Origin of the sequence: Pseudomonas sp. RIT778 (assembly GCF_019718735.1) — a bacterium.
Lineage (GTDB): Bacteria > Pseudomonadota > Gammaproteobacteria > Pseudomonadales > Pseudomonadaceae > Aquipseudomonas > Aquipseudomonas aphyarum.
Genome location: NZ_JAIHBA010000043.1, coordinates 1 through 49,202 on the forward strand (window position 1 = coordinate 1; position 49,202 = coordinate 49,202).

General features: G+C 62.4%; 36 protein-coding genes and 3 pseudogenes. 15 read left to right on the forward strand and 24 right to left on the reverse strand.

The features are described from left to right. Positions 1-88 precede the first annotated feature (88 nt). Both K5E37_RS29755 and K5E37_RS29760 read right to left on the reverse strand, forming a co-directional pair. On the reverse strand, positions 89-844 hold the full coding sequence (locus K5E37_RS29755; protein ID WP_371807414.1) for a methyl-accepting chemotaxis protein: 756 nt from the start codon (positions 842-844) through the stop codon (positions 89-91). A gap of 102 nt (positions 845-946) precedes the next feature. Continuing rightward, positions 947-2,335, reverse strand: a pseudogene (locus K5E37_RS29760) (HAMP domain-containing protein); the annotation flags it as partial. Positions 2,336-2,550: 215 nt separating this feature from the next. On the opposite strand from K5E37_RS29760, the gene K5E37_RS25900 reads away from it, so the two are divergent. The 3 genes and pseudogenes from K5E37_RS25900 to K5E37_RS29770 form a co-directional block, all read left to right on the forward strand. Next, on the forward strand, positions 2,551-3,870 hold the full coding sequence (locus K5E37_RS25900) for a Na+/H+ antiporter family protein (RefSeq protein ID WP_007955962.1): 1,320 nt from the start codon (positions 2,551-2,553) through the stop codon (positions 3,868-3,870). Positions 3,871-4,096: 226 nt separating this feature from the next. Beyond that, a pseudogene (locus K5E37_RS29765) lies at positions 4,097-4,873 on the forward strand (cache domain-containing protein); the annotation flags it as partial. A 312-nt stretch (positions 4,874-5,185) separates the two neighbouring features. Continuing rightward, a pseudogene (locus K5E37_RS29770) lies at positions 5,186-5,779 on the forward strand (methyl-accepting chemotaxis protein); the annotation flags it as partial. A gap of 21 nt (positions 5,780-5,800) precedes the next feature. Here the strand turns inward: K5E37_RS29770 and K5E37_RS25910 are convergent. Continuing rightward, positions 5,801-6,736, reverse strand: coding sequence for a LysR family transcriptional regulator (locus tag K5E37_RS25910; RefSeq protein WP_221535510.1), 936 nt, complete (start codon positions 6,734-6,736; stop codon positions 5,801-5,803). 111 nt (positions 6,737-6,847) lie between these two features. Between K5E37_RS25910 and K5E37_RS25915 the strand changes: the two genes are divergently transcribed. The 3 genes from K5E37_RS25915 to K5E37_RS25925 all read left to right on the forward strand — a co-directional run bounded on the left by K5E37_RS25915 (position 6,848) and on the right by K5E37_RS25925 (position 8,445). Beyond that, complete coding sequence (locus K5E37_RS25915) at positions 6,848-7,336, forward strand: DMT family transporter (protein ID WP_221535511.1); 489 nt, start codon at positions 6,848-6,850, stop codon at positions 7,334-7,336. Positions 7,337-7,339: 3 nt separating this feature from the next. Continuing rightward, positions 7,340-7,795 carry a DMT family transporter gene (locus K5E37_RS25920; protein WP_085608279.1) on the forward strand — a complete coding sequence of 152 codons (456 nt, stop codon included), beginning with the start codon at positions 7,340-7,342 and terminating at the stop codon, positions 7,793-7,795. 482 nt (positions 7,796-8,277) lie between these two features. After that, positions 8,278-8,445 carry a metallothionein gene (locus tag K5E37_RS25925; RefSeq protein WP_074689145.1) on the forward strand — a complete coding sequence of 56 codons (168 nt, stop codon included), beginning with the start codon at positions 8,278-8,280 and terminating at the stop codon, positions 8,443-8,445. Positions 8,446-8,469: 24 nt separating this feature from the next. Here K5E37_RS25925 and K5E37_RS25930 read toward each other — a convergent pair whose 3' ends face one another. Both K5E37_RS25930 and K5E37_RS25935 read right to left on the reverse strand, forming a co-directional pair. Then, a complete protein-coding gene (locus tag K5E37_RS25930; RefSeq protein ID WP_085667477.1) occupies positions 8,470-8,742 on the reverse strand; it encodes a hypothetical protein in 273 nt (90 codons plus the stop codon). A 38-nt stretch (positions 8,743-8,780) separates the two neighbouring features. Next, entirely contained in the window at positions 8,781-9,008 is a 228-nt protein-coding gene (locus K5E37_RS25935) for a DUF6555 family protein (RefSeq protein WP_011335095.1), read from the reverse strand. A 137-nt stretch (positions 9,009-9,145) separates the two neighbouring features. Here K5E37_RS25935 and K5E37_RS25940 point away from each other — a divergent pair, with 137 nt between their 5' ends. From K5E37_RS25940 to K5E37_RS25950, 3 genes are all read left to right on the forward strand, one after another. Next, positions 9,146-9,934 carry a helix-turn-helix domain-containing protein gene (locus K5E37_RS25940; protein WP_007958997.1) on the forward strand — a complete coding sequence of 263 codons (789 nt, stop codon included), beginning with the start codon at positions 9,146-9,148 and terminating at the stop codon, positions 9,932-9,934. An 89-nt stretch (positions 9,935-10,023) separates the two neighbouring features. After that, on the forward strand, positions 10,024-10,197 hold the full coding sequence (locus tag K5E37_RS25945; RefSeq protein WP_007958996.1) for a DUF1427 family protein: 174 nt from the start codon (positions 10,024-10,026) through the stop codon (positions 10,195-10,197). Positions 10,198-10,228: 31 nt separating this feature from the next. Then, positions 10,229-11,185 (forward strand): zinc-binding alcohol dehydrogenase family protein, encoded by a 957-nt coding sequence (locus K5E37_RS25950; protein ID WP_085608281.1) that lies wholly within the window; start codon positions 10,229-10,231, stop codon positions 11,183-11,185. Between the two features lie 71 nt (positions 11,186-11,256). Here K5E37_RS25950 and K5E37_RS25955 read toward each other — a convergent pair whose 3' ends face one another. Further along, positions 11,257-12,279: a purine nucleoside permease gene (locus tag K5E37_RS25955; RefSeq protein ID WP_085608282.1), complete on the reverse strand. Its 1,023-nt coding sequence runs from the start codon at positions 12,277-12,279 to the stop codon at positions 11,257-11,259. A 14-nt stretch (positions 12,280-12,293) separates the two neighbouring features. After that, complete coding sequence (locus K5E37_RS25960; protein ID WP_007958992.1) at positions 12,294-13,253, reverse strand: nucleoside-specific channel-forming protein Tsx; 960 nt, start codon at positions 13,251-13,253, stop codon at positions 12,294-12,296. A 410-nt stretch (positions 13,254-13,663) separates the two neighbouring features. Here K5E37_RS25960 and K5E37_RS25965 point away from each other — a divergent pair, with 410 nt between their 5' ends. After that, positions 13,664-24,187 (forward strand): autotransporter-associated beta strand repeat-containing protein, encoded by a 10,524-nt coding sequence (locus tag K5E37_RS25965; RefSeq protein WP_221535512.1) that lies wholly within the window; start codon positions 13,664-13,666, stop codon positions 24,185-24,187. 85 nt (positions 24,188-24,272) lie between these two features. Here the strand turns inward: K5E37_RS25965 and K5E37_RS29610 are convergent, their stop codons facing one another. The 3 genes from K5E37_RS29610 to K5E37_RS25980 all read right to left on the reverse strand — a co-directional run bounded on the left by K5E37_RS29610 (position 24,273) and on the right by K5E37_RS25980 (position 28,286). Beyond that, a complete protein-coding gene (locus K5E37_RS29610) occupies positions 24,273-25,511 on the reverse strand; it encodes an OmpA family protein (RefSeq protein ID WP_221535513.1) in 1,239 nt (412 codons plus the stop codon). A 125-nt stretch (positions 25,512-25,636) separates the two neighbouring features. Beyond that, complete coding sequence (locus K5E37_RS25975; protein WP_221535514.1) at positions 25,637-27,295, reverse strand: hypothetical protein; 1,659 nt, start codon at positions 27,293-27,295, stop codon at positions 25,637-25,639. A 13-nt stretch (positions 27,296-27,308) separates the two neighbouring features. Beyond that, positions 27,309-28,286: a hypothetical protein gene (locus K5E37_RS25980; RefSeq protein WP_221535515.1), complete on the reverse strand. Its 978-nt coding sequence runs from the start codon at positions 28,284-28,286 to the stop codon at positions 27,309-27,311. Between the two features lie 152 nt (positions 28,287-28,438). On the opposite strand from K5E37_RS25980, the gene selD reads away from it, so the two are divergent. Continuing rightward, positions 28,439-29,473: a selenide, water dikinase SelD gene (gene selD / locus K5E37_RS25985; RefSeq protein ID WP_192561722.1), complete on the forward strand. Its 1,035-nt coding sequence runs from the start codon at positions 28,439-28,441 to the stop codon at positions 29,471-29,473. Then, positions 29,473-30,576: a tRNA 2-selenouridine(34) synthase MnmH gene (gene mnmH / locus K5E37_RS25990; protein WP_221535516.1), complete on the forward strand. Its 1,104-nt coding sequence runs from the start codon at positions 29,473-29,475 to the stop codon at positions 30,574-30,576. The genes selD and mnmH overlap by 1 nt, the downstream gene beginning before the upstream one ends. Positions 30,577-30,603: 27 nt before the next feature. Here mnmH and K5E37_RS25995 read toward each other — a convergent pair whose 3' ends face one another. Continuing rightward, positions 30,604-31,278: a histidine phosphatase family protein gene (locus K5E37_RS25995; protein ID WP_221535517.1), complete on the reverse strand. Its 675-nt coding sequence runs from the start codon at positions 31,276-31,278 to the stop codon at positions 30,604-30,606. Positions 31,279-31,573: 295 nt separating this feature from the next. Between K5E37_RS25995 and K5E37_RS26000 the strand changes: the two genes are divergently transcribed. Continuing rightward, positions 31,574-32,272, forward strand: a complete 699-nt coding sequence (locus K5E37_RS26000) for a glutathione S-transferase family protein (protein WP_007958984.1) — start codon at positions 31,574-31,576, stop codon at positions 32,270-32,272. Between the two features lie 258 nt (positions 32,273-32,530). Continuing rightward, the gene (gene hemB, locus K5E37_RS26005) at positions 32,531-33,505 is read left to right on the forward strand and encodes a porphobilinogen synthase (protein WP_007958982.1); all 975 of its coding nucleotides are present in this window, start codon (positions 32,531-32,533) and stop codon (positions 33,503-33,505) included. Between the two features lie 4 nt (positions 33,506-33,509). Here hemB and K5E37_RS26010 read toward each other — a convergent pair whose 3' ends face one another. Beyond that, positions 33,510-35,045, reverse strand: a complete 1,536-nt coding sequence (locus tag K5E37_RS26010; protein ID WP_221535518.1) for an FAD-dependent oxidoreductase — start codon at positions 35,043-35,045, stop codon at positions 33,510-33,512. Between the two features lie 194 nt (positions 35,046-35,239). Between K5E37_RS26010 and K5E37_RS26015 the strand changes: the two genes are divergently transcribed. Continuing rightward, positions 35,240-36,328, forward strand: coding sequence for a DUF1615 domain-containing protein (locus K5E37_RS26015; RefSeq protein ID WP_221535519.1), 1,089 nt, complete (start codon positions 35,240-35,242; stop codon positions 36,326-36,328). A gap of 78 nt (positions 36,329-36,406) precedes the next feature. Here K5E37_RS26015 and K5E37_RS26020 read toward each other — a convergent pair whose 3' ends face one another. The 12 genes from K5E37_RS26020 to K5E37_RS26075 all read right to left on the reverse strand — a co-directional run. Next, positions 36,407-36,808 (reverse strand): phage infection protein, encoded by a 402-nt coding sequence (locus tag K5E37_RS26020; protein ID WP_074689113.1) that lies wholly within the window; start codon positions 36,806-36,808, stop codon positions 36,407-36,409. Between the two features lie 113 nt (positions 36,809-36,921). Then, the gene (locus K5E37_RS26025) at positions 36,922-37,617 is read right to left on the reverse strand and encodes an anti-sigma factor domain-containing protein (protein WP_085608290.1); all 696 of its coding nucleotides are present in this window, start codon (positions 37,615-37,617) and stop codon (positions 36,922-36,924) included. Next, a complete protein-coding gene (locus K5E37_RS26030) occupies positions 37,614-38,147 on the reverse strand; it encodes a sigma-70 family RNA polymerase sigma factor (protein ID WP_221535520.1) in 534 nt (177 codons plus the stop codon). Before K5E37_RS26030 ends, K5E37_RS26025 begins: the two co-directional genes overlap by 4 nt. A 42-nt stretch (positions 38,148-38,189) precedes the next feature. Beyond that, positions 38,190-38,711: a DUF3455 domain-containing protein gene (locus K5E37_RS26035; protein WP_085608292.1), complete on the reverse strand. Its 522-nt coding sequence runs from the start codon at positions 38,709-38,711 to the stop codon at positions 38,190-38,192. 118 nt (positions 38,712-38,829) lie between these two features. Beyond that, entirely contained in the window at positions 38,830-40,530 is a 1,701-nt protein-coding gene (locus tag K5E37_RS26040) for an ABC transporter ATP-binding protein (protein ID WP_260404506.1), read from the reverse strand. Positions 40,531-40,544: 14 nt separating this feature from the next. After that, positions 40,545-41,567, reverse strand: a complete 1,023-nt coding sequence (locus tag K5E37_RS26045; RefSeq protein WP_221535521.1) for an ABC transporter permease — start codon at positions 41,565-41,567, stop codon at positions 40,545-40,547. Further along, on the reverse strand, positions 41,567-42,631 hold the full coding sequence (locus tag K5E37_RS26050; protein WP_221535522.1) for a microcin C ABC transporter permease YejB: 1,065 nt from the start codon (positions 42,629-42,631) through the stop codon (positions 41,567-41,569). The genes K5E37_RS26045 and K5E37_RS26050 overlap by 1 nt, the downstream gene beginning before the upstream one ends. 1 nt (position 42,632) lies before the next feature. After that, on the reverse strand, positions 42,633-44,504 hold the full coding sequence (locus K5E37_RS26055) for an extracellular solute-binding protein (RefSeq protein WP_221535523.1): 1,872 nt from the start codon (positions 44,502-44,504) through the stop codon (positions 42,633-42,635). Positions 44,505-44,614: 110 nt separating this feature from the next. Further along, positions 44,615-47,320: a TonB-dependent receptor gene (locus K5E37_RS26060; RefSeq protein ID WP_221535524.1), complete on the reverse strand. Its 2,706-nt coding sequence runs from the start codon at positions 47,318-47,320 to the stop codon at positions 44,615-44,617. Positions 47,321-47,528: 208 nt separating this feature from the next. Then, a complete protein-coding gene (locus K5E37_RS26065; RefSeq protein WP_007959059.1) occupies positions 47,529-47,930 on the reverse strand; it encodes a biopolymer transporter ExbD in 402 nt (133 codons plus the stop codon). Beyond that, positions 47,930-48,634, reverse strand: a complete 705-nt coding sequence (locus tag K5E37_RS26070; RefSeq protein WP_197870039.1) for a MotA/TolQ/ExbB proton channel family protein — start codon at positions 48,632-48,634, stop codon at positions 47,930-47,932. The genes K5E37_RS26065 and K5E37_RS26070 overlap by 1 nt, the downstream gene beginning before the upstream one ends. 49 nt (positions 48,635-48,683) lie before the next feature. Next, positions 48,684-49,202, reverse strand: a 519-nt coding sequence (locus K5E37_RS26075; RefSeq protein WP_221535525.1) for an energy transducer TonB, incomplete at its 5' end; no start/stop codon positions are given.

Consider the following 49,202-nt stretch of genomic DNA (forward strand, 5'->3'; position numbering starts at 1 on the left):
GAGTGAGTGGGGTGGGTTGAAGGTGGAGATTCAGTTGCCTCGGCGGTGAGCCCGCCCCCACAAGGTTTGTGGTGAGCGGGCTTGAGCGTCAGACGCGAAACTGATCCATCAAACTCTGCTGCTGATTCGCCAGGCTATTAAGCGACTGACTCACCCGCGCCGATTCATTCGCCTGCCCCGACAGCGATTCCGTTACATCACGAATCGTCGCCACGTTGTTGTTGATTTCTTCGGCCACCGCGCTCTGCTCTTCGGCAGCGCTGGCGATCTGCAGGTTCATGTCGCTGATCACCGTCACCGCATCGCCGATCTGACGCAGTGCGGTCACGGCCTGGCCGACCTGTTCGACGCTGCCTTGTGCCTGTCGATGGCTGTTGCCCATCGAACCGACCACGTCCTGGGTGCCGTTCTGCAATTGCTCGATCACCTGGCGGGTTTCTTCCACCGACTCTTGAGTGCGGCGGGCGAGGTTGCGCACTTCGTCGGCGACCACCGCAAAACCGCGACCTGCTTCACCGGCACGGGCGGCTTCGATGGCGGCGTTCAGGGCCAGCAGGTTGGTCTGTTCGGCGATGGCGCGGATGGTTTCCAGCACGGTACCGATCTTCTCGCTGTTGGCAGCCAGGCCTTCGACTTGCACCATCGCTGCGCTCATGTCGGCGGCTAGGGTGTCGATGCTGGCGGTGGTGCGGTCGATCACGGTCAGGCCCTGACGGGTGGCGCGGTCGGCATCCTTGGCCGCTTCGGCAGCCTGCGCGGCGCTGCGGGCCACGTCCTGGGCTGTGGCGCTCATTTCGTGGGATGCGGTGGCCACCTGATCGACCTGACGGTATTGCTGCTCCATACCGGCGCTGGTCTGGGTGGCAATCGCGGAAGACTGGTCGGCGGTGTTGCGCGCGTCCTGCACCGAGCGTTTCACCTCGGCGATGATCGGTTGCAGCTTGTCGAGGAAGCGGTTGAACCAGCCGGCCAACTGACCGAGTTCGTCTTTCTTGTCATAGGCCAGACGACGGGTCAGGTCGCCTTCGCCGCTGGCGATGTCTTCCAGCATGTGGGCCACGCCGAGGATCGGTTTGGTCACGCTGCGCGCCATCAGCCACACCAGCAACAGGCCGATCAGTGCGGCGAGTACGCCCAGGCTCAGCTCGATCAGGGTGCCGGAAGTGTTGCTGGCATCCAGTTGCTGCTTGAGCGCTTCGGCGCGGCTGACCAGCACTTTCTGCGGTACATCAAGCAGCACGCCCCACGACGGGCCGCCGGGAATCGGCTGGAACGGCGACAGCACTTTCAGTTGCGCATTGCTGTGCAGGCTGCTGACGGTGTGGCTCGAAGCGAGCAGGCGCAGCAGTTCGGCGCCGCTGGTGGTGTCCACGGCATCCAGGCGCTGGCTGAGTTTGTTGGCGTCCGGGCTGTAACCGGCAAGCAGGCCGGCGGGGCTGATGATGCTCACGGCGGTCTGGCCGTCATAGAGCTTCTTGCTGGCGCTCTGGCTGATCGCTTGCAGGCTGTTGAGGTTGATGTCCACCGACAGCGAGGCGATGACTTTGCCGTTGACCATCAGCGGGAACACGATGCTGGTCATCAGCACCTTTTGCCCGTCGATCACATAGAAGTAGGGTTCGATCACGCACGGCTTGAGCGTGGTGCGCGGGCAGGTGAACCAGGCGTTGGCGGCCTGGCCGCTGGGGCCGGTGCTGGTGTCGGCCATGTCGCTTTCCGGCAGTGCCATCGAGGTGACTTTGCCCGGCGTCGGTTGCGACCAGTACAGGGCGAAGCGGCCCTTGTCGTTGCTGCCGAGTTCCGCCTGGCCGGCAAACAGCTCGTCCTTGCCGTCCAGCGCGTTGGCTTCGAACACCAGCGACAGGCCGAGCAATTCCGGGTTGGCCTGCAGCGCCGATTTGACCTGACGGGTCATGTCCTCGCGCAGGTCGAACGCATCGAGGAAGCGCTTCTCGGCCTGTTCGCGCAGGAACAGCACCTGACGCGAGAAACCGTGGCCATATTGATAGGCGTCCATGAACTGCTGGCGAATGCCCGCCGCCTGAACTTCGCCTTGGGATTCGATGCGGGCCTGGGCCGACTCGGTGAGCATTTCCATGCTCGAAGCTTTCACCAGTTCGGAACTGTGCTCCATGCGATACAGCGAAAGACCCACCAACAGGGTCACGATACCGGCCAGGCAGAGCCCGGCAAGCAGGGTGATTTTCCATTGGATGGAAAGTTGTCTGAGTGACATGGAAACGTCCTTATTCGATAAATATCTGAGACTTTGCACTGTAACGGCCGCGTTTCGGCTTTCTTTATGGCGTAAATGCAATAGGGCGAATTGACGCATGTTGTGGCGGATATGCCCTGTTCAGCGGATTGATCATGGAAAGTTACACAGTGTTGCGACCAGTCGCTTTGACACTGCGCGCGCGCTGCGGCACAGTGCGCGCCCTTCTAATAAGACCCTCTATGCAAATCCGCTGGCGACCCTCGTGGCTTGCCGGCCGGACTCATCCTGTCTGGCGGTGAATGGCTTTACCGTCGTGTTTTTGAGGTAGTGAAATGAATGCAGTGATTGCTGCGGTCGGCGTCATGCTGATCCTCAGCCTGTCCCGGGTGCATGTGGTGATCGCGTTGATCGTCGGTGCGCTGGTCGGTGGCCTGACCGGTGGTCTGGGCATCGACGCCACGCTCAAGGCTTTCAACAGTGGCCTGGGTGGCGGGGCGACAGTGGCGTTGTCCTACGCGTTGCTCGGTGCTTTCGCCGTGGCGATTGCCAAGTCCGGCCTGGCCCATGCGCTGGCCGACAAGGCTCTGGCGATGGTCGACCGCCAGCATGCGACCGGTGGCGGCAGCGTCAAATGGATGCTGATCGGCCTGCTGTGGGTGGTGGCGATCGCTTCGCAGAACATCCTGCCGATCCACATCGCGTTCATTCCGCTGCTGGTGCCGCCGCTTTTATATGTACTGACCAAGCTGCAACTGGACCGCCGGTTGATCGCCTGCGTCATGACCTTCGGCCTGATCACGCCGTACATGGTGTTTCCGGTCGGTTTCGGCAACATCTTCCTCAACCAGATCCTGCTGGCCAACGTCAGCAAGGCTGGCGTGGACATCAGCCAGATCAACGTCATGCATGCCATGGCCATTCCGGCGGCGGGCATGGTCTTCGGCCTGTTACTGGCGGTGTTCTTCAGCTACCGCAAGAAGCGGGTCTACGACCTGGAAAAGATCGAGCAGGTGGAGCAGGTCAGCGTCGCCTACAACCCGATGACGATCGGCATCGCCGGCCTGGCCATCGCGGCGGCGTTCATCATTCAGTTGCTGTTGGATTCGATGATTATCGGCGCGCTGGCCGGGTTTCTGATCTTCTCGGCGTCGGGCATCGTCAAGTGGCGTGAGACCGACGATCTGTTCACCGAAGGCATGAAGATGATGGCGATGATCGGCTTCATCATGATCTCCGCCTCGGGCTTTGCCGAAGTGCTCAAGGCCACCGGTGAAGTGCGTTCGCTGGTTGAAAGCGCGGCGGCGTGGATCGATCACAGCCAGGCGATTGGCGCGCTGCTGATGTTGCTGGTGGGGTTGATGGTGACCATCGGCATCGGTTCGTCGTTCTCCACGGTGCCTATCCTGGCAGCGATTTTCGTGCCGCTGTGCGTGCAACTGGGCTTCAGCCCGATGGCGATCGTCTGCATCGTCGGCACGGCCGGGGCGCTGGGCGACACCGGTTCGCCAGCCTCGGACTCGACCCTCGGCCCGACCTCCGGCCTGAACGTCGACGGCCAGCATCATCACATCTGGGACACCGTGGTTCCGACCTTCCTGCACTACAACCTGCCGCTGCTGGCGTTTGGCTGGGTGGCCGCGATGGTCCTCTGACCTGATCGTTCCCACGCTCCGCGTGGGAACGCCTCCTGTGACGCTCTGCGTCACGCTTCTGGACGCAGAGCGTCCCGGGCTGCATTCCCACGCAGAGCGTGGGAACGATCGGCGTCGAGGTGTCGAAGCGTCCGTGTGGGAACGATCTGAGGTAAAGCTCAACTTTTGGTTTCGCGTGCCGTTAAAGCCTTTATCCACGCCAATAAAACCAAAAGAGTGAGCCCCCATGCGCCTGAGTCTCAAGGCTAAAGTCCTGTCCCTTGCCGTCCTTCCGGTCTTGCTCTTTGCGCTGGTGATCAGCCTGACCACGCTGTTCATCCTTCAGGAACAGGCGCGCAAGGAAGTCGAACAGACCCGCGAACGCCTGCTCGGCGACGCCAAGGCCACCCTGGCCAGCTATGTCGCCGTGGCCATGACCACCATCAAACCGTTGTACGACGCTGCCGCTCCCGGTGACGCCGATGCGCGGGCGCAGGTGATCAAGCTGTTGTCGAGCATCAAGTACGGCAAGGACGGCTACTTCTTCGGTTACGACTCCGAGACCGTGCGCCTGTTCAAGGCCAACGACCCCGAAGGCGTGGGTAAAAGCTTCAAGGACAACCGCGACCCGAACGGCGTTTACGTCAACCGCGATCTGGTGAAGGTCGCCAAGGACGGCACCCACTACCTGCAATACAGCTCGCCGTTGCCGGGCAACGCGCAGGTGCTGGTGCCGAAACTCGGCTACACCGAATACCTGGCGAAGTGGGACATGGCGGTCGGTACGTCGGTCAACCTCGATGGCATCGAAGCGCAAGTGGCGGTGGTCGAGGCCAAGGTGCAGGAGCGCATGCAGGGCGTGGTGCTGAGCATCGTCGGCGTGGCGGTGGTGGTGCTGCTGGTGATCGCGGCGGCGGGGATGCTGCTGGCCAACACCATCCTGCGACCGCTGAACCTGATGAAAGCCAACCTCGATGACATCGCGGCGGGCGAGGGTGACCTGACCCGACGCCTGACCATCACCAGCCAGGACGAACTCGGCGAACTGGCCGGCTCGTTCAACCGGTTCGTCGACAAGATCCACGGCCTGGTGCGGCAGATCACCGAGATGACGTCGCAACTGACCGGTCTGGTGACGCAGGTGTCCGATCAGGCCCAGCGCTCCGATCAGGCCATGGAACGTCAGCGCCACGAAACCGATCAGGTCGCCACGGCGATCAACGAGATGTCCGCCGCCGCGCAGGAAGTCGCCAAGAGTGCACAGAACGCCGCCGTCGCTGCGCAGCAGACCGACGAAGAAGGCCAGACCGCCAAACGCGTGGTGGCCGGCAGTATCAAGCAGATTCATGCGCTGGTGGACGACATCCGCAGCAGCGGCGTGTCCCTCGACAGCCTGCAGCAGGACGTGTCGTCGATTGTCGGCGTGCTGGGAGTGATCCGTTCGATTGCCGAACAGACCAACCTGCTGGCGCTCAACGCCGCGATCGAAGCGGCTCGGGCCGGTGAGGCCGGGCGCGGGTTTGCGGTGGTGGCGGACGAGGTGCGGGCACTGGCGTCGCGCACGCAGATCAGCACTCAGGAAATTCAGGGGATGATCGATCGCTTGCAGGCGGGGACGCAGTCGGCGGTTGAAGCGATGCGCCGTTCCAGCGAGGCGGGTGATGGTACTTCGGCTCAGGCCAATCAGGCGGGGGCGTCGCTGGATGCGATGGCGGATCTAATTGCGACCATCAACTCGATGAACGCGCAGATTGCCAGTGCCGCTGAAGAGCAGACGGCGGTGGCCGAAGAGATCAACCGCAGCGTGCATCAGATTGCGGTGGCGGTGGATAACGTGGCGGATGAGACCCAGTTGGGGGCGCAGACTTCGCGTAGTCTGGCTGATCTGGGGCAGCGGTTGGGCAAGCTGGTTGGCCAGTTCCGTATCTGATGGCGCTGTCGGGACAGACCATCACGGTCTGTCCCAATACGGCACCTCGCCAAAACACTCCATAAAGAAATCAATCACCGTCCGCACCTTCACCGACAACCGCCGGCTCCCCGGCCACAGCACCGAAATCTGCTGCGGCTCCACACTGTTCGACACCTGATAATCCCCCAACACCGGCACCAGCGTGCCCTCGCGCACCGCCTCGCCGATCAGCCATGACGGAAACATCACCAGCCCCAGCCCTTGCACAGCGGCCTGAGTCAACGTGTCCGCGTGATTGCCGGTAATCGGGCCCTTGACTGCATAGGGTGTCCATTCACCCTGATCCTGACGGAAGAACCAGCGCTGCTGGCCGGTCGCGCCCTTGTAGGCCAGGCACTGGTGGCGGGCGAGGTCGTCGGGATGCCGGGGTGTGCCGAAACGCTTGAGATACGCCGGACTGGCCGCGACCTGAAAGCGGTGTGGCGCGAGGATCCGCGCCTGCATGCTCGAATCGTGCAGCGGACCGATGCGGAACAGCAGGTCGGCGCCTTCCTGCAGCGGGTCGATGTAGTGGTCGGTCTGCTGGATGTCCAGTTGCAGCTTCGGATAGCGCTCGCACAAACGGCCCAGCCATGGCGTCAGATGGCGTTGGCCGAACACCACCGGAGCATTGATCCGCACCAGGCCGGTCGGTTCGCTTTGCTGTTCCTGCAACGCCTGTTCGGCTTCTTCCAGCTGCACCAGCACCAGCCGCGCGTGGTGGCCGAGCATGCGCCCGGCTTCGGTCGGCGTGACCGCGCGGGTGTGGCGGTAGAGCAATTGCTGGTTCAGCGCCTGTTCCATCAACTGGATCTGCCGGGAAATCGAGGAGGGCGCCACGCCCTCGCGGCGGGCGACTTCGGAAAAACTGCCGTGGTCGAGCACCGCCACAAACAGCCTTAGCGCCTTGAATCCCAGTTCGTTGAGCCCGTGCATCGTCTGTCCTGCTGTGCGAGTTACGCAAAAGTGTTGTCCGGATGCTCCCATTTATCGCACAGCTGCGCCAGCCGATAATCCGCGCCATCGTTTCTTTCAGAGGTTTTTCAGATGCAGTCGTTTGATGAAGTGAGTGCCGCGCCGGCGCCGGTAGCGCGGCCTGGTTTGCGTTTGTTGCTGTTGCCGCTGGTGATTCTGGCCGGCATGGGTTTGTCGGTGGAGGCGGGGTTGCTGGGGCCGTTGGGTGAGCAGGTCGGGCATTTGTGGGCGACCTTGAGCATCTTCGGGGTTGGGTCGGCGATTCTGTTTTTGTTGTTGCTGTTTGCGGGGCCGCAGAAGGGGCCGGCGCTGACGGATCTGCCGCGCTGGCAGTTGATCGGCGGGTTTCTGGGGCCGATGTATGTGGTGGTGTTGACGCTGGCGACGCCGCATATCGGGATTGCGATGACGATGATTGCGATTTTGTCGGGGCAGGTTGGCAAGAGTGTGTTGATTGACCATTTCGGGTGGTTTGGGGCTACGCGCAAGAAGGTCAATGTTGAGCGGTGGCTGGCGTTGGGGTTGATTGTGGTGGCTTTGGTTTTGATTGCGCGGGGGTGAGTGATGAGTCTGGTTATTTTGTTGGCGGTGGTGGTGTTGGCGGGTGCGGTGTTGAGTGTGCAGGCGGCGATCAATGGGCGTCTTGGGGAAACCGTTGGTGTGTTGCGCAGCAGTTTGTTGACGTTTGTGGTGGGGGCGGTTTCTACGGGGTTGTTGATTTTGTTTTTTGAGCCTGCTCAGGCGGTGAGTTTGCTGGATGTGCCGAAGTGGCAGTTGAGTGGGGCGCTGTTTGGGGTGGTTTATATGATGGTCATGGTTGGTGCGGTGCCTCGGGTGGGGACGGCTGTGGCGACGGTGGCGGTGATTGTCGGGCAGTTGGGGATGGGGATGTTGATTGATAATTTTGGGTGGTTGGGGAATCCCGCTATCGAGTTGTCTTCTAGTCGGGTTTTGGCGATGGGGTGTTTGGGGTTGGCGTTGGTGTTTATGTATCGCAGTAGCGTGCGTCAGGCTGTTTGAACTTGGCGGCCTTTGGGCCGGCCATGCTCTTGGGGTTTTGGGTGAATATCCGTTTCTTCGGGTGCTGCCGCTGGCGGTTTCGCTCTTACAGCGAGTCACTTTGGCAAACGCCCCAAAGTAACCAAAGGTCTTGGGCCCTGACGTTCGGCCCTCGCTGTGGCTCGGGTTCCTTCGCTCCGGGATTGATCCGGGGGCATCGCCTACGGTTTGCTTCGCTGCACCTCCTCTCGATGCATGCGGCTGCGCCGCACGGTCGCTTCGCTCCCACCCCCGGATCAATCCCTCCACTCAGCCTGCCGACGGGCCTTGAGATCAAAAGCGGTACTCGAGCTAACGCTCATTGTGGTGAGTGGTGGGGGGAGGGTTGAAGGGTGAGTGGTGAGTAGTGAGTGGTTTGGTTGTTGGGTTGTTTTCACCTTCTACACTGGTAGCACGGCTTGTTCTTTCGGCCTCAGACAACCACCACCAGAGGAGTCTGTTTCATGGCAGATAGAAAATGCGATTGTCCGGGATGTCGTTGCACGATCAAGGAGGGTGAGCATTCTTATGTGGCGCACGGTAAGCATTATTGCTGTGAGGCGTGTGCGCATCATCACAAGAGTGGTGAGGAGTGTTCTGGCAAGGGGTGTCAGTGTGCGCATCCCAAGTAATCGTGGGTATTGAAAAAGTGGAGCCTAGTCGGGCTCCACTTCCAGTTTCAGGCTGTCGTCGTCCAGGCGTTCGGTGTGGCGGACGTTGCCGTGCAGGCGGCGGCCTCCGACGTTGACGACGATGGTTTTGGCCTTTTCAAGGTCTTCCGGCAAGGGGGCCGGGACGCGCAGGGCGAAGCGGTAGGGGTCGTTTTCGACGGGTTCCAGGCCAACCGGGCAGTCGACGCTTTTGGTGATGCGGCCGAACAGGGTGTCCAGGCCGTAGTCCAGGTGCGCCGGGCTGTTGATGGTTGTCATGTTGTTCCCCCCGAAATAGTCCCCGCCTGCGCGCAAGCTTAGCTTGCCGGTCGCCATGTGACGTTTTCCACGCCGAATTTTTCTGCCATCGGCTTGCTGGTTTTCTGCACTTTCTCCCGGCCGAAACGCGGGATGCGGCCGACTCCTGCGTCGCAGCTTGCCCAGTGCCACGCCTCGGTGTTGTCCATTTTGTCCGAGCGGATAATGAACGACTTAGGCGCGCCGTGAAGGGTGTAATCGATGACGTACAGTTTTGCGTTGTTCATAAAGCCCATCTTCCTCCCTGTGGTAATAGAAGGATCGCTGCGCTCCGGGAAAATTCACTCGGATTGTCCGACGGTATCTATCAATGGCGAGCGAAGGTGCGGACTGGTTACCATGGCGTTTCCGTCAACCCCGATGAATGTTCGCCATGGCCCTCGCTGCGCCCCCTGATCTGAGTGATACCGATGTGCCGGTGCAACCGCTGGCGCGGACGTATCCGCGTGGGTTGTTCATCGAGCCGCATGAGCATGTCTGGGGGCAGTTGCTGTATGCGATGAGCGGGGTGATGTGGGTCGAGACCCCGCACGAGGCGCTGGTAGTGCCGCCGCAGCGGGCGGTGTGGTTGCCGCCGGGGGTGCCGCACGGGATTCGGGTGGTGTCGGATTTGCAGATGCGCAATATCTACCTGCGCCCGGCGCTGGCGGCGACGCTGGATGAGACGGTGCAGGTGATCGAGGTCGGGGGTCTGCTGCGCGAGTTGATTGTCGGGCTGGTGGCGCAGGGCGACAGCGGGGATGCCGAGTATTACGAGGCGCTGGTCGGACTGGCGCTGCTGGAGCTGAAACGTGCAAGGCGTTCGCAGCTGAAGATCCCGTTGCCGGACGATGCCGACCGGCGGTTGATGAGTCTGTGTCAGGCAGTGATGGCCGCGCCGTCGCTGGATATTCCTTTCGAACAACACGCCGAAAACGCCGGGGCCAGCGTGCGAACGTTGGCGCGGTTGTTCAAGGAAGGGCTGGGCATGGGCTTCGCCGAGTGGCGGCGGCAGGTGCAGTTGGCGACGGCGGTGGCGGAGTTGATCCAGGGCGTGCCGGTCAGCGCGATTGCCCGGGAGCTGGGGTATTCGCCGAGCAGTTTCAGCGACATGTTCCGCCGTGAGCTGGGTGTTGCCCCTTCGCAGTTCGATGGCGGGCCGCTTGCCGGCTGATTTGGCCGAAATTCAGAAGTCCTTGGCCGATGCCGGTCGCAGCCTTTCCCTAGACTTTGCCCATTCCCTTTGTGTGGCGGAGTGATCCCATGAATTACCTGATTTCACTGGGCGTCGGTCTGGGTGTCGGCCTGCTGTATGGCGCGCTGGATGTCCGTTCTCCGGCGCCGCCGACCATCGCGCTGGTGGGCCTGCTGGGCATGCTGGCGGGCGAGCAGTTGTGGCCGATGGGCCGGCAACTGGTCAGTGGCTGGCTGTCCTGAATCCTGTCTTTTTCCTTCGGTGGAGATTTCCATGAAAGCACTGCAATTCGATAAAACCGGCGACCTGTCGTCCCTGCGCTTCGTCGAGGTGCCGACGCCGGTGCCGGGCGCTGACGAGGTGCTGGTGCAGATCAAGGCCGCGGGCCTCAATCCCAGCGACGTGAAGAACGTGCTCGGGCGTTTCCCGTACACCACGCTGCCGCGCATTCCCGGTCGGGACTTTGCCGGTGTGGTGGTCGAAGGTCCGCAGGCGTTGATTGGTCAGGAGGTTTGGGGCACCGGGCGTGAGCTGGGGTTTTTCGCCGATGGCTCCCATGCGCAGTTCGTCAAATTGCCGGCCAATGGCGTGGCGCACAAACCTTCGCATCTGAGTTTCACCCAGGCCGCCAGCCTCGGCGTGCCTTACACCACGGCGTGGGATGCGCTCGAGCGCAGTCTGGTGAGTGCCGAAACCCGTTTGCTGGTGATTGGTGGCGGGGCAGTGGCGACGGCGGCGCTGGCGCTGGCCAAGGTGCGCGGCGCGCAGTTGCTGGCGGCGGCGCGGCGGCCGGAGCAGGTCAGGGACTTGCAGGCGCAGGGTTATCAGACGATTCAGCTGGATAAACCCGAGGAGCTGGGTGCGCAGGTCAACGCCGTGTATCGCGGCGGTGCCGACGTGATCTTCGACACCACCGGTTTCTGGCTGCCGGCCTCGGTCGCGGCGCTGGCAACTTTCGGGCGGATCGCGATCATCGCTGCGCCAGTCGATGGGCATGTGCAGTTGCCGGCGCTGGCCCTGTATCGCAAGGGCGGTTCGGTGGTCGGCATCAACTCGTTGCTGTATGGCGTTGAGGCCTGTGCGGCGATGCTCGAGCAGTTCGGCCGGTTCTTCGACGAAGACCGGCTGCCACTGCCGCAAGGGCTGGTCGAAGCGCCGCTGGCCGAAGGGCTGGCGCGCTATGCCGATGTCAATCAGGGCAGCGGTGACAAGGTCATTCTTATCCCCTGACCGCCGCTGTTCTGCATGTCATAACAAAGCCCTGCGGGAGCGAGTTTCGCACCCACAGGGCTTTGTGGGTCTCAGGATTGCGGGACGCCGTTCTCCCACGCCGACCAGTTTTTCAGGATGTCCTGCACCAACGGATTGCCCGCGCGGTAGAGGTTTTCCAGTGCCGGCACAAATCCGCCCTGATCGGCGTACTTGAGCAGGTTGTCCACTTCGCTGCCGCCCGGCGCCGGACGGTCGAAATCCGAGCCGGCGCGCACCACGGCGAGGCGCTGCACGTCCACCAGACCCTCGCGACTTGCGCGCAGCAAGGCTTCGTAGGTGGAGTTGTCTTCCTGTTGGGTGGTGCAGTATTCGCCCTGGTTGTCGGTCAGCAATTTGGTCCAGACCTCGGCGCGTTCGCTCAGGCGTGTGCCGGAGAACCAGGTGTTGCCCGCCAGCGTGTCGCAACGGGTGACCACCGGCGGTTGATTGGCCGGTGCTGCCGGGTATTTCAGGCGCCACGCGGCCGATTCCTTGCTTTCGCTCAGTTCGACCTTGTGGCTCAAGGCGAAGGCTTTTGCTTGTAGCTTCGGGTTGAGTTCGAAGACTTCGGTCTTGTAGTCCAGCGGCGGTTTTTCGTTCGGGCCTTGAGTGTTGATGCCGAGGTAACCGGTCGGCCAGCTCGATGGCGCATCGCGTGAATCCAGCTCCCACTGGGTGCCGAACTCGACCAGATAATGCGCCCAGGCGGCCGTGCCGATGGTCCCGTGCTTGGGGCTGATGCCGGCAATCCCGGCAATCAGGAAGTAGCTTTTGCGCAGGTCGAATTTCGGCGACAGCGCCAGTGCCAGTGTCGAAGCCGCGGCGTTGGTCTGGCCCATGCCGGTGGTCATCAGGCAGACCTGCTGTGTGTTGCAGCGGATGGTCGGGTATTCGGCCGACAGGCCCGGCACGCGGACTTCCTGTTTGAGTTCGAGGCGATCGATCCAGTGCTGTGCCTCCGGAGCGAACATGGTGATCAGCACGACTTTCGGCTGTATCGGTGCCTCGGCCGCCCATGCGGTGGAAGAGAGCAGGGCGGCAGCGGCCAGTGATACACGCGTCATTGCTTTCATGATTGCTCCTGGATTCAGAACTGATAACCGACGCCGGCGTAGTAACCCCAGCCGTTGGAACGTGCCCGGAAATTACCGTCGCCAAAATTCAGCTCGCTGCCATCCTCCCAGTTGCCGCCGTTGTGGAAATAACGGCCGACCAGGGTGAAGCGCAAGTGGGTGAACGAGTACAGCAACACGTTGGTTGCCACCGTGGCATTGGCAGTCCGCGCCGGGTTGTCCTTGTGGATGTCCGAGCCGAAATCGAAGTTGGTGAAGCCGATGTAGGTCAGCGAGGCGCCGTTGCTGAATTTGTCGATCGGCACGATGTACTTGAGCTGCGCGCGGTAGCCGTCCCACGAGTATTCGTTGCTGGCGCCGTAGTTTTCCCACTGGTAGCGCCCGTACAGGTTGGCCGACAGATTGACCCGCGAATGGGTGTCGATGTCGGTGCCGAAACCGCTGTACAGCGTGTTGGCGCGGTTCTCTTTACGGCTGCCGTGATCGTAGATCCAGTCGAACGCCACGTACCATTCCTTGAACGGCCCGATGGCCAGGCTGCGGCCGGCGAGGTAGTCGATGGAGATGCGCGGCTCGTGCTCCATGAACACCGGCGAGCCGTGATCCCACACGCCTTTGTCGTGGCTGTTGCCGATGTTGAAAATCTTCGGGATGTCGATGTAGCCGTAAAGCTCGAACGGCCCCTTGCGCCCGAAGTACTCGTATTCCAGGTAGATGTCGTCCGCCGGTTGCGGGCCGAAACTGATGTCCTTGCTGCCGATCAGCATCAGGTCCTGGTTGTACCAGTCCGACAGGTACGCGCCTTTTTTCGGCGGGCTGGCTTCGGGGCTGAGGGCTTCACCCTGAGCAGATTCATCTGGCAGGGCAGGCTGCGCCAGCGTGGTCTGACTGAGAACTCCGGTAACGCCGGCCAGTAGCAGGGAAACAGCAAAAGTGCGCACACCGCGACGACGGTGGCAGGAGGAAACGTGCATTCAAAGTCCTTTTTGCGGATCACGGCCCGGAATCATAGGGCCTGTACGGTTTTGTAACGAAAAGGCAGTCAACGGTAGCTCGCAAACGTTTGCACAAGCCGTACCAGTTTCTCAAGTGGCTGAAAAATCGATTGATTCGCGGGTTTAGCTGGCGGCTCGGTCAACTCCCCTCAAAAGCGTCTGAAATAGCCCTCAAGTCCTTGCTCAGAACGGCCGGAAGTATCGACGCAGGGCCTTATCGCACAAAAGTATTAACACTATTTAACCGGTGCCCCATCGCAGGGCATCAACTAGCGTGTGTCTGGAATGCGACGGTTTATCTGATGACCGTCATACGCTTGATACGCGTGCTGAATCTTGCCGCAGTTGCACGCCTTCAAGGACGAAATTGGCCACGCAAGGAGTAACCCGTGGAAGCAAGGTTTGGTGTCGCCCTCGTTTCGCGTTTTTCCCCACTGTCCCTTGCTGTGCATCTGAGCGTCGCCGGGCTGCTTTTCGGTGGCGTCAGCGAGCAGGCGTTTGCCACCTGTTCGGCGGCGGGCTCCACGATTACCTGTTCGGGCGTTCCGACCCTGCCGCTGTTTCTCAATGACTACAGCAGTGCCACCAGCGGCCTGACGGTCAACGTCACCAACGGCGCGCAGATGAACGCGACCCTGGGTGGCAAGGTCATCAACCTGACCGGCGCCAACATCAACCTCAACAACTCCGGCACCCTCGACCCGGCCTTGCTCGGCCTGGTGTCGATCCTCAGTGGCGGCGCGTTCATCGGCACCGGCGCAACCAGCACCGTGAGCATCGTCAATAACACCACCGGGCTCATTCGCGGCACCGGCATGTTGCTCGGCCTCAACCTGACCAGCATCGACGGGCTGGGGATTGCCGTGAACAACTCGGTGTCGGGCACCACGACCATTACCAACGACGGCACGATTACCTCCACGGGGCTGTCGGTTGGCGGCATCACCCTGGCCGATACGCCAGTGGTCGGTGTGTACGGCGGTTCACAAGTCAACATGACCAACAGCGCCACCGGTACGATCAACGGCCGGGTCGCGTTCGAGACGTCGGTGGCGGGCAACACCTTCACCAACGCCGGTAACATCACCGGCGGCGTGTCGATGGGGGCGGGCAGCACCAACACCTTCTACGCGATCACCGGTTCCAGCGTTAACGTCGGCGACGGTGTGCAAGTCTCCGTCGGCCTCGGTGGCCTGATCGGCATCAACCTGACCTTCGCCCCGACCGGGACGATCGATGGCGGTGCGGCCGGTACCAACACGCTGATCCTGCAAAACCCGATCGGCCTCGGCGGCGGTACCACCGGGACCGGCACGGCGTCCAGCGCAACCTACGTCAACTTCAACAACCTGACCCTCAACAGCGGCACCTGGACCTTGCAGGGGCCATTGGTCAGCGGTGCGACCACCCTCAATGGCGGTGTCGCGCAGTTCAACGACAACGCGGCGTTCGGCAGCGGTGTGCTGACGTCCAACGGCGGGATTCTGCAGGCCAGCAATGCCGGTTTGACGCTGTCCAACCAGATCAACCTGGGCGGGACTGGCCTGACTCTGCAGGGCATCAACGGCATGACCCTGAACGGGGTGATTTCCGGCACCGGCGGCCTGACCAAGATCGGCAGCGGCCAGATCAACCTCAACGGCATCAACACTTACACCGGCAACACCGTGCTCAACGGCGGCGTAGTGCTGGTGGGCAACAACCAGGCGTTCAGCACCGGCGGCATCACCGTGGGCGGCTCTTCGAGCATCTCGGCGACGGCGCCGATTTCGCTGGCTAACGCGATCACGCTCAACAGCACCCTGACCGCGACCGGCACGGGTGCGCTGACCCTGGGCGGAGTGATCAGCGGCGCCGCCAACCTGACCAAAACCGGCAGCGGCAGCCTGATCCTCAACGGCATCAACACCTACACCGGGATCACCAGCCTCAGCGCCGGCACCTTGCGCGTCGGCAACAACAACGCCCTGGGCACCGGTGTCCTCAACACCAGCAACGGTACCAGCCTCGACAGCACCGGCAACGTGACCCTGGCCAACAACGTCGGCATCACCGGTGCGCTGAACGTGCTCGGCAGCAATGCCCTGACCCTGGCCGGCATCGTCTCCGGCACCGGCGCGATCACCAAAAGCGGCAGCGCCAGCCTGACCCTGACCGGCAACAACACCAACAGCGGCACCACCGCGCTCAACGGCGGCAGTTTGCTCGTCGGCAGCAACACCGCCCTCGGCACGGGCGCCTTGAACGCGGCGGCCGGCACCACGCTGGATGCGACCACCGCCGTGACCCTGGCCAACGCAGTGGCGCTGGCAGGCGGGCTGACCATCGGCGGCACCCAGGCGCTGGGCCTGAGCGGTGTCATCAGCGGCGCCGGCAACCTGATCAAGGGCGGCACCGCGAACCTGACCCTCAGCGGCAACAACACCTTCTCCGGCGGCACGGCACTGAATGCCGGGACGCTGATCGTCGGCTCCAACACCGCGCTGGGCACTGGCGCGCTGACCACGGCGGCGGGCACCACCCTCGATGCCAGCACCGCCGTGGCGCTGAGCAACGCCGTCGCCCTCGGCGGCAACCTGAACATTGGCGGCAGCGCCAACCTGACCCTCGGCGGCGTGGTCAGCGGCAGCGGCGGGCTGACCAAGAACGGCGCGGCGAACCTGATTCTCAACGGCACCAACACGTTCCTCGGTGCTATTGCATTGAACGCGGGCACCATCACAGCGGGTGCCAACGCTGCGCTGGGCAGTGGCAATATCACCGTCGGCGGCGCGGCAACCCTCGACAGCAATACCGCGGTGACGCTGAACAACAACGTCATTCTCAACAATAATCTGGCGATCGGCGGCAGCAGTGCACTGACCCTCGGCGGCGTGATCAGCGGCGCCAGCCAGTTGATCAAGAACGGCACGGCCAACCTGACCCTCAACGGCGCCAACACCTTCACCGGCGGTACCGCGCTCAACGCCGGCAGCCTGACCGTCGGCAACGGCGCGGCACTCGGTACCGGCACGCTGACCGTGGGCGGGTCGGGCGGCACGCTCAACAGCAGCAACAACGTGACGCTGAACAACGCCATTGCGCTGAACGCCAACCTCACCACCGGCGGCGCCAACCCGCTGACTCTGGGCGGTGTGATCAGCGGCGGCAGCAACCTGATCAAGACCGGTGCTTCGACCCTGACCCTGACCGGCAACAACACCTACACCGGCGCTACTTCGCTGAACGCCGGGACCCTGGTCGTCGGCTCCAACACCGCCCTCGGCACTGGCGTACTCAACGCCGCCAACGGCACCACACTGGATGCCAGCACGGCGGCGAGCCTGGCCAACAACGTCAACCTTGGCGGCAACGTGACCATTGGCGGCAGTAACGCGCTGACCCTCGCGGGCGTGGTCTCCGGGGTCGGCGGTCTGACCAAAAGCGGCCCGGCCGATCTGATCCTCAACGGCGCCAACACCTACTTCGGCAACACCGCGCTAAACGTCGGCAAACTGATTGTCGGCAGCAACACCGCACTGGGCAGCGGTGCACTGAACGCAGCGGCCGGCACCACGCTGGACACCAACACCGCCGTCACTCTGGGCAATCAGGTCAACCTCGCCGGTGCGATGAACATCGGTGGCAGCGCCGATCTGACCCTCACCGGCACCGTCGCTGGCGCCGGCAGCCTGGTGAAAAACGGTGCGGCCAATCTGAACCTCAATGGCACCAACACCTACGCCGGCGGCACCACCTTGAACGCCGGTACGGTGACTGTCGGCAACAGCTCGGCGCTCGGCACCGGCGCCTTGACCGTCGGCGGTGCAGCAACGCTCGACAGCAGTTCACCGCTGGTCAGCCTGGCTAACGCAGTTGTGCTGAATGCGGCGCTGAGCGTCGGCGGCACCCAGAACCTGACCCTCGGCGGTGTGCTCAGCGGCACCGGCCAACTGGTCAAGAACGGCAGCGCCAACCTGACCGTCAACGGCACCAACACTTTCAGCGGCGGAACCACCCTCAACGCCGGCACCCTGACCCTAGGCGCGCCCGGCGCATTGGGCAGCGGCACGCTCACCGTCGGTGGCGCCGCGACGCTGGACAACAGCAGCGCTTTCACCCTCGGCAACAACATCACCCTGGATGCCGGGTTGACGGTGGCCGGCAACAACGGCCTGACCCTCAGCGGCGTGATCGACGGCGCCGGCAGCCTGACCAAAACCGGTCTGGACGACCTGGCCCTCAGCGGCACCAACACCTTCACCGGCGCGCTGAACATTGCCGCCGGCAGTGTCACCACCCTGAGCAGCGGGGCGCTGGGCAACACCTCCGGCGCCAACATCAGCGCCGGCGCCAGCCTCAACCTCGGCAGCAGCGCCAGCCTCGACGGCCTGAGTGGCAGCGGCAGCGTGCAGATCGGTGGTGGCAATACCCTCACCGTGGGCGGGGTGAGCAGCACCAGCACCTTCGACGGCGACCTGAGCGGCAACGGCGGTCTGACCAAGGTCGGTACCGGCACCCTGAACCTGACCGGGATTAACGGCATCGTCGGCAACACCGCCGTCAACGGCGGCACCCTGAACCTCAGCGGTTCGCTGGCCAGTGCCCAGGTCAACGTCAATACCGGCGGCACCCTCACCGGTAACGGTTCGGCACTCGGTGCGATGACCATCAACAGCGGCGGTCACCTGGCCCTGTCGTCGGGTAATACACTCTCGGCCGGATCATTGACGCTCGCAGCCGGCAGCAATGTCGATGCGGCGCTGGGGACGCCATCGACCACGTCGCTGATGAACGTCGGCGGCAACCTCACCCTCGACGGTAATCTCAACGTCACCGATGCCGGTGGTTTCGGCGTCGGTGTGTATCGTCTGTTCAACTACACCGGTGCCCTGACCAATCTGGGCCTGGATGTTGCCAGCGTGCCGGTCGGTTATGGGCTGGGCGATCTGGTGGTGCAGATCGGGGTCGCCAATCAGATCAACATTCAGGTCTCGGCGCCGAATTCGGACATTCGTTACTGGGATGGCAGCCAGACCATCGCCAACGGCACTGTCGATGGCGGCAGTGGCACCTGGAACGGTGCCGGCACCAACTGGACCGACGCCAATGGTCTGGTCAATCAGACCTGGGCCGGCGACTTCGCGGTGTTCCAGGGCACGGCCGGGACGGTGTCGGTCAACGGCACGCAACTGTTCACCGGCATGCAGTTCCTCACCGATGGCTACAACGTGGTCAACGGCACCTCGGGACTGCTGACCGCCGTCAACGGTGCCGGCGGCACCACGGCGATGCGCGTTGATCCGGGCGTGACTGCCACGGTTGGCGTGAACATCAACGGCAGCGGCATTCTCAATAAACTCGACAGCGGCACCCTGGTGCTCAATGGCGCCAACAGCTACACCGGCGGCACGCAACTCGATGGCGGCAAAATCGTGGTCGGCAGCAACACCGCGCTGGGCAGCGGTGCGTTGATCGCCAATGCCGGCACGCAACTGGACAGCAACACCGCCGTGACCCTGGCCAACGCGGCCACGCTCAACGGTAACCTCACGATCGTTGGCAGCAATGCGCTGGCCCTCAACGGTGTGATAAACGGCACCGGCGGGCTGATCAAGAACGGCTCGGCCAATCTGACCCTTGGCGGCAACAACGCCTTCCTCGGGCCGGTGGCACTGAACGCGGGCGGGTTGATTTTGGCGTCGAACAGCGCGCTGGGCTCGGCCACCCTGAACGCGGCGAACGGCACCACCCTGGATGCCAGCGGCGCTTTCACGGCGGGTAACGCGATCAACCTGGCGGGCAACCTCGGCATCGTCGGCAGCAACGATCTGACGCTGAGCGGCGCGATCAACGGCGCCGGCAGCCTGACCAAGAATGGCGCGGCCAACCTGATCCTCAGCGGGGCCAACAACTTCCTCGGTGGCATCACCCTCAATGCCGGCACCCTGACCGCCGGCAGCAACGGCGCTCTCGGTCTGGGCAACCTGACCGTGGCCGGCGCCTCGGCGCTGGACAGCAACACCTCGGTGTCGCTGGGCAACAACGTGGTGCTCAATGCCAACCTGACCAACACCGGCAACAGCGACGTGTCGCTCAGCGGCGTGGTCAGCGGCACTGGCGGTCTGATCAAGAACGGCGCCTCCAACCTGACCCTCAACGGCATCAACACCTACAGCGGCGGCACCACACTGAACGCCGGCACCGTGACCCTCGGCACCTCGGCGGGTCTGGGTTCCGGCGCGGTGACCGTGGCGGGCGCTTCGACTCTCGACACCACGGCGCCGCTGGTGCTGGCCAACAACCTCAACGTCAATGCCAACCTGAGCGTGGCCGGCAACAACAACCTGACGCTCGGTGGCGTGATCGCCGGGGCGGGCACCCTGACCAAGAACGGTCTGGCCGACCTGACGCTGTCCGGCAACAACACCTTCAGCGGCACCTTCGATGTGCAATCCGGCAGCCTGACCACCCTGGGCAACTCGGCACTGGGCAGCAATGCCGGGGTCAATCTCGGCGCTGCGGCGACCCTCAATCTCGGCGGCTCCGGCAGCCTCGCCAGCCTGACCGGCGGCGGCACTGCACTGATCGGCGGCGGCAACACGCTGAGCATCGGCGGCAACAACGCCAGCAGCATTTTCGACGGCGTGCTCACCGGTACCGGCGAACTGAGCAAACTCGGCACCGGCACGCTGACCCTGACCGGCCTCAACAGCCTGACCGGCAACACCACGGTCAACGCCGGTACCTTGAACGTCAGCGGCTCGCTGGACAGCGCCAGTGTGCTGGTCAACAGCGGCGGCACCCTGACTGGCGGCGGCTCGCTCGGCGGGGCCGTGACCGTGGCGGATGGCGGTCATCTGGCCGGCGCCACCGGCAGCACCCTGTCGGTGAATTCGCTGGTTTTCAACGCCAACTCCAACTTCGATGTCGGCCTCGGTACACCGGTCTCCGGTGGCGGCAACCCGCTGGTCAATGTCGGCGGCAACCTGACCCTCGACGGCACCCTCAACGTCAGTGACATCGGCGGTTTCGGCAGCGGCGTGTACCGGTTGATCAACTACACCGGTGGCTTGACTGACAACGGCATGCTGATCGGCACCGTGCCGGGCAGCGTCACCCCGGGCGACCTGACCCTGCAAACCGCACTGGCCAATCAGATCAACCTGCTGGTCACCGCACCGGGCGTCACCGTGCAGTTCTGGGACGGCAACCAGCTCGTCGCCAATGGTTCGGTGGATGGCGGCAGCGGTACCTGGGGCACCGGCACCACCAACTGGACCGACGTCAACGGCACCACCAATCAGGCCTGGACCAACAGCTTTGCGGTGTTCCAGGGCACGGCGGGCACTGTGACCGTCAACGGCGCGCAAACCATCACCGGCATGCAATTCGTCACCGATGGCTACAACCTGCAGAACGGCACGGCCGGTTCGCTGAATCTGGTCAACGGATCGCTGGGCAATGCCACCGTGCGGGTCGACCCGAACGTCACCGCCACCGTGGGCGTGGCGCTCAACGGCGCCGGCACACTGGGCAAATACGACACCGGCACCCTGGTGCTCAACGCCGCCAACGGCTACACCGGCGGCACCGCGCTCAATGGCGGCAAGATCGTGGTCGGCAATAACGCCGCCCTCGGCACCGGCGTGTTGACCGCCGCCAACGGCACGGCGCTGGACAGCAACGCACCGGTCAGTCTGGCCAACGCCGTGGTGCTCAACGGCGGACTCACCGTCGCCGGCTCCAACGCATTGACCCTCGGCGGTGTGGTCAGCGGCAGCGGCAGTCTGATCAAGACCGGCGCATCGAGCCTGACCCTCAACGGCAGCAACACTTACAGCGGCGGTACCCAGCTCTCGGGTGGCTCGCTGATCCTGGGCAACAACAGCGCGATCAGCAGCGGCGCCCTCAGCGTGCTGGGCAATGGCACCCTCGACAGCACTTCTGCGCTGCAACTGGCCAACGCCATCAACCTGGGTGCGCAACTGACCCTGGCCGGCAACCAGAACACCACGCTGATCGGTGCGATCACCGGCAGCGGCAGCCTGGTGAAAAACGGCAGTGGCGACCTCGTCCTCAGCGGCGCCAACACCTACAGCGGCGGCACGACGCTGAACGGCGGCAGCACCCGTGGCGACACCAGCAGCCTGCAAGGTGCAATCGTCAACAACGCGACGCTGACCTTCGAGCAGAACAGTGACGGCAGCTACACCGGCAATCTGACGGGCGTCGGCACTCTGAACAAAACCGGCACCGGCGCCTTGCTGCTGACCGGCAACAACACCTTCACCGGCAACACCGCGGTGCAGGCCGGTTCGCTGAACGTCAACGGTGCGCTCAACAGTGCCAACGTCAACGTCGCCAGCGGGGCGAAAATTGGCGGCAGCGGCGTGTTCGCAGGCGCCGTGCAACTGGCCAACGGTGCGACGCTGACGGGCGGCGGCACTGCAACGCCGTTGTCGGTCGGTTCGCTGGCGTTGTCTTCGGGCACTAACCTGGACTTCACCCTCGGCTCGGCCACCAGTTCCACAACCGTGGTCAACGTCGCCGGCAACCTGACCCTCGACGGCACGCTGAACATCAGCAATGCCGGCGGCTTTGGCACCGGGGTCTATCAACTGTTCAGCTACGGAGGCAGCCTGACCAACAACGGTCTGGTCTACGGCAGCCTGCCGGTGTCGGCGGCCAACCTGACCCTGCAGACCGCGCTGGCCAATCAGGTCAACCTGCTGGTACAGAACACACCGGGTGAAGTGCAGTTCTGGAACGGTGGCAAAACCAATCCGGACGGCAGCATCGGTGGTGGCAGCGGCGTGTGGGGGCCGAATACCAACTGGACCGATCCGAGCGGTACCCAGGCGCTGGCGTCGAACGGTCAGTTCGCCGTGTTCGGCGGGCAGAGCGGGACGGTCACCGTGCAAGGCAATCAGAACTTCACCGGGTTGCAGTTCCTCTCCAGCGGTTACAGCCTGGTTCCAGGCGCTGGCGGTACGCTGACACCGGTCAACGGCCCGGGCGGCAGCCTCGCGCCGGTGCGTGTGAATGCCGGTGGCAGCGCGGAAATCTCCGTACCGCTGGTGGGCAGTGGCGGCATCGAGAAGCTGGATTCCGGCACTCTGGTCCTCAGCGGCGCCAACACCTACAGCGGCGGGACCACGGTCAGCGGCGGTACGCTGATCGGTAATACCACCAGCCTGCAAGGCAACATCCTCAACAACGCATCGCTGGTGTTCCAGCAGAACGCCAACGGCCAGTTCAACGGTCGCCTCAGTGGTGTCGGCGCCTTGGCCAAACGCGGTGCCGCGCGCTTGCTGCTGACCGGTGATCAACCCTTCAGCGGCACCGTGGCGGTGGATCAGGGCGTGCTGCAAGTCGGCAGCCGCGCGGCGCGGGCCTCCCTGGCCGGGCAGGTCACCGTGGCCAATGGCGCGGGCCTGAGCGGTAATGGCAGCGTCGGGTCGGTGGTCAACCATGGCGTGGTGGCTTCCGGTGGCGAGGACGGCACCTTGAGTGTCGCCGGCAACCTGACCAACGCTGCTGACGGTGTGCTGGCCCTGACGGTCAGCTCGCCGACTGCTACTCCGCTGGCCGTCGGTGGTACCGCGACTTTGAGCGGTGGTCTGCAGGTCAACAGCCTGGCGCCGTTCACCGGCAACACCGTGTACTCGCTGATCACCGCCGGTGGCGGGGTGAACGGCACCTTCAGCGCTGCCGATCTGCCGCAATATGCGTTCCTCGACACGGCGCTGGTGTATGACCCGAACGCGGTGACCCTGGTGGTCAGCCGCAACGGCAACTCGTTCGTCGACGTCGCTGCTACCCGCAACCAGCGCAACACCGCTTCGGCGTTGATGCGTAACGGCGCGGCGGGCGCTGCGTTGCAGAACGAAATCATCAATCTCAGTGTGGCGGGCGCACGTAACGCCTTCGACAGTCTGTCGGGTGAAATCCATGCCAGCACCGCCAGCGCAATCCTTGAGGATTCGCGCTACGTGCGGGACGCGGTCAACGACCGTATGCGCCAGCCTTCGTGCAGCGCACCGGACGATCCACGCCGCGCCCTGGCCCCGAGCGACAATCAGTTGAGCAGCAACGGCTGCCACGGCGAAATGGTCGGCTGGGCCCGCGCACTCGGGGCCTGGGGCGAGTCGGACGGCAACAGCAACAGCGCGAAGCTGGATCGCAACCTGAGCGGCTTCATGCTCGGCACCGACAAGCAGATCGACGACCAGTGGCGCGTCGGCATGGCCGCCGGCTACACCCGCAGCGATCTGGATGCTCACGATCGTCGCTCGGATGCCACGGTCGAGAGCTACCACCTGGCGGCGTACCTCAACTCGCAATTCGATGCCCTGGCGGTGCGCCTTGGCGCGGCCTACAGCTGGCACGACATCGAAACCAAGCGCGACGTCAGCGTCGGTGCCTACAACGATCGGTTGAAGGCTAATTACGACGCGCGCAGTGCTCAGGTGTTCGGTGAAGTCGGCTATGCCATCGAAGCGGCCGGGATTGCCCTGGAACCGTTCGCCGGTCTGGCGTACGTCAACTACGACAGCGACAAGGCCAAGGAGAAAGGCGGAGTGGGGCGCCTGCGCGCCGAGTCCGATCAGGACATCACCTTCTCGACCCTGGGCGTGCGCGCCGGCAAGGTCATCACCCTGACCAACGGCGGGCAATTCACTCCGCGCGCGGCGCTCGGCTGGCGGCATGCCTTCGGCGACACCAAACCTGACGCCGACCTGACCTTCATCGACGGCGGCGCCTCGTTCAACACCCAGGGCGTGCCGATTGCCAAGGACAGCGCGGTGGTCGAAGCAGGCGTGGACTTCCAGATCAGCCCGACCGGCAAACTCGGTATCGGTTATTCGGGGCAGCTGTCGAACGAGAGCAACGACCATGCGATGACCATCAGCTTCAGCCTCGGGTTCTGATTCAGGAGCGAAGCACTTCAGCCGCCCGAAAGGGCGGCTTTTTTTTGATCACCGCTTTCGTTTTGTTATCCGTTTGAACGAGTGCTCATTGTTCTTTCAGTTGTACTTTAAGTTCGATCTCAACGCGTCGGTCTACCGCTAGGCATTCCTTTTGTTCAGGTAGCGGCAGATCTCTGGTGCATGTCGACTTGGGTTGTAGTGAGCCCTGTCCGAGGCGTTTTACTTGTGCCTCAGGCAAATCGGAAAACAGTTCCTTGATCTCTGCATACACGCTGTCGGCGCGCCGCATGGACAGGGCGGCGTTAGAATCTCCCGTCTTGAGCACGGGGATTCTGTCAGTGTGGCCGATGATGTTGGCGGAAAGTATTTTCAGATGATCCGCTGCCAGCCTGAGTTCGGTTTCCTGAGTAAATTGAGCGAGTTGTTTCTTTCCGTTAGCGCTGATTTTGTCGTCGTAGATATCGAAAAGCGTGTCGGTGTTGACGGTTAAGCAAGTCTTGAAACTATTTCGCTTGTTCTCCGGAGTCAGGACTTTAACGCCGCTGCGATCCAGTTCGATTTTTGCGATTTTTTTGTTCCATTTTTTGCTTTCAGTATCGTAGGCGAGCAGTTGTACGAGACTGCGTTCGCCCAATCCATGCCAGAGGACATTGAAGTGATGAGCAATGTTGGTTTGGTTTCCCTCTTTCGTACAGCCATAAATGGAGAGGTTCAGTTCCTTTGCGGTGTCGCTGATGATTCTTTGATTTTCTTCGCTTAACACCAGTGAAACGTCTTTTTGCTGGACTCCAATAAAGCCAAAGGTTCCGTCAATGAACTTGCCGAAAACGGGTGGCACCATGGCTGCTGGAATAACGATGGCAATGACCAGCAAGACGATTCGTTGCAGTGCTCGCTTTTGTTTTTCAGCGGTATCGGATACGTCGGATTTCCAGTGGTTTGCTGCAATGTACAAGATGAGTCCGCTGGCGATGGGCGCAAAGAAGGCAGCCCAGTCCTCCATGAAATAAGCCACCAAGGCGAGAGCGCTGAAGAAAAACAAGCTGAATAAAATAGAAAATACTTTGTCAATGATGCTTTTTTCTTTGAATGCGGCGAAAGCAAAGTTGAACGCTATAAAACTGCTGCCCAACCAATACGAGTACAAAAAACCAAACCCTAGCGCGATGAAGATAAAAACCAGGCTGTCTGCCAGGTTGAGTCCGGTCGGGAAGAAATTTATCAGGAACGCGCAGTAACCCCACGTTATAAGAATGCCAAGTGCAACTGTTGATTTGGCTGCAAAGGATGCAAGTTTTTGAAGGTTTTCAAGTAATTCAGACACGAGTTTTCCCGAGGAAGGCCCTGCACGCGATGCATGCAGGGTTTGTTTTTCTTAATTGATCAAGCAAGAGAAACGACAAGCCATCTTTTGACGGTCAGGTAAAACTGACTTGGCATAGATGGGTGTCAGGTGGTGAGACTGTTTTCCAGCACCAAAAGCAATCTGTCGTTTTCTGCCATCGCCTGCCTCAGGTTTTGATCTGACCGTTCGTTAAGCGCGATCAACTCGCGATCCCGGTTCACGCCCAGCGGATCCAGCTTGTCTACAAGATAAACAACAAAGGTACTGGCCAGGCCTGTCAGAGCTCCGACGATTACAGCTGACAAAACCGCGCCCAAGGCTCCTAGCCCGGGAATCATGAGCATCTGTTTTTCGATGATTTCTTCCAGTGCGACCCCGGCGATGATCACACCGCCTGCGCAGGTAATCTTGATCGCCTCGTGGGCGGCCTCACGTAATGTGAGCCCTTTCGGGGGCAGTAGCAGCGTTTTGAGTGCCTTGAGCAGTGACATGAATCCTTCACGAAACATGCGAACCGCGCGTTTGCCGGTGGTGACGAAGACGTTGATCAGCGTTGTCACCAGGTTGGCCAGAACGCCGGCCACGAAGCCTCCACCGCCTGCCGCCAAGGCTGCTTGCCATTGATTTGCGACTCGCTTCGCAATGCGTTCCAGGCGGGTCCGCAACTCTGGCACCAACGACTCGTGAGAACGGCCATTGCGGTACAGATCTGTAAGTTCGTCGAAGGTCGCGCTGAAGAATTCGATGAGCATGACGCCGAAGGCTTGCTGAAAGGCCATCTTGCCACCTTCCTTCAGGCTGGTTTTGGCGAGATCAGCCTTGAATTTGTCGCTCTTGTAATAGGCATCACTGAGCTTCTTTTCATACGCCTCACGTGCTGCTTTGTCCTTGGCCAGGAGCAGGTCGGGGTTTTGTGCGATTGCCTCTTGTTGCTTGAGTAGTCGCAGACGATTTTCGTCTTTGGGCGTCAGCTCTTGTTTGTTGGACAAGCGCTGCATTTCTTCCTGACGGCTCTGAGTGTTCTTTTGCAGCTCTTCGACGAATTGAGTAGCGCTTTTTTTGCCTTTTGACTGGTTCAGTGCTTTTTTGGTTGGGTTCAGATTCGAATCTGCATTCGCCAGTGTCGGCGCATCCGCGTCCGCCAGTACGCGCCCACGATCGGTATGAATCACATTCGCCGAAATGGTGTGATCAAGGTTGCGCGGATCCTGGTTCTTGTTCTGGCTGAAGGTTTCGTTGGTATAAGCGTCCTTCAGTACGCCTGAATTCTGGTCGAGGGTATCTTTAGCGTTTTTTGCGATGTAAGCCTTGTCCCCATGGAACTTGGTCGAATCGTACGCGGGCAGATCCGCATTTTTTTTTGCTGCAGCATCGGTCGCATATACTTCGTTTCTGGCGTTATTGATTGTGTCGACATTACCTCCTTTCTTGTCGTAAACCGCCAGCACTCGACCGAGTCCGAAAGGCACTGCGATGGCTTGTAATACTTCCCGTCTGCTGTCGCCGACCAGTTGGTCGAATCGTTGCTGGCTGAAAGCGTCGGAGTACGCTTTGAGCACCGCATCGGATTCATCGTCAGACACGTGCAGATCCACCGTAAAGTCAGCTTCAGTGAAACTTTGCTCCAATAGTATGGGGTTGATAGAGATGTCACTCAATTGTCGAGCGAGATCAGCCTCAGGCAATTCAATCAGTCGGGGGCCTTTGGCGATTGCTGCTTGCTGGCGTTGCCGGGCTTTGAAACGTTCAATTCGATCCGTCATGGTGTTTCTCCTTTCAAGCAGCGGCAGACAACTGTGCCCATCCCGAGCGAAACGCCTTTTGCGTCACACTCATTTCGCCGTTCAGTGTTGTGACGAAATCAATGATCTCTTCAAACAATGGCTGCGCCTCGGGTCCGACTTTTCGTGCGCGAATGAAAGCTTCTTTGAGCGTGGGAGGGTTGAGGGACAGCAGGTTTATTGCAGTTTGTACTTTGGCTGGCAGGAACCCGCCCCCCATACCCATCAGGAATTCGTCGATCTGCTGTTTGTCCTCATTGCTGGCTACCCCGGCGCAGGCGGCGCTTGCCTGGGCGACAGCTTGCATGGCAATCAGCATCTTGAAGTAGGCTTCGTGGCTATCGATGCAGGCCTTGGCTTTGGCCAGTGCCTCGGTGAAGCGCTTTTCCCGAACTTCACTCTTGGCTTTCTGGCGCATTTCACCGCGAGCCTCCGCGTTTTTTTCCTTACGCTCTTCCAGCTCTTTTTTGGCATTCCAGTAGGTTGCCATTGACGTGCCGAATTCGGCCACATAGTCACGGGAGCTGTCGTAACCGCTGGCTATGGTTTCGCGTGTGAAGTCGTAGGCATCGCCAAGTACATCACCCACTTTGTCTGCCGCTTCCACCACGGACTCAACCGCCGAGGTGTAGGCGTCAGCTACAACATCGGCAGCGCTGGAGGCGGTTTCGACAGTGGAGTTGTAGGCATCGGATACAGCATCACCGACCTTTTCAGCCGCTTCAGTCACAACGTCCGCAGCATCGGCAATCGTTTCTACAGTGGCGTCATACAGATCGCCGACTTTATCTCCGACAATGTCCGCGGCTTCTGCCACCGTCTCACGCGTCGCGTCAAATGCCCGGCCCACAGCGCTGGTGATCGAAGAAAAAATGTCAGTCGCGTGAAAGTTTTCCGCTCGCGGGATGGCGGGTTCGCGTACCCAACTGTCGATAAACGATTCTTCCATGGGGCTGAAGGCGCGAAGTTTCATAAGTAATCCCTGACTTTTTAGACGTTCGGGGATTCTCCCTGGTTGAAGAGTGATGTCAATATGCCTTCAGTTATCTTAGGAGGGATTGACACGGCAGCCCCGTTTGGCTCTCTGCTAGTCTTTGCTTCATTCCTTGCCGAGAGACTGCCCTCATGACCGAGCCCATCCGTCTGACCCAATACAGCCACGGCGCCGGTTGTGGCTGCAAGATTTCGCCCAAGGTGCTGGAGGTGATTCTGGCCGGCAGCGGGGCGCAGAACCTTGATCCGAAACTGTGGGTCGGCAACGCGTCGCGCGATGATGCGGCGGTGTATGAAATCGATGCCGAGCGCGGGGTGGTCTCGACCACGGACTTCTTCATGCCGATCGTCGACGATCCGTTCGACTTCGGCCGCATCGCCGCCACCAATGCGATCAGCGATATCTACGCCATGGGCGGCGATCCGTTGATGGCGATTGCGATCCTCGGCTGGCCGGTCAACGTGCTGGCGCCGGAAGTGGCGCGAGAGGTGATTCGCGGCGGACGTGCGGTGTGCGATGCGGCGGGGATTCCACTGGCCGGCGGGCATTCGATCGATGCGCCGGAGCCGATCTTCGGTCTGGCCGTCACGGGGCTGGTGGAAAAACGCTTCATGAAACGCAACGACACCGCCACCGCCGGTTGCCTGCTGTACCTGACCAAACCGTTGGGCATCGGCATCCTCACCACCGCCGAGAAGAAGGGCAAGCTGCGCCCCGACGACATCGGCGTGGCCCGGGACTGGATGTGTACGCTGAACAAGCCCGGCAGCCGCTTCGGCAAACTGGCCGGGGTCACCGCCATGACAGACGTCACCGGGTTCGGGCTGCTCGGGCATCTGGTGGAAATGGCCGACGGCAGTCACCTGACGGCACGCATTTTTTACGACCGGGTGCCGCGTCTGGCGAGCGTCGAGTATTACCTCGAACAGGGCTGCGTGCCGGGCGGCACCCTGCGCAATTTCGACAGTTATTCGAGCCGCGTCGGGCGGGTGCAGGAATTGCACAAGCGAGTGCTGTGCGACCCGCAAACCAGCGGCGGGCTGCTGGTGGCCGTCACACCCGAAGGCAATGCCGAATTCCTCGCCGTCGCTGCCGAACTGGGCCTGACACTGGAACCCATCGGCGAACTGCTGGAGCGAAAGAGTACCGCCGTCGAGGTGAATTGATGGCCGTCGACTTCACGGACTATCGCGACATCTTCCTCAACGACCGGCCGTTGATGGACGCCCGTGCGCCGGTCGAATTTCACAAGGGCGCGTTTCCCGGGGCGCTCAATCTGCCGCTGATGAACGACATCGAGCGGCAGCGAGTCGGCACTTGCTACAAGCATCATGGTCAGCAGGCGGCTATCGAACTGGGTCATCAGCTGGTGTCCGGCGCGGTGAAGGCCGAACGGCTCCAGGCTTGGGCGGCATTTGCCCGGGCGCATCCAGAAGGGTTTCTGTATTGCTTTCGTGGCGGCCTGCGTTCGCAGATCGTCCAGCAGTGGCTGAAGTCGGAAGCCGGCATCGACTATCCGCGTATCGGCGGTGGCTACAAGGCGCTGCGGGGGGTTCTGATCGACACCCTCGAATCGGCCCAGGCCGAGTGTGATTTCGTGTTGCTGGGCGGCATGACCGGCACCGGCAAGACCGAAGTGCTGGTGCAACTGCGCAACAGCGTGGATCTGGAAGGTCATGCCAATCACCGAGGTTCCAGCTTCGGCAAGCGCGCCACCGGTCAGCCGTCGAACATCGATTTCGAGAACCGGCTGGCCATCGACTTCCTGAAAAAACGTGCGGCCGGCATCGAGCAGTTTGTGCTGGAGGATGAGAGCCGGGTGGTGGGCAGCTGCGCGCTGCCGCTGTCGCTGTATCAGGGCATGCAGCAATACCCGATGGTCTGGCTGGAAGATCGTTTCGAGCAGCGCGTCGAGCGGATCCTGGGCGATTACGTGGTGGATTTGTCCGCCGAATTTCAGGCAGTGCATGGGGACGAGGGTTTCGGGCGATTTTCCGAGCGGTTGCTGGATAGCCTCGACAACGTGCACAAGCGCCTGGGCGGCGAACGGCATCGACGGATGCGGGTGTTGATGGAAGAGGCGCTGGCGGAGCAGGGCCGCAGCGGGGCGGTGGATTTGCACCGCGCGTGGATCGAAGGTTTGCTGCGCGAGTATTACGACCCGATGTATGTGTTCCAGCGCGAGAAGAAGGGCGGGCGGATCGAGTTTGCCGGGGAGCGGCAGGCCGTTATCGAGTACTTGCGTCAACGCGATAAACCCAAGGCCTGACGGGGCCCGAGCGGGCCCCGGGCAAACTCAGGTCGGACAGCTTTCCTGGCCGTTATCCAGCCCCTGTTTGTAGCTGTGGCTCTGCAGGCTGGCCTTGCCGTTGTGCCAGGTCAGGGTCAGCACGTACAGCGAGTCGTAGTCGCTGGATTCCCAATCTTCGGTGATCTTCTGCTTCTCGCCGACAGCCTTGCCCGCGACCTTGTTGATCAGCTCCGGCAAATAGCCGTGGGACCACGCGGTGTAGATGGTCGAGTTGTGGTACTTGTCTTCGATCAGCTCCCGGGCCAGATCGCTGGTGTCATTGGCCGAGAATTCGATGTTCACCGGCAGGCCGAGCTTGATCGCGGCGGGGCTGATGGTCATCAGCGGGCGGATGTAGCTGTAGGAGTTGTCCAGTTCGCCTTCCTCGACATTGCGCGTCGGGTTGGCGGCGAACACATAGTCGGCCTTGCCGAATTTTTCCGGCAGCAGGGTCGACAGGTCGATCGCCCGGTTCAGGCCCTGGCAGTTGAGCTGGCCGAGACCGCCGGCGGGTTTTTCCGCGTGGCGCAGGAACACCAGGGTCTGGGTGCCGTCCACTGGCTGCGCACGGCTTTCGCTGGATTCCAGCGACAGGAACAGCGCGCTGACCGCCAGCAGGGTGGGCAGGGCCACATACGCGCGCTGCTTGAAGCGTTTGGCGACTTTCATCAAGTTCGTCATGGGATAAGGATTCTTCAGTCTGTTCGGTTAAGGCTGACAAACCTCTGCACCGGGGCTCGCGCGCCGGATGTTTTCCCTGTCATCAATGGCTTGCTTGGAGCCCCCTGAGGCCTGTTTGGTTCGATCCGGCTACGTGCGCCGCACTTTACCGTTCAGCCCGTGCGATTGAAGGGAAGGTTAATCACAGGATGTTGCGGATTTAAGTAAGCCGGCGGGCGAGGGCGTAAAGAACCCGAGCCAGAGCGCTGAACGTGGATTATGCTCAGGCCTTTCATTTTGTGACTGGATGCTACACATGACTGATCTGTCCGCGTTCCCGATCACCCAGAAATGGCCGGCGCAGTACCCTGACTGGATTCAGCTCTATTCCCTGCCGACCCCCAACGGCGTCAAGGTCTCGATCATGCTCGAGGAGATCGGCCTGCCGTACGAGCCGCACCGCGTGGGCTTCGACACCAATGACCAGATGTCCCCGGAGTTCCTGTCGCTGAACCCGAACAACAAGATCCCGGCGATCCTCGACCCCCACGGTCCCGAGGACAAACCGCTGCCGTTGTTTGAATCCGGCGCGATCCTGATCTACCTCGCCGACAAGAGCGGCCAGTTGCTGGCCCAGGAAGGCGCGCTGCGCTACGAAACCATCCAGTGGCTGATGTTCCAGATGGGCGGTATCGGCCCGATGTTCGGCCAGCTCGGTTTCTTCAACAAATTCGCCGGCAAGGACTACGAAGACAAACGTCCCCGTGACCGCTACGTCGACGAAAGCAAACGCCTGCTCAGCGTCCTGAACACCCGCCTGGAAGGGCGCGACTGGATCATGGGCGAGCGCTACACCATCGCCGACATCGCCACGTTCCCGTGGGTGCGCAACCTGATCGGCTTCTACGAGGCGGGTGATCTGGTCGGCATCAACAACTTCCCGAACGTCACCCGGGTGCTGGAGCGCTTCCTGGCGCGGCCGGCCGTTGTGCGCGGCCTGACCATCCCGTCCTGACGCCACAAATAACCCTGTGGGAGCGAGCTTGCTCGCGAAGGCGTCGTGTCAGTCACACATCTTTTTCTGATACACCTCCTTCGTCGGATCGCCGCCCGGAGCAAGCTCGCTCCCACAGGAATAGTGATGACGCCCGCAGATTGTCGCGCGCCCGGTAACGCACTGTTGATTGATCCAGGTTTGTACCCCGTCCCCCGCAAGGCATAAGCTTCGCCCCCTACGACTTTCGTCTCATCCGCTGTTTTCAGGAAAGGCCCCATGTCCAGTCAGTTCCCCGAAGCACGTCCACGCCGTCTGCGCCGCAATGCGAGCCTGCGCAGCCTGTTCCAGGAAACCGAGTTTTCCCTCAACGATCTGGTGCTGCCGATCTTCGTCGAAGAAGAGATCGACGACTTCGTACCGATCAAGAGCATGCCCGGCGTGATGCGTATTCCCGAGCGCAAACTGGCCGGCGAAATCGAGCGTTATGCCCGGGCTGGGATCAAGTCGGTGATGACCTTCGGTGTGTCCCACCATCTGGATGCCAACGGCAGCGACACCTGGCGCGAGAACGGGCTGGTGTCGCGCATGTCGCGGATCGCCAAGGACGCCGTGCCAGAAATGATCGTGATGTCCGACACCTGCTTCTGCGAGTACACCGACCACGGCCATTGCGGCGTGATGCATAACCATGAAGTCGACAACGACCAGACCCTGATCAACCTCGGCAAGCAAGCGGTGGCGGCAGCGCGTGCCGGTGCCGACGTGATCGCGCCGTCGGCGGCGATGGACGGTCAGGTGCGGGCGATTCGCCGGGCACTGGACGATGCCGGCTTCACGCAGATTCCGATCATGGCCTACTCGACCAAATTCGCCTCGGCGCTCTACGGCCCGTTCCGCGAGGCTGGCGGCAGCGCGCTGAAAGGCGATCGCAAAAGCTATCAGATGAACCCGATGAACCGCCGCGAAGCCCTGCGCGAATCGTTGCTCGACGAGCAGGAAGGCGCCGACGCGCTGATGGTCAAACCGGCCGGCGCGTACCTGGACATCATCCGCGACATCCGTGAAGCCTCGACCCTGCCGCTGGCCGCGTATCAGGTCAGCGGCGAGTACGCGATGATCAAGTTCGGCGCCCAGGCCGGGGCCATCGACGAAGATCGCGTGGTGCGCGAAAGCCTCGGTGCGATCAAGCGCGCGGGTGCGGATCTGATCTTCACCTACTTTGCGATGGACCTGGCCCTGGCCGGGATCTGATCCGTCAGGGGCAATTGAAAAACAGCCGGATCCCGTGGTCACGGAAATACCGCTCGATCACCTTCGGATCCGCGCTGTTGTCGGCAATCGCCACATAGGTATCCGGGCGCAACAGGTAAAAACCGTTGCGCCCCAGTCCCGCCGTTTCAAACGCCGGACGCCAGTCGAACACATGCAGCGGCAAGTGATGTTCATTGCACCAGGCGATCATCTCGTCGCTGGTGTCGCCGTACACATGCACCTGCCAGCACGGATGGCGCAACGGCTCGTAATTGTCCCCCTCGCCATCATGGGCCCACGGCAAGCGGTCGCCACCGTGGACGTGCCCGGCCACGCCTTCGCTCAACGCCATGCCCCGATAGTTGACGGTGATTTGCGACACCGTGCGAAACAGGAATTCGCGACTGGTCTCGAATGAGGCTATTTTCGGAATCAGGAACGGCGCCAGCCGCGTGCGCAACAGATCGGCCATGCGGCCTTCAGCGGTGACGAAGCTGAAGACCTTGTCGGTGGTCGACACCAGTCGCCGGGCGAAGGCGATGCGCTCGGTTTCGTAGCTGTCGAGCAGTTTGGGCGTAGCCGCGCCGCCGAGTACTGCCGCGAGTTTCCACGCCAGATTGATCGCATCGCCGATGCCGGTGTTCATGCCCTGACCGCCGGCCGGGCTGTGCACATGCGCCGCATCGCCGAGCAGAAACGCCCGGCCCTGGCGAAAGTGGTCCGCCACCCGGTGATGCACTCGGTAGGTGGAGAACCAGTTGACGTCCTCGACGTGCACGTTCAAATGCTCGATGGCGCGGCTGCTGACATCGGAAAACTCCAGGGTTTCGGCGCGATCCGCACGTTCGTCACGCACGGTGCCGATCAACCGCGCACGGCCTTCGCCGGCCAGCGGGAATACCGCCAGAAAGTCCGCTTCATCCAGATCCAGATGCAACTCGCCGTTGAGCGCCGGGCCGCTGGCCTGCACATCCGCGACATAGAAAATCTGCTGATAAGTGCCGCCGGGAAAACCGGTGTCGAGGGTTTTGCGCACGACCGAACGGGCGCCGTCACACCCGGCCAGATAGCAGGCCTGACAGATTTCCTGCTCGCCATCCGGCAGGCGCAAATGCGCGGTGAGGCCGTCGCCGTTCTCCGTGAAACTCTCAAGCGTCGTGTTGCGCTCGACCGTCACGTCGTAGTCTTCGAGGCGGTCGATCAACAGTCGCTCGTGTTCGTCCTGCGGGTACATTTCCAGAAAGGCATAGGGCGTCAGGCCTTCGCCGATCCGGTTCAGCGGCAGTTGCGCCACGGGTTTGCCCTTGACCCAGAAATTCGCCGCGGCCACCCGGTGACCGTTGCGCACCACCGCATCGGCCAGGTCCAGTTGCCGGTACAGCTCAAGGGTGCGCGCCTGCACCGCCAGCGCCCGCGACGTGGTGCCCGGCGCGGAAGCCTTGTCGATGATTCGCACGCGCACGCCCAGTTTGCTCAGCCACAGGGCCAGCACCAGTCCGGTGGGGCCTGCGCCGATGATCAGAACATCACTGCGGTTCATGGTCTGTCCTCCTCGCGTGTCCTGACCCCAGGCTTGCCACTGAGTGTGCAGCAGCAAGTATGGATCAGACGGCGAGGGCGGCCAGTCGGCCTGCCAAACGGGACGATGGAACAGTGCCGCCGGCCCGCAGTCCTATCCTGCACCCTGCGATTGCGCGTAGGGTTAACCCGGCTCAACGGACTGGATGAAGCGTTATGCACACCCCTCGATTATTCATCAGCCTCGCCGCACTGCTGGTGCTGGCCGGTTGCGCCGGTCAACGCAGCGAAGAACCGGCGCCGCGCCCGCCCGCCGAGGTCAAGGCGCAGATCGTGCGCCTGCTGCCGGCAAAAACCGTCGACCGCCAGGGCTGGGCCACCGACATCTACGCCGCGTTCGCCGCCCAGGGCATCAGCCCGACCACGCAAAACCTGTGTTCGGTGCTGGCCGTCGCCGAGCAGGAATCCACTTTCCAGGTCGATCCGCCGGTGCCTGGCCTGGGCAAGATCGCCCGTGACGAAATCGACCGCCGCGCCGCCAAGGTGCATATCCCGAGCCTGTTGGTCAGCGGCGCCTTGCAGGTGCGCTCGCCCAACGGCAAGACCTACAGCGAACGCCTCAGCGCCGCCCGCAGCGAAAAGGAATTGAGCGCGATTTTTGACGACTTTATCGGCTCGGTGCCGATGGGCCGCACGCTGTTCAGCGGTTTCAACCCGGTGCACACCGGCGGGCCGATGCAGGTCAGCATCGAATTCGCCGAGAAGCATGCCAAGGACTATCCGTACCCGGTGGACGGGACGATTCGCCGCGAGGTGTTCAGTCGTCGCGGCGGGATGTATTTCGGCATCGCCCATTTGCTGGGTTATCCGGTGAGTTATCGCGAGCCGCTGTACCGCTTCGCCGACTTCAATGCTGGCTGGTACGCCAGTCGCAACGCGGCGTTTCAGAACGCGGTCAGCCGGGCGTCGGGGATTCCGCTGGCGCTGGATGGCGACCTGATCCGCCCGGGCGCGATCATGCCGGGCAGCACTGAACTGGCGGTGCGCACCCTCGGCAAATCGCTGGGCATGCGCAATCCGGTGATCCGCGATCAACTGGAGAAGGGCGATAGCCTGGCCTTCGAGGAGACCAAACTGTATCAACGGGTCTTCGAACTGGCGGAGCGTGCGGAGGGCAAGTCACTGCCCCGTGCGGTGTTGCCGGGGATCGTGCTGCAGAGCCCGAAGATCACCCGCAAACTGACCACGGCGTGGTTTGCCAAACGGGTCGACGAGCGCTATCGGCGCTGCATGGCCAAGGGCTGAGGACGATCAAAAGGGAATAAAAAAACCCGGCTGACGGAAGCCGGGTTTTTTCTGGGTTGTTGCGATCAAGCCATTCATTCAGGCAACGCGGCGTTCGATCAGACGATCCGAACCACCTTCGGCAACGCGGCGTTCAATCAGGCGATCCGAACCACCTTCAGCGACGCGACGTTCGATCAGACGATCCGAGCCACCTTCAGCAACGCGGCGTTCGATCAGACGATCCGAACCACCTTCGGCAACGCGGCGTTCGATCAGACGATCCGAACCGCCTTCAGCGACGCGACGTTCAATCAGACGATCCGAGCCACCTTCGGCAACGCGACGTTCAATCAGACGATCCGAGCCACCTTCGGCAACGCGGCGTTCGATCAGACGATCCGAACCGCCTTCGGCGATCATGGTGTGGGCAGGTTTGGCGGCAAATGCGTTGAAGGCCAGAACCGAGAGGGCAATGCTGAGGATGACTTGGCGTTTCATGATGGTGTGCTCCGGGGGTGTTGTTTGTTTGGTATGGAGCCGATGTTACGCCCGGGATTTTTTAAGAGAACTTCATTGACGTGATGGTGAACATCGACGCCGATGATGGTTTGTCACAACACCTTCACTGCGCGGCCAATCGCCTGGATCGGCCCGGTGGGTTTGCCGATCGGCGAACCGTTGGCGCCTTCCAGCGTCAGTTCGAACAACTGGTTCGGTTGCAGCGGCGGCAGCTTGTCCAGCGGGATCGACAGCGCTTGGCCCGGTTTGACCAGCCCCAGCGACACCGGCCCCTGCCAGCCGTCGGCCTTGGTCCAGAACTCCAGCGCCTTGTCCGCCGGCACCTCGACCACGCCCAGCGGAATCAACTGAATCTCCCGTGGATTGCTGGCCTGGATCACCCAGCCCGGCGCCTTGTCCTGCGGGGCGACCAGCACCACCAGAAAGCTCGGTTTCGGTGTGGTTTGAGTTAGCAGGATCGAACCCAGCAACAAAGTCGCGGCCAGCCCGGCAGCGCTCAAACCGCGCCACAGCGACAGGCGATTCCACCATGAAATCTCGGGCGCCACCTTATGGGTGAGTTGCCCGACACTGCGTTCAATGCGTTGCCACAGCTGCGACGAGGGCTGATGCGCCGGGGCGAGGTCGGTCAGCTCCAGCAGCCGCCGCTCCCAGGCATCCACGGCCGTCTGCAGCTCGGGCTCGTTGGGCAAGCGCCGTTGCACTTCGGCGCGCGCTTCGGCCGAGAGCGTGCCGAGCACGTATTCGCTGGCCAGTTCATCGCGTTCCTGCGCCGATTCGGTGGTCATCCCATGCACTCCCGCAACGCATTGAGGCTGCGCTTGATCCAGGCTTTGACGGTGCCCAGCGGCGCGTCGAGGCGTTGGGCGATCTGCGCGTGGCTGTAACCGTCGACGTAGGCGTGAAGGATGCAGCGGCGGCGTTGCGGTTCCAGTTGATGCAGGCAGCGATGGATGCGGGTCGATTGCGCCAGCGCATCGAAGTCGTCATCAATCCCCAAAGATTCGTTGCTGTCGTTCAACGGCGTTTCCCGGTCGTGATTGCGCAGCACATTCAGCGCCAGATGCCGGGTCACGCTGAACATCCAGCCCCGGGCCGAACCGCGCGCCGGATCGAAACCCGCCGCGCCGGCCCAGATCTTGATGAATGCGTCGTGAACGATGTCTTCGGCCAGCGCCGTATCACGCACCAGACGCCGGGCCACACCGAGCAGCCGCGGGCTTTCCTGCACATACAATTCGCGCAGGGCCCCGCGCTCGCCGCGGGCACAGGCGGCGAGGCGGGCTTCGTAATCGAACGCGGTTTCGGGTAATGGCATGTCCTGCAATCTAGCAAGCATCGGCCAAACGTCCAGTCAGGCTCAGTTCGCCGCCCAGAAAATGTAGTCGGCCTGGTACTTCACCACTTCCTGTTTGCCCTTGTTCGCCGCCGTGCATTCGCTGCCCGGCGCCACGCCACCCTTGAGCGCGACGCGCTGGATATAGCTCACGCCGCTCATGGCGCCTTTGCCCTCGGCGGGGTTGGCCTTGACCAGTTGATAGGGCAGGTTGCCCGGGCTCGAGGGCGCTACGGCCAGTTGCGTGCCGGTGACTTTCGAACCGTCCTGCGCCTGCCAGGTGGCGGGCGGGCCGAAGTAGGTGCCGACCTGTTTGCCGCTGCGATCGTTGAGCACCGCTTTCGGGCCGACGAACACCCATTCGGTCTGGCCGGCGGCATTGGCCTTGTCCCGGCATTCGTAGGTGATCTCGCCGACCCCGGTGGTTTCCATCGCGATCTTGTGGCCGTCCGGGACTTTGATCGCGTCGGGATAACTGCTTTGGGCGAAGCTTGTCGAGGCGACGGCGAGCAAACCGGTGAGGCCGATCAGTTGGGTGATGTTCATCAGTGTTTCTCCGAAAAAGGGTAAACCGCTGACAGCCGAAAGAGGGCTGTTACAGGGACTACCCGTGACGGAGCGGTTTGGATGCAGTGGCCGGAAAATAAACTTCAAACCCCATCGATTACCCCCTGTGGGAGCGAGCTTGCTCGCGAATACGGTGTGTCAGCCACATAAATGCTGACTGATCCGACGCCTTCGTCGGATCGCCGCCCGGAGCAAGCTCGCTCCCACAGGGTTCTTTGTCAGACTTCAGGCCGGAGGCTTTCAGCAACGCCTGGGTGTAGGCATGCTGCGGCGCCGCAAAAATCTGGCGCGACGCTCCCTGTTCCACAACCTTGCCGTCCTTGATCACCATCAAGTCGTGCGCCAGCGCATGCACCACCGCCAGGTCATGGCTGATGAACAGGTACGTCAAGCCATGGCGGATCTGCAACTGCCGCAGCAATTCCACCACCTGTTTCTGCACCGTGCGATCCAGCGCCGAGGTCGGTTCGTCGAGCAGAATCAGAGCGGGTTCCAGCACCAGGGCCCGGGCGATGGAAATGCGCTGGCGCTGGCCACCGGAGAATTCGTGGGGATAACGATGCCGGCTCTGCGGGTCGAGGCCGACTTCCTCCAGCACGCGGATCACCGCTGCTTCACGCTCTTCGGCCGTGCCGATGCCGTGGGTCAGCAGGCCTTCGGCGATGATTTGTTGCACCGACATCCGAGGGCTGAGGCTGCCGAACGGGTCCTGGAACACCACCTGAATCTGCCGCCGCAACGGACGCATCAATCGCTGATTGAGCAGGCTCAATTGCTTGTTGCCGAAACGAATGTCGCCCTCGGATTCCACCAGCCGCAGAATCGCCTGGCCCAGTGTCGACTTGCCCGAGCCGGACTCGCCGACAATGCCCAGGGTCTTGCCCCGTTGCAGCCGGAAACTCACGCCGTCCACGGCCTTGATGTATTCCTGGGTGCGGCTGAACAACGCCTTGGGCAGCGGGAACCAGACTTTCAGATCATCCACCTCCAGCAGGTTGTGATCGAAGCGGCTCGGCACCGGTGCGCCCGATGGTTCGGCCTCGATCAGCAGGCGACTGTAAGGATGCTGCGGGGTGCGGAACAGCGTTGCGCAGTCGGCCTGTTCGACGATTTCCCCGTGGCGCATCACGCACACCCGCTGGGCGATGCGCCGCACCAGATTGAGGTCATGACTGATCAGCAGCAGCGACATGCCGAGGCGTTGCTGCAACTCGATCAGCAGCTCGAGAATCTTCTGCTGCACGGTCACGTCGAGCGCCGTGGTCGGCTCATCGGCAATCAGCAATTCCGGCTCGTTGGCCAGCGCCATGGCGATCATCACCCGTTGCCGCTGGCCACCGGAGAGCTGGTGCGGATAGGCCTTCAAGCGCTGCAACGGCTGGCGAATGCCCACCAGTTCCAGCAGCTCCAGCGTGCGCTGGCGCGCGGCACGGCCCTTGAGTCCCTTGTGGATCTCCAGCACTTCGCTGATCTGTTTTTCCACCGTGTGCAGCGGGTTCAGCGAGGTCATCGGCTCCTGGAAAATCATCGCGATGCGATTGCCGCGCAAGCCGCGCAGTTGTTGTTCGCTAGCGTGCAGCAAGTCCACGCCGTTGTAGCGGATGCTGCCCGTGCTGCTGACGGTCTTGGCCGGCAGCAAACGCAGGATCGAGTGCGCCGTCACCGACTTGCCCGAGCCGGATTCGCCGACCAGTGCCAGGCACTCGCCACGGCGGATGTCGAGGTTCACACCGTGCACCACTTCGTGCCCGGCGAAGGCGACGCGCAGGTCGCGGATTTCAATCAGGTTGTCGGTCATTTCAGCTCCGGGGATCAGGATCGCGGATCGAACGCGTCACGGCAGGCTTCGCCGATAAACACCAGCAGGGACAGAATCAGCGCCAGGGCAAAAAACGCCGTCAGCCCTAGCCACGGCGCTTGCAGATTGCGCTTGGCCTGGCCGATCAGTTCACCCAGCGACGCGGTGCCGGCGGGCATGCCGAAGCCAAGAAAATCCAGCGCGGTGAGGGTGGCGATGGCGCCGGTCAGAATGAACGGCAGGTAGGTGAGGGTGGAGGTCATGGCGTTGGGCAGAATGTGCCGGCGCATCAGCTCGCTGTCCGTCAGGCCCAGCGCCCGCGCGGCCTTGACGTATTCCAGGCTGCGCCCGCGCAGGAACTCGGCGCGCACCACGTCCACCAGTGCCAGCCAGGAAAACAGCGCCATGATCCCCAGCAGCCACCAGAAACTCGGCGAGACGAACCCCGACAAAATGATCAGCAGGTACAACACCGGCAGCCCTGACCAGATCTCCAGCACTCGTTGCCCGAGCAAGTCGACCCAGCCGCCGTAATAACCCTGCAACGCTCCGGCGACGATGCCGACCAGCGCACTGACAGCGGTGAGGATCAGCGCGAACAGAATCGAAATCCGCGTGCCGAAAATCACTCGCGCCAACACATCCCGCGCCTGATCGTCGGTGCCCAGCCAGTTGCTGGAGGACGGCGGACTTGGTGCCGGTTCCGTGAGGTCGTAATTGACCGTGTCGTAGCTGAACGGGATCGGCGGGAACAGCATCCAGCCGCCCTGATCCTCGATCAGTTTGTGCACGTAGCTGCTGGCGTAATCCGGCTGGAACGGCAGTTCGCCGCCGAAATCGGTTTCCTGATAATCGCTGAGGATCGGGAAGTAGAAGGCGTCGTGGTAGCGGATCACCAGCGGCTTGTCGTTGGCGATCAGTTCGCCGCCGAGGCAGATCAGGCACAGCCCGATGAACATCCACAGCGACCAGCGCCCGCGACGGTTGGCCTTGAATTGCGCGATGCGCCGCCGGCCCAGAGGGGAGAGTGTGAACATCAGGCAGTCCTCGCCGAGAAGTCGATGCGCGGGTCGAGCAGGGTGTAGCAGAGGTCGCCGATCAGCTTGATCAACAGGCCGAACAGGGTGAACAGAAACAACGTGCCGAACACCACCGGATAGTCCCGAGACACCGCCGCTTCGTAGCTCATGCGCCCGAGGCCGTCGAGGTTGAAGATGGTTTCGATCAGCAGGGAACCGGCGAAAAACACCTCGATCAACGCCGACGGCACACCGGCCACCACCAGCAGCATCGCGTTGCGAAACACATGGCCGTAGAGCACGCGTCTTTCGGTCAGGCCCTTGGCGCGCGCGGTGATCACGTACTGGCGGCTGATCTCGTTGAGGAAGCTGTTTTTGGTCAGGATCGTCAGCGTCGCAAAACCGCCAATCACCAGCGCCGTCACCGGCAACACCAGGTGCCAGAGGTAGTCGCCGATCTTGCCCCACAGGCTCAGGCTGTCGAAGTTGTCAGAGACCAGACCTTGCACCGGAAACCAGTTGACGTAGCTGCCCCCGGCGAACACCACGATCAACAGGATTGCGAACAGAAACGCCGGCATCGCGTAACCGACGATGATCGCCGTGCTGCTCCAGACATCGAACGCGCTGCCGTTTCGGATCGCCTTGCGAATGCCCAGCGGGATCGAAATCAGGTAGGTGATCAACGTCGCCCACAGGCCAAGGGACAGCGACACCGGCAGCTTCTGCACGATCAGATCGGTGACCTTCGCACCGCGAAAGAAACTGCTGCCCAGGTCCAGTTGCGCGTAGTTCTTGAGCATCAGCCACAGGCGTTCGTGCATCGGCTTGTCGAAGCCGTAGTGGTGCTTGATCTCTTCGATCAGCGCCGGGTCCAGGCCACGGCTGCTGCGCCCGGCACCGCCGATCGCGGTGACCTCGCTGGCGCCGCCCATGCTGTGCCCGCCGAAACCTTGCAGGCGGGCGATGGCCTGTTCCACCGGGCCGCCGGGCGCGGCCTGCACGATGACGAAGTTGACCACCAGAATGCACAGCAGCGTCGGGATGATCAGCAACAGACGTCGACTCAGATAACGCCACATGTCACTGGCCCCCCGCGAGTTGGTGCAGGGCACTCATCTGCTGGTTGGTCAGCGGCTTGGCCGAGACCTCCCACCACGTATCGAGGCCTTCGCTGTAGATCGGCTGCACCGGCGGCCTGCCGAAACGGTTCTGAAACACCGTCGGCGTGCCTTTGGAGTAGTAGTTGGGAATCATGTAGTCACCCCATTGCAGCACCCGGTCGAGGGCGCGGGCGTAACGCACCATGGCGTCGCGGGTATTGGCCTGGACCAGGCCGTCGATCAGCCGGTCCACCGCCGGGTCCGCCAGCACCATCGAATTGGAGCTGCCGACCTGCGTGGCGCTCTGCGAGGCAAACAGGCTGTACAACTCGCGGCCCGGCGAGACGATCGGGTCGCCGCTGCGCGGGAAACTGGTGACGATCATGTCGTAGTCCCGGGCGTTGAGCCGGTTGATGTACTGCGCCGAATCGATTCGTCGCAGATTCAGGGTGATGCCGATCTGCGCCAAGGTGCGTTTGTACGGCAGCAGCATGCGGTCGAAGCCGCCCTGACCATCGAGGAAGGTGAATTCGAATGGCTCGCCGGCGGCGTTCACCAGTCGATTGTTTTTCGGCGTCCATCCGGCTTCGGCCAACAGCTTCAAGGCCTGCAACTGCTTGTCGCGGATGTAGCCGCTGCCATCGGTTTTCGGCGCCTGATAGACCCGGCTGAAAACCTCGTCCGGAATCTGTCCGCGCAGCGGTTCGAGGATCGCCAGTTCGCCGGCGTCGGGCAGGGCGGTGGCGGCCATTTCACTCTTCGGCCAGTAGCTGTTCTGGCGCACGTAGAAGCCGCGCATCATCTGCTTGTTGGTCCACTCGAAATCCCACAGCAGGCTCAGCGCCTGACGCACGCGGCGATCCTTGAACAACGGGTTCTGCAGGTTGAACACAAACCCCTGGGCGCTGGTCGGTTTGTCCGGGGCGAGAATCGCCTGTTGCAGGCGACCGTCACGCAGGGCCGGGCTGTCGTAGCCGACCACGTAGCCGGACGAGGAAAACTCGCGGTTGTAGTCGAACGCGCCGGCCTGCAGCAGTTGTCGGGCGACGTCGGTGTCGCCGTAGAAATTCACGGTCAGGCTGTCGAAGTTGTACAGCCCGCGACTGACCGGCAGGTCTTTGCCCCACCAATCCGGATCGCGCTGGAAACCGATGCTGCGTCCGGCGTCGACCTTGCTCACCCGGTACGGGCCGCTGCCCAGCGGTGGTTCGAAACCGCCGCCGTTGGCGAAGTCGCGGGTCTTCCACCAGTGCTCGGGCACCGGTCGCAGCGACGCCAGATCCAGCGCCAGGGTGCGGTTGAGGTTGTTCTTGAAGGTGAAGCGAATCTGTCGCGGGCCTTCGATCAGCACGTCCTGCACATCGGCGTATTGCTGGCGATAACTCAGGCTGCCCTTGGTCATCAACAGCTCGAAGGTGTAGCGCACGTCTTCGGCGGTGATCGGCGTGCCGTCGGCGAAACGCGCCTTGGGGTTCAGGTTGAAACGCACCCACAGGCCGTCGGGATCGCGCTCCATGGATTGCGCCACCAGACCGTAGACAGTGTAGGGCTCGTCCAGCGAGCGGAACGCCAGCGGCGAATACACCCAGTCGTTGACCTGCACCACGGAAATGCCCTGATCGGCATACGGGGTGATGTAGTTGTACTGACCGATCTCCATCGAAGCGCGGCTGAGCGAGCCGCCCTTGGGTGCGTCGGGATTGACGAAGTCGAAGTGCTGGAAACCGGCGGGGTATTTCGGCGCTTCGCCGTACACCGTCATCGCATAGCTGCCGCCGGCCAGCGCAGCTGCCGCGTTGCACAGCAGCGCGCTGCCGAGCAGCAGGCCGGCCATGTTGCGCATGAATGTCATGAAGTCGTTCCTCTGAGCCGGAAAAACCCGAAGCGGCGGCAGGCCGCTGCGGGATGCGAATTCGCAAGGGGAAGGGGCCGGCCGGAGTCTTGCGCGGCCCCGACCGGGACTCAGAAGTGGTACGTCATGCGCGCAAACAGCGTGCGGCCCAGCGGATCGGTGTAGCGCGGGTCATAACCGCTCTGGAAGTTGTAGGCCTGGTTGGAGAACGGCGGATCGCGGTCGAACAGGTTCTTCACCCCGGCATCGACGTCCAGCACCTTGTCGAAGGTGTAGCCGGCCGACAGGTCCCACACCGAATACGATGCGACCCGCGCGTTGGTCTCGCGGTCGTAGTCGTTGTAGCCGGTGGTGAAGCGGTTGGTCAGCGCCGCGCGGGCGGCGCCGAAGGTCCAGGAACCGGTCAGGTTGTGTTTCCAGCGGGCAATCACCCCATCACCCTTGAAGTCGCCGACCTTGTCGGTGAACGGGCCCTTGATGGTGCTCTGGAAGTCGTACTCGTCGACATAGGTGCCTTGCAGGCCCAGACCGAATTGACCGTACGGCGTGTTCGGGAAGCGATAGTCCAGCGACACATCGACGCCGTTGGTTTCGACGATGCCGAGGTTGGCGTTGCCGGTGACGATGTAATTGAGCGTGCCATCGGCGTTGCGCACGAAGCGGTCAGGGTAACTGCCGGCCTGATCGAACACGGTGGATTCCGGGAACGGCTGGATCTGGTTGGAGATGTGAATCCACCAGAAATCCAGTCCCACGGACAGATTACTGACCGGTTGATAGACGAAGCCCAGCGTCACGTTGCGCGCCTTCTCCGGGGCCAGGTCTTCGTTGCCGCCGATCTGGTTGAGGAACTGCTGACCGCAATCGCGCCCGCCGTTGCCGCCCGGTTGCACCACGCCGCCGGTACACAGTACCGGGTCGTTGTAGTAGCCCTGGGTGTAGGTGATGCTGCGCGGCGAATACAACTCATACAGCGACGGCGCGCGGAAGCCTTCGCTGTAGGCGCCGCGCACCACCAGTTCCTTGAGCGGCTGATAACGGAACGAATATTTCGGGTTGGTGGTGCTGCCGAAGTCGCTGTATTTGTCGTGACGCACGGCGGCGGACAATTCCAGGCTGTCGAGCACCGGCACGTTGATTTCCGCGTAGGCGGCTTTCACGCTGCGGTCGCCCTCGACGCTGCCGGCCGGGTCGATGCCCAGGCTCTGGATGTCGCCGGCGAACGGCTCGAAGTCCTGGTGGAATTTCTCTTTGCGGTACTCGCCACCCAGCGCCAGACCCGACGGGCCGGCACCGAACCAGTCACCGATCTCCCGGCTGATCCGCCCGTCGAAACCGGCGACCCGACCGACCGCCGTGGAATAGGCGCCGTGGTACGCGGCCTGGTCGATGTATTGCTGACCGGCGCTGGTCTGCGGGCCGAACGGGTTGAGCAGGCCGCTGGCCAGACCGTCGATCATCGCCTGATCGCTGACGTAGCCGCTGGTGACGCTGGAGACGATCTTGTTCTGGTTGTACGAAGCGCCGACGTTGTAGTCCCAGCCGCCGACCAGACCGTCGAAACTCAGCAAAAAGCGCTGGCTGGTGTTCTGGTCTTTCGATTCGCGCGGGCCGGCGGCGGTCTCGCGCCAGTTCACGTCCACCGGTTGCGTCGGGTCGAGGGCGAAGCCGGTGGGCGCCGGGGTGATGCCGTTGCCGGGGTAGTAGGGCGAGGACGAATCCAGGCTCAGGCCGGTCAATGGCGCTGGGCCAATAGCGGTGGCGTTGTTGTTGCGCGACCAGAAGTATTCGAGGTTGACGTTGTGGTCGTCCGCCAGTTTGCCGGTGGTCTTGCCGAAGAACGACGTCTTCTCGGTCTGCGGCACCAGGTCGATGTACTCGCGGGTGCTGAAGCGGCAGAGGCCGTCGCGGGCCACCAGGTTGGGGCCGTTGCAATTGCTGTTGGCCAGCGGGTTGGTGGCGTTGCCGTTCTGGCTGTAGTTGCCGGGGAACGCGGTGCCGGAGGTCTGGTCCAGGCCACGGCCGGGCACGTAGTCGCGGGCGAAGGAGCGGTCGTTGGCGTCGAGGTTCTGCTGCTTGTTGTAGTTGAACACGCCGAGCACGTTGAAACGGTCCTGCTCCAGGTCGCCGTAGCCCCAGCTGGCGCTCATGTCCTTGGTCGCACCGCCGCCACTGTGGGTCGGGGTTTCGCCGCCGAGGGTGAGCTGGCCGTCGGTCATGGATTTTTTGGTGATGAAGTTGATCACGCCGCCGATGGCGTCGGTGCCGTACAGGGCCGAGGCGCCATCGCGCAGTACTTCCACACGCTCGATCGCAGCAAACGGGATCATGTTCAGATCCACCGCGCCGCCGGCCGAGTTGGTACCCGACAGGGCGTTGTTGGCCAGCCGGCGACCGTTGAGCAGCACCAGCGTCTTGTTCGCGCCGATACCGCGCATGTCGGCGAACGAGGCGCCGCCGGTGGCCGCGCCGACCGAGCCTGCGCTGTTGTTGATCGACTGGCTGCCGGTGATGCGCTGCACCAGTTCGGCGGTGGTGGTCACGCCCTGTTTGCGCAGCTCTTCAGCCTTGAGCACGGTGATCGGCACCGCCGTTTCCGCGTCGACCCGACGGATCGCCGAACCGGTCACTTCGACCCGTTGCAGTTGCGTGGTCGGCGCGACCACCGCAGCGGCGGCCGGGACGCTGTTGTCGTCCTCGGCAGCCTGAACCCCGGCGCCCATCCCCATGGCCACCAGGTACAACGGAACGAAACGGTGGCGGGAAATCGTCGCCACCAAAGGTTTGAGCGTGAAGCGTGGAGTGTTCATCAGCATGGTTGTTTCCGACTTTGTTAGACGTTTATCGAAATGGCCTTGTGAGCCCTCTTTGCACGGAGCACGGTGGTGCCGCGCCGCGAAAACCACTTTCTTCAAGCAAGCCGATCCCCTCCGAAGACGCGCTGCGTTTTTTCGGTCGGCCGATTGCGACGGGATTCAACGAACGGTGTCGGGCGCGTCCCTCACTGCGCGCCCGGCACCGCCGTCAGCGGGTGGTCATCACCGATATTTTGGTGATGCCCGAGCGCTCGATGGACGCCATGGCTTTGGCGACCTGGCCGTAATTCACGGCGGAGTCCGCCTGCAGTTGCACGCGCACTTCGGCGTCCTTGGCCTTGACCTCCTTGAGGCTGGCCTCCAGTGATTCCGGCGCCAGCTCGGTCTTGGCCAGGAAGAACTTGCCGTCCTGATCGACGCTGACCACCACCGGATCCTTCTTTTCGGCAGGGGCGACGGCGTCGGTTTTCGGCAGGTTGACCTTGATCGCGTTGGTCATCAGCGGCGCGGTGACGATGAACACCACCAGCAGCACGAGCATCACGTCCACCAGCGGCGTGACGTTCATTTCACTGAGCACTTCATCGCTGTCTTGAGTGGAAAAGGACATCAGCTGGCCTCCCGCACGGCGGCCGTGGATTTGGCGATGGCCTGGCGGCTGATGGAAAACGCACTGCGCGAGGCGAGGGCGTCGAAGTCGTGGGCGAAGTCATCCATGTCCGCCGAGGCCAGCTTCAGGCGCCGCAGGAAGAAGTTGTAAATCAGCACCGCCGGCACCGCGACGGCAATGCCCACACCGGTGGCGATCAGCGCGTGGCCGATGGGCCCGGCCACGGTTTCCAGGCTGGCCGAACCGCTGGCGCCGATGCTTTGCAGGGCTTCCATGATTCCCCACACCGTGCCGAACAGGCCAATGAACGGCGCGGTGCTGCCGATGCTGGCGAGGATCGCCTGGCCGTTTTCCAGTGAGCGGCGTTCCTTCTGGATCTGCTGGCGCAGGTTGCGTTCCAGTCGATCGGCACGGTTGATGGTGTGCGCCAGTTGTTGGGTGGTGCGCGGGGATTCTTCCACCAGCAAGGCTTCGAAACCGCTGCTGGCGATCCGCGCCAGCGAGCCCGGGTACTGGCTGGCGTGTTCGGCGGCGGTGAGTAGATCCGGTGCGCCCCAGAAGGCTTTGCTGAACTGCCGGTTCTGGGTTTTCTGGCGCAGGTACTGCGCCGACTTGACCAGCAGGATCGCCCAACTGACCACGGAAAACAGCACCAGCCCCCAGAGCACGCCGGGGACAATCATCGAAGACAAAGAATCGTTCATGGCTACACCTCGCTTGCGTTAATCGGTTGTGAGTTCGGTTGTCGCGCCGTCATTGCGGCAATTTGAAATCGATGGTCTGGGTGGCGAAGCCGTCGATCGGCGTGTCGCCGCGCTTGGCCGGGATGAACTTCCAGGCCTTCACCGCTGCGACCGCCGCGTCATCCAGTTGCGGCTTGCCGCTGGATTTGGTCACCGTCACCGAGCCTGCGCGACCGTTGGCCAGCACCTGAATCCGCAGCACCACGCTGCCTTCCCAGTTGCGCCGCAGGGCCAGCGACGGGTATTCCGGCGGCGGGTTGCCGAGGCTGGCGAGGCCGGAAATCGCCGCCGACTCTTTCACCGGGCCCGGTGCCGCCGCAGGTGCCGGCGGCGCACTCGGGGTGGCCGGGGCGGCAGGCGCTGCCGGTTGCGCAGGGGCGGGCGGCGCTTTCGGCGGATCGGCCTTTTTCACCGGTTTGGGTTTCTCGACCGGTTTCGGTTTTTCGATCGGCTTGGGTTTCTCCACCGGTTTGGGCGGTGGCTTGACCGCGTCCTCGTCTTCCACCGGTTGTTCCGGTTCGGGCGGTGG

What these genes read in the sequence shown, in the direction of transcription:
- K5E37_RS29755 (WP_371807414.1), bottom strand. Translation starts at nt 844, where the DNA reads ATGGAGCAGCAATACCGTCAGGTCGATCAGGTGGCCACCGCATCCCAC.
- K5E37_RS25900 (WP_007955962.1), top strand. Translation starts at nt 2,551, where the DNA reads ATGAATGCAGTGATTGCTGCGGTCGGCGTCATGCTGATCCTCAGCCTG.
- K5E37_RS25910 (WP_221535510.1), bottom strand. Translation starts at nt 6,736, where the DNA reads ATGCACGGGCTCAACGAACTGGGATTCAAGGCGCTAAGGCTGTTTGTG.
- K5E37_RS25915 (WP_221535511.1), top strand. Translation starts at nt 6,848, where the DNA reads ATGCAGTCGTTTGATGAAGTGAGTGCCGCGCCGGCGCCGGTAGCGCGG.
- K5E37_RS25920 (WP_085608279.1), top strand. Translation starts at nt 7,340, where the DNA reads ATGAGTCTGGTTATTTTGTTGGCGGTGGTGGTGTTGGCGGGTGCGGTG.
- K5E37_RS25925 (WP_074689145.1), top strand. Translation starts at nt 8,278, where the DNA reads ATGGCAGATAGAAAATGCGATTGTCCGGGATGTCGTTGCACGATCAAG.
- K5E37_RS25930 (WP_085667477.1), bottom strand. Translation starts at nt 8,742, where the DNA reads ATGACAACCATCAACAGCCCGGCGCACCTGGACTACGGCCTGGACACC.
- K5E37_RS25935 (WP_011335095.1), bottom strand. Translation starts at nt 9,008, where the DNA reads ATGAACAACGCAAAACTGTACGTCATCGATTACACCCTTCACGGCGCG.
- K5E37_RS25940 (WP_007958997.1), top strand. Translation starts at nt 9,146, where the DNA reads ATGTTCGCCATGGCCCTCGCTGCGCCCCCTGATCTGAGTGATACCGAT.
- K5E37_RS25945 (WP_007958996.1), top strand. Translation starts at nt 10,024, where the DNA reads ATGAATTACCTGATTTCACTGGGCGTCGGTCTGGGTGTCGGCCTGCTG.
- K5E37_RS25950 (WP_085608281.1), top strand. Translation starts at nt 10,229, where the DNA reads ATGAAAGCACTGCAATTCGATAAAACCGGCGACCTGTCGTCCCTGCGC.
- K5E37_RS25955 (WP_085608282.1), bottom strand. Translation starts at nt 12,279, where the DNA reads ATGAAAGCAATGACGCGTGTATCACTGGCCGCTGCCGCCCTGCTCTCT.
- K5E37_RS25960 (WP_007958992.1), bottom strand. Translation starts at nt 13,253, where the DNA reads ATGCACGTTTCCTCCTGCCACCGTCGTCGCGGTGTGCGCACTTTTGCT.
- K5E37_RS25975 (WP_221535514.1), bottom strand. Translation starts at nt 27,295, where the DNA reads ATGACGGATCGAATTGAACGTTTCAAAGCCCGGCAACGCCAGCAAGCA.
- K5E37_RS25980 (WP_221535515.1), bottom strand. Translation starts at nt 28,286, where the DNA reads ATGAAACTTCGCGCCTTCAGCCCCATGGAAGAATCGTTTATCGACAGT.
- selD (WP_192561722.1), top strand. Translation starts at nt 28,439, where the DNA reads ATGACCGAGCCCATCCGTCTGACCCAATACAGCCACGGCGCCGGTTGT.
- mnmH (WP_221535516.1), top strand. Translation starts at nt 29,473, where the DNA reads ATGGCCGTCGACTTCACGGACTATCGCGACATCTTCCTCAACGACCGG.
- K5E37_RS25995 (WP_221535517.1), bottom strand. Translation starts at nt 31,278, where the DNA reads ATGACGAACTTGATGAAAGTCGCCAAACGCTTCAAGCAGCGCGCGTAT.
- K5E37_RS26000 (WP_007958984.1), top strand. Translation starts at nt 31,574, where the DNA reads ATGACTGATCTGTCCGCGTTCCCGATCACCCAGAAATGGCCGGCGCAG.
- hemB (WP_007958982.1), top strand. Translation starts at nt 32,531, where the DNA reads ATGTCCAGTCAGTTCCCCGAAGCACGTCCACGCCGTCTGCGCCGCAAT.
- K5E37_RS26010 (WP_221535518.1), bottom strand. Translation starts at nt 35,045, where the DNA reads ATGAACCGCAGTGATGTTCTGATCATCGGCGCAGGCCCCACCGGACTG.
- K5E37_RS26015 (WP_221535519.1), top strand. Translation starts at nt 35,240, where the DNA reads ATGCACACCCCTCGATTATTCATCAGCCTCGCCGCACTGCTGGTGCTG.
- K5E37_RS26020 (WP_074689113.1), bottom strand. Translation starts at nt 36,808, where the DNA reads ATGAAACGCCAAGTCATCCTCAGCATTGCCCTCTCGGTTCTGGCCTTC.
- K5E37_RS26025 (WP_085608290.1), bottom strand. Translation starts at nt 37,617, where the DNA reads ATGACCACCGAATCGGCGCAGGAACGCGATGAACTGGCCAGCGAATAC.
- K5E37_RS26030 (WP_221535520.1), bottom strand. Translation starts at nt 38,147, where the DNA reads ATGCCATTACCCGAAACCGCGTTCGATTACGAAGCCCGCCTCGCCGCC.
- K5E37_RS26035 (WP_085608292.1), bottom strand. Translation starts at nt 38,711, where the DNA reads ATGAACATCACCCAACTGATCGGCCTCACCGGTTTGCTCGCCGTCGCC.
- K5E37_RS26040 (WP_260404506.1), bottom strand. Translation starts at nt 40,530, where the DNA reads ATGACCGACAACCTGATTGAAATCCGCGACCTGCGCGTCGCCTTCGCC.
- K5E37_RS26045 (WP_221535521.1), bottom strand. Translation starts at nt 41,567, where the DNA reads ATGTTCACACTCTCCCCTCTGGGCCGGCGGCGCATCGCGCAATTCAAG.
- K5E37_RS26050 (WP_221535522.1), bottom strand. Translation starts at nt 42,631, where the DNA reads ATGTGGCGTTATCTGAGTCGACGTCTGTTGCTGATCATCCCGACGCTG.
- K5E37_RS26055 (WP_221535523.1), bottom strand. Translation starts at nt 44,504, where the DNA reads ATGACATTCATGCGCAACATGGCCGGCCTGCTGCTCGGCAGCGCGCTG.
- K5E37_RS26060 (WP_221535524.1), bottom strand. Translation starts at nt 47,320, where the DNA reads ATGCTGATGAACACTCCACGCTTCACGCTCAAACCTTTGGTGGCGACG.
- K5E37_RS26065 (WP_007959059.1), bottom strand. Translation starts at nt 47,930, where the DNA reads ATGTCCTTTTCCACTCAAGACAGCGATGAAGTGCTCAGTGAAATGAAC.
- K5E37_RS26070 (WP_197870039.1), bottom strand. Translation starts at nt 48,634, where the DNA reads ATGAACGATTCTTTGTCTTCGATGATTGTCCCCGGCGTGCTCTGGGGG.